Consider the following 57,671-nt stretch of genomic DNA (forward strand, 5'->3'; position numbering starts at 1 on the left):
ATCCGGGTGTGCCGCAGCCTCCGGGTCCGCCCGGTGCGCCGCAGCCTCCGGGTCCGCCCGGTGCCCCCGGTGTGCCTCCGGGCGGCGGTGCCCACCACGCCGCGACGATGCTGGCCGGCCCGGGCCAGGCGCCTCCTGGCGTCCCGGGCCCCGGGCCGCAGCCGCCGGCCTACGGCTACCCGCAGCAGCCTCCCGCCGGAGTGCCGACCGTCGGTCCCGGCTACCAGGCGGTGCTGCGCTACCGGGCGCCGGACGGCTCCGAGCAGCAGCTCATCCGCCGCTCGGCGCCGGGCACCCCGCACCCCGAGTGGCAGATCTTCCATGAGCTGCGCGCGATGAACGTCCCCAACGACCAGGTGCTCGAGTTGCACACCGAGCTGGAGTCCTGCGGGCTGCCGGGCGGTTACTGCGCCCGGATGATCCGGGAGACCTGGCCGCAGGCGCGGATCACCAATATCGCCCCGTACGGCAAGGACCACGCGAGCCGTCAGGGCGGTATGCAGCAACTGCTCACCCACCAGGGTGAGTTGCACCAGGTCGCGGACGGTCCGGCCCGGCCGGCGCCGGTGCGCGCGCCGCTGCCGCCGGTCCAGCCCGCCCCGCCGGTTCCGCCGGAGGCGATCGCGCAGGAGCTCGTGGGAGCGTTCGGACCGCAGGGCATCTGCCGGTTCGACCAGCGGGCGGTGTCCCGCCAGGGAGTGCCGGAGGTCGTTGCGCGCACGCTGGTGTGGGCGGGTCTGCCGGCCGACTTCGGTCCGTTCTTCTGGGCGCAGCCCGCCCAGCCGGTCGTGCCGACGCTCGCGGAGCTCGCCGCCCAGCGGCAGGTGCAGCCGGCTTCGGACGCCGGTTCGTACCTGGTCGTCGGCAGCGACTTCGGCAAGGCGATCTGTGTCCAGTACGGCACTGCGCAGATCGTCGCGGTCCCGGTCGAGGCGGGACCCGGCGGTCAGCCGGTGGCGCCGCAGTTCGTGAACAGCGGCCTCCCGGAGTTCACTCGCTCGCTGGCTCTCCTCGGCCGTATGTGGCGCCTGCGCTACGGCCTCAACCCGGAGCAGGCCGGGCGCTGGACGGTCGACTTCCAGGCGCAGCTCGCGGCCGTCGATCCGGCGGCGCTGTCGTCGCCCGAGAGCTGGTGGTCGGTGCTGCTGGAGCAGATGTGGGACGGGCTGCTCTAAAGGGCTGTCCCGTACGGAAAGAAGCGCCCGGCCTGCGTGTCGCAGGCCGGGCGCTCGCTTTGCAGCCGTCGGTCACCTCGATGGCGTGGCCGTGGTGACGCCGGCCAGGATCGTCGGCTCGACCGCCTCGTAGCTGTGCTGCTGGTCCGAGGCGTCACCGGGGAAGAGCACCGTGCCGAGCCAGCCGGCCAGGAAGCCCAGCGGGACCGAGACGAGGCCCGTCGTGGTGAACGGGAACCAGTTGAAGTCCTGTTCGGGGAACACGGACTGCGGTGAACCGGACACCAGATTGCTGCCCGTCATCAGGAGGATCGCCGAGAGGGCGCCCACGATGAGGGTGCTGAGCAGGCCCCCGCGGGTGTAGCGGCGCCAGAAGAGGCTGTAGACGAGGGCGGGGGCGACGGACGATGCGCCGATGCAGAAAGAGAGCGTGACCATCGCCTGGAGGTTCCAGTCGCGGGCGTATGCCGCGAGGGCGATGGCGGTGAGGCCGACGCCCGCGGCGGCCGCGCGGGCCACGGCCATCTCGGTGGACTCCTTCAGCTCGGCGCGGCGGCGCAGACCGTGTGCGATGAGGTCGTGCGCGAGCGTGTTGGCGCAGGCCAGGGTGATCCCGGCGACCGAGGCGAGCAGGGTGAGGAAGACCGCGGTGGCCACGGCGGTGAACAGCAGGCTCTCGACGGCGGTCGTGTCCGTGCCCAGCAGGGCTTGACTGACCTGCAGGAACGCGGTCTTGCCCTGCGGGTCGCCCGCGACGAGCCCCTTGTGCCCGACGATCGCGGCCGCTCCGAAGCCGATCACGGCGAGCAGCAGACAGGTCACGACGACGGTCGAGACCGCCCAGGACATCGAGCGCCGTACGGAGGTGGCGTTGCGCGAGGTGAACATGCGCATCGTGATGTGCGGCAGCACCGCCGCCCCGAGCACCACCGTCAGCTGTGCGCTGATCATGTCCAGGTCGTCGTCGAACTGCAGTCCGGAGGCGAGATAGGCGTCTCCCGCCCCGCTGCCCTTGGCGGCCGCGTCCAGCAGTGTGGGCAGGCTGAAGTCGAAGCGGTCCAGCACGAGCAGGGCGATGACCGTGGCGGCGCCGAGCAGGACGACGGTCTTCACGATCTGGATGAATGCGGTGCCCTTCATCCCGCCGATCGCTGCGTACGCGATCATCAGCACGCCCAGGGCGACGATGGACCCGGTCTTGAAGCCGTCCGCGTCGAAGCCGAGGACGAAGGCGAGCAGATCGCCCGCTCCGGCGAGCTGGAAGATCACCAGCGGCAGCAGCGCCGCCAGGGTGACCGCGCAGGCCGTGATCCGCACGGCGGGGGCGGGGTTGCGCCGGGTGAGGACGTCCCCCATGGTGAAGCGGCCCGCGTTCCGCAGCGGTTCGGCGAGCAGGAACATCATCAGGACCAGGGAGAGCACGGTGCTCAGGGCGAGCGTCAGTCCGTCGTAGCCGACGAGCGAGATGACGCCGATGGTGGCGAGCACGGTCGACGCGGAGATGTAGTCACCGGCGATGGCCAGGCCGCTCTGCACGGGGGAGAGGGAGCGGTAGCCGGTGTAGAACTCGCCCAGGTCGTCGCGGTCGGGTCCGGTCATCACACACAGCAGCAGCGTGATCGTGACGACGGCGATGAACGCGACGAAGGACATGGTCTGGGCGTCGGAGCTGAAGCCGGTCATGAACGCATGCCTCCCGTCGGCAGGTCCCACCCGTAGGAGCCGGGGCGGCTCCCGCCCCGGCGGGGCTCGGGCACGCGGGCCGCGCGGGCCTCCTGGTCGGCCTGCTCGGCCCGGTACCGGATCTCCGCGGCGAGCGGGTCGACGCGGCGACGCGCGATGCGCTCGTACACCGCGATCGCGGCCAGGGCGACCGGCAGGGTGAGCAGGCCCAGCAGCAGACCGATGGTGAGGCCGCCGTCGATCTGGCCGGTCATCAGGCCGGGGGCGTAGCCGGAGAGCAGAAGGAAGAGCACGAAGTAGCCGAGAGCGGTGAAGGTCGCGACGCGACGCAGCCTGCGGTAGCCCGAGCGGAGCCGGTGGAGTTCGTCGTGCCGGGGCGCGGTGGGCACGGGCTGCTGCGGTGGCGGGGCGTGCCAGACCTGCCCCGCCGGGGCGGGGGGCTCGGGAAAGTACTGGTCGTACGACATGGTGCGGCTCCTTGCGGCGGCCCTCGCGGACTGGGGGTCCCCCCAGCGCGCCGTGCGTGGGGGAGTCGCGGTGGAAGCGCGCACGTTACTTGCCGGTACCGGGGTCGCGTAAGAGGGTTACCGACTGTTCGGTATGTCAGTTCGGCAACAGTAGGGTCACGTGAAGGTGCGCAGGTCGCAGTCGATGCGGAGGGGGAGTGTCCGGTTACGGCGAGGTCTGGGGCGGCCAACTGCCCTCTCGCCGCCCGGCCGGTCCGCGCCGCCGGACGGGGTCATTCGTGCTCGCCCAGTACGGGGAAGCGGCGCGGCGCGAGCAGCAGAAGAACCAGCAGCGCCAGCCCTGCCGCCCCCGCGGCACCCAGGTACACATGGTCGACCGCCGCCGCGACGGCCCGCCGCAGGGGCTCCGCTGTCGAACCGCCGTCGGCCAGGGAGCGTGCGACCGAGTCCAGGTTCCCTGAACCGCCGAGCCGGGACGTGAGCACCGTGTTGGCGAGCGCCCCGAAGGCCGCGGCTCCGACGCACTGGCCCACCTGGCGGCAGAACAGCACCGACGCGGTCGTCGTCCCGCGCTCGGCCCAGGGCACGGTCGACTGGACGCCTACGATCAGCGGCAGCTGGAAGAACCCGAGTGCCGCCCCGAGCAGCAGCATGATCAGCGCCGGCTGCCATGCCTCGCCCGGGTAGGGGAGCAGCAGCGGGAACGCCAGGATGACCAGCATCGCCCCTCCGATGCCGATGACGGCGGTGTCGCGGAAGCCGATACGGCTGTAGACGCGATTGGCGTACGCCGCACTGACCGGCCAGCTCAGCGTCATCACGGAGAGCACGAATCCGGCCGCGATCGGGCCGAGTCCGAGCACCGACTGGGCGTAGGTGGGGAGGAAGACCGTCGGTGCCACCATCAGCAGGCCGAGCGCACCCAGGGCCAGATTGACCGCCGCGATGGTGCGGCGCCGCCACACCCAGCCGGGTATGACCGGCTCGGCCGCCCTCCGTTCGATCAGCACGGTGACGGCGGCGCCCAGCGCACTGGCCGCGAACAGTCCCAGCGAGGGCGGGGACAGCCAGGGCCAGGCGACCCCGCCCTGTACGAGGGCGGTGAGCAGCAGGCTCCCGGTGACGAAGACGGACAGCGCTCCGGGCCAGTCGATGCGGGAGTGCGTGCCCCGGTGCCGTGTGTTCCGTGCCGGCTCGGTCAGATGGCGGGCTATCAGCCAGAGCGCGACAGCCCCGACGGGCAGATTGATCAGGAAGATCCAGCGCCAGTCGGCGTAGGTGGTGAGCAGACCGCCCACCGCCGGGCCCGCGACCGCCGACACCGCCCATACCGTGGACAGCTTCGACTGGATCTTCGGGCGCTCCTTCAGCGGGTACAGATCGGCCGCGATCGTCTGGACCGTGCCCTGGAGCGCGCCGCCGCCCAGGCCCTGGACGATGCGGAACGCGATGAGCGAGGCCATGTTCCATGCGGCGGCACACAGCAGGGAGCCGGCCAGGAAGAGGACGATGCCCGCGATCAGGACGGGTTTGCGGCCGAAGGTGTCGGAGAGCTTCCCGTACACGGGCAGGGTCACGGTCGCGGCGAGCAGATAGCCGGAGAACAGCCAGGAGAAGACCGAGAAGCCGCCCAGGTCGCCGACGATCTGCGGCACGGCGGTCGAGACGACGGTGCCGTCGAGCGCCGCCAGCGCCATGCCGAGCATCAGTGCGGCGACCACCCGTCCGCGACCGCCGGACGGGGCCGTCGCAGGGGCCGGCCCCGTGCCCTTCGCCTCGGTGCGGCCCCTGCCCGCGCCGCTGTCGCCACCGTGCGCGTTCGTGCCGCCTCCGCTCATCAAGATCCCTTCCCTATGCACGTATCTCCGTCGGACACCTTCTCACTTGCACCTCACGTAGGGGGAGGGGTCAGCCTTCCCGGGGAGCGGCGTCGTTCCCGGGGCCGGAACCCCTAAGGGGGACTCCTTACTTCCGGCCAGGGGCCGTTCGTTCCGCCGGAGGACGAGAGCGGCAGGGCTCGTTCTTTAGCTTGGTCTTACGGCGGAACGGTCCGCCCGGGTGGGGGCCGATGCGCCGGGGGTGGGCCGGAGTCCCCTGCCGGGGTGGGGAAAACCCCCGCTCGAAGAGGGTGCCGGGCACCATCGCGCCACCACCTCGCCGCACACGACACTCGGATCGCACGCGGCGTTCACCGCTCTATTCACCGACATTGGAGACATACCGTGACAACGGCTGTGACCATTCCCGCACATGGGGGTACCGGAGGGCGTACGGCCGTCGCCGCGCGAGCGCGACAGGTCGTCAAGGCGTACGGCTCCGGGGAGACGCGGGTCGTCGCGCTCGACCACGTCGATGTGGACATCATGCGTGGCCAGTTCACCGCGATCATGGGCCCGTCGGGCTCCGGCAAGTCCACTCTGATGCACTGCCTCGCCGGACTCGACACCGTGACCTCGGGCGAGATCCACATCGACGACACCGAGATCACCGGGCTGAAGGACAAGAAGCTCACCCAGCTGCGCCGGGACCGTATCGGCTTTGTCTTCCAGGCGTTCAACCTGCTGCCGACGCTCAACGCCCTGGAGAACATCACGCTTCCCATGGACATCGCCGGCCGCAAGCCGGACGCGGTCTGGCTGAACCGGGTGGTGGAGACCGTGGGTCTCGCGGACCGGCTGAAGCACCGCCCCACCCAGCTCTCCGGAGGCCAGCAGCAGCGCGTCGCCGTGGCCCGCGCCCTGGCGGCCCGGCCCGAGATCATCTTCGGTGACGAGCCGACCGGAAACCTGGACTCCCGCGCCGGGGCGGAGGTTCTGAGCTTCCTGCGCCGGTCGGTCGACGAGCTCGGCCAGACCATCGTCATGGTCACCCACGACCCGGTCGCCGCCTCCTACGCGGACCGTGTGCTCTACCTCGCCGACGGACGCATCGTCGACGAGATGTTCAACCCGACGGCCGACCAGGTCCTGGACCGGATGAAGGACTTCGACGCCCGGGGGCGGACCTCGTGACCGTATTCAAGACCTCCCTGCGCAGCTTCTTCGCCCACAAGGGGCGTATGGCGCTCTCCGCCGTCGCCGTCCTGCTCTCGGTCGCGTTCGTGTCCGGCACGCTCGTCTTCAGCGACACCATGAACGCCACCTTCGACAAGCTCTTCGCGGCGACGGCGGCCGATGTCACGGTCAGCCCCAAGAAGGCGGCCACCGGCGACGAGATGCCGGCGAACGGCAAGCCCGAGACCCTGCCCGCCTCTCTCCTCCCGCAGGTGGAGAAGGCCGACGGCGTCCGGTCCGCCGAAGGCGCGGTCGTCTCCATGAGCGTCACCGTCGTCGACGCGGACAACAAGAACATGGGCTCGACCACCGGAGCCCCGACCATCGCCGGCAACTGGACGCAGGGAGAACTGCGCTCGATGGAGATCACCTCGGGCCACGCGCCACGCGGCCCCACCGAGGTGATGATCGACGCCGACACCGCCGAGAAGCACGAGCTCGAGATCGGTGACGAGCTGCGCACCATCGCCGTCACCGGCGACTTCACCGCCAGGATCTCCGGCATCGTCTCCTTCAAGGTCACGAACCCGGGCGCGGCCGTGGTCTACTTCGACACCACCACCGCGCAGCGCCAGCTTCTCGGCAGGACCGGACTGTTCACCCACATCACCGTCTCCGCCGCGTCCGGCGTCAGCGACGACCAGCTGAAGAAGAACGTCATCGCAGCGGTCGACGCCGCACCGTACAAGTTCCAGACCCAGGAGGAAGCGGCGGACGCAGGCCGCGAGGACGTCGGTGGTTTCCTCGACGTCATGAAGTACGCGATGCTCGGCTTCGCCGGGATCGCCGTCCTCGTCGGCATCTTCCTCATCGTCAACACCTTCTCGATGCTGGTCGCCCAGCGCACCCGGGAGATCGGTCTGATGCGCGCCATCGGATCGAGCCGCAAGCAGGTCAACCGCTCGGTCCTGGTCGAGGCACTGCTGCTCGGCATCGTCGGGTCCATCGCGGGTGTCGCCGCCGGTGTCGGCCTCGCGGTCGGGCTGATGGAGCTCATGTCCTCCATGGGGATGGAACTGTCCACCCAGGATCTGACCGTCAAGTGGACCACTCCGGCGGTCGGTCTCGTCCTCGGCATCGTCGTGACCGTCCTGGCCGCCTACATCCCGGCCCGCCGGGCGGGCAAGGTCTCCCCGATGGCCGCCCTGCGCGAAGCCGGTACACCGGCGGACGGCAAGGCGGGGCTCGTACGGGGCGGCCTCGGCCTGGTCCTCACGGGTGCCGGAGCGGCGGCGTTGTGGACGGCGACACAGACCGACAAGGCCGCCGAGGGATCGCTCTGGCTCGGTCTGGGCGTCGTTCTCAGCCTCATCGGCTTCATCGTCGTCGGCCCGTTGCTCGCGGGCTTCGTGGTCCGTGCCATCAGCGCCGTCGTGCTGCGGGTATTCGGGCCCGTCGGCCGGATGGCCGAGCGCAACGCACTGCGCAACCCGCGCCGCACCGGTGCCACCGGCGCCGCGCTGATGATCGGCCTCGCGCTGGTCGCCTGCCTGTCCGTCGTCGGCTCCTCCATGGTCGCCTCGGCGACCGATGAGCTGGACAAGTCCGTCGGTGCGGACTTCATCATCCAGTCGACCAACATGCAGCCGATCACCCCGAAGGCGAGCCGGGCCCTGGAGAGGACGCCGGGAATCGCGCACGTCACCGAGTACAAGCTGGTGAAGGCGCGGCTGACCTCACGCGACGGCAGGACCGAGCAGACGGTGCTGTCCGCCGCCGACCCGACGTACGCCGAGGACCTGCGGCGGGAGATGGTGGCCGGCGAGCTGGCGGCGGCGTACGGCAAGAACGCCATGTCCGTCGGCGACGGCTACGCCAAGGAGCACGGCATCAAGGTCGGCGACACGGTGACGGTCGCGTTCGAGGGCGGTGGGAAGGCCGGGCTGAGGGTCGCGGCCATCACCTCGGACGACACCAGCGTCGACAAGGGCGCGATGTACATCAACATCACGACCGCCCGGCAGTATCTGTCGGCCGACAAACTGCCGCAGAACTTCATGATGTTCGCCTCGGCACAGGAGGGCGAGGAGAAGGAGGCGTACGCGGCACTCAAGAAGTCGCTCGCCGCCTACCCGCAGTACCGGGTGCTGGACCAGACCGACTTCAAGCAGGACCTCAAGGACCAGGTCGGCCAGCTGCTGAACATCGTCTACGGCCTGCTCGCGCTCGCGATCATCGTCGCGGTGCTCGGCGTGGTGAACACCCTGGCCCTGTCGGTGGTCGAACGCACCCGGGAGATCGGCCTGATGCGCGCCATCGGCCTCTCACGCCGCCAGCTGCGCCGCATGATCCGCCTGGAGTCGGTGGTCATCGCCCTCTTCGGCGCTCTGCTCGGCCTGGGCCTGGGCCTGGGCTGGGGCACGGCGTCGCAGAAACTGCTGGCCCTGGAAGGTCTCGGGGTCCTGGAGATCCCGTGGCCGACGATCCTGACGGTCTTCGTGGGTTCGGCCTTCGTGGGACTGTTCGCGGCGCTGGTCCCGGCGTTCCGGGCGGGCCGGATGAACGTCCTGAACGCCATCGCCACCGAATAGCTCCGTAGGATGGCGGCTCCGGCCCGGTGAGCGTCCTCCACGCTCACCGGGCCGGAGCCGTTCCCCGACCCTTCTCCAGGAGTACGTAGCCGGCGACCGCGCCCGTGATCGTGTAACGGGCCCGTGGATGCAGGTCCTTCGCGTAGGCGACCGGGTCGTCGACCCAGCCGGAGCGCACGTTCAGGGCGATGAAGTCCGGTGCCGGATTGCGCGGGTCGCCGACCCAGAACACGCGGCAGCGGGAGGTGAGGCGGCTGACCGGGCCGGTGTTCGCCTCGACGGTGGCGTCGTCGGGGATGCGGTCCAGCAGTCTTTCGACGGCGGTCACCCGAGGGCTTGTGCGGTACGCGGCCGGGTCGGTGAGCGTGGACAGCGGCTCGGCCGTGGTGAGCGCGAGGGCGACCGCCGCGACGCAGGCGGGTGCGTGATGGGCGTACGCACGCAGCCAGGGCCTGCGCACGCTGCGCCGGGAGGTGGCCACCGCGTCGGCGAACGCGAGGAACAGCACGGGCATGAGCACCGCGTTGTAGTGCCAGTCCGTGCCCCAGTAGGGGTCGTACGAGGACAGGAACCGCCAGCCGACGGTGGGAAGGGCGACGAGGAGCACGGGGGAACGCAGAGCGAGCAGTCCGGTCGTGGGCACCAACAGCCAGACCGCCGTGTGCAGCTTGGTGCCGACGGCCGTGGTGAGCGGATTGCCGCCGCTGCCCAGCCTCCCCCAGTAGTCGTAGTCACCACCCGCGTTGAAGGCGGGGATGACCAGCATGACCGTCACCAGTACCGCCACGACGCCGAACGCTGCGACGGCGAAGGCGTACCGCACCCACCGGGCCTGCCCGCGCGCCCGCCACGCCACGACCAGCGCCAGTGCGCTGACGGTGAGCCCCAGGTCCTCCTTGACCAGCACCAGCGGCAGCGCCCACAGCAGGGCGGCCCGCCACCGCCGGGCGAGCACCGCCTCCAGAGCGAACGCCAGCAGCGGTACCGCGAACGCGATCTCGTGGAAGTCGAAGTCGACGGCCCGCTGCAGCCCCCACGACAGTCCGTACGCCACGCCCACGGCGAGCCCGGTGCCGCGCCCCAGCAGCCGGCCCGAGGCCCGGGCGACCGGTACGGCGGACAGCGCGAAGAGCGCGGCCTGCGCGATCAGCAGGGTGACCGGCGTGGGGAACATCCGGTACGCGGGCGCGAGCAGCGCGGTCACCGGACTGAAATGGTCGCCCAGGATGAGTGCCCCGGGGCCCTTCAGATCGGCGACCGGCGTCGAGAGCCGGCTGTATGCGCGAACCGCCTGCTCGAAGATGCCGAGGTCCCATGATCGCGTCTCCAGTCGCCGGTAGCGGCAGACGGAGACAGTCGCATAGGCGAGGAAGAGAGCGGCGGCGAGCACGTACGGAACTGCCGCGGCTCGCATCGCGCTGAGGGCCGGACGCCGTCGCACGCTGAGCTGGAGCAGGCCGCCGCCCGGTCCGGTGCGCGATTCGGGTACGGCCTCCTGCGGCGCCGCACTGCTGCCGGGCGGGGCGGGGAACGCTGTGGACACGGGGCCGTCAGCCTGCGCCCGGTGAAGAGGTGCCGATCGGGAGGTCGGACGACGTGGCGTCAGGGGTGACGGAGCCGTCCGGCGTGGGTGGTGGGGCGCTGGGGCTGACGGAGGCGTCGGGCCCCGGCGGCGGGGCGCTGGTGCCGGGCCACTCGTCCCCCCAGTGCGGCACCGACTCGGGCGTCGTCGGGGTCGACGAGGACGACGGCTGTGCGGGCGGGGACTGCGACGGCGGCACACTCGGGGTGCCCGGGGACGGCGCCGGGGACCGTCCGTTGCCCGAGTCGACGGGCACGGGAGGTGCGGCGGGTGCCGTGGGGCCGTCCGAGGTCAGCTGCACCGCTGCGGTCGTGGCGCCGCCCGTGAACAGGCACACCGCGCACGCCGCAGCCACCGCGACCCTGCGTGCCCTGCGGCGCGCGCCCAGAGCCGATACCTGGTCGGCGGGGGCGGGCACGACCAGGGCTCCGCCCGCCGATGCGGCCCGCTTCAGGGCATCCGCGAGCGCATCGTCGTCGCGCTCGTCGCGTGCGTAGTGGTCAGACACCGTGCTCCTCCGGCATGAGCGAGCCGATCGCGTCGATCGAGTCGTCGAGATGGGGCGCGAGTGCGGTCCTCGCGCGGGACAGGTGCGACTTCACGGTTCCCGCGGCTATGCCGGTCTCGGCGGCCACCTGGTCCACGGACAGATCGCACACGTAGTGCAGTACGGCCACCCGCCGCTGCCGCTCGGAAAGCCGCCGCAGCGCCGTCACCAGGGCGACGGTGCCGGGACCGGGCTCCGGCGCGGCCGGGACCCGCCCCGCCTGGTGCCGCCGCCATGCCTCCGCCGCCCGGCCGCGCCGACGCCACCGGCTGACCGCGAGTCTCCAGGCGACCGTCCTGATCCAGGCCTCGGGCCCGGCGTCGCGCTGGAGCTTGGACCGGCGTCCCCAGGCCCGTACGAACGCCTCCTGGACGACGTCCTGTGCCTCATGGAGGTCCCCGGTCATCAGGTACACCTGCCCGACCAGCTGTTTCACGGAGTGCGCATAGAACTCTTCGAACTCCTCGTCGGTCACGTGCGGCTCCGTAGTCGTGCGTGGTGGTTCTTCGGCGGTGGTGAGATCTCGCGGGGTATACGCCCGGGACGGGCACCCGGTTTACAGGCGCACCGAAAATCCCGGCGGTTTACCCTGGAGATCCCCGGCCCGCCCCTGGTCTTCGACATGGGGGACCCCAGACGTGTCGGGCCCTTCGCGTTGCCCACTCCCCTTGCCCGCCCCATCGGATCCCGGACGGAACCCTTCATGAGCCTGCACGGTCTGCTCGACGCCGTTGTACGTGACCCCGCGCTCGCCGAAGCGGTGAAGGCCGCCACCGACGGTCACCGCAGCCATGTCGACCTGGTCGGGCCGCCGGCGGTCCGGCCCTTCGCCGTCGCCGCCCTGGCACGTGAGGCGGGCCGCCCGGTGCTGGCCGTGACCGCGACCGGGCGGGAGGCCGAGGATCTCGCCGCGGCGCTGCGCTCGCTGCTCGACCCGGACACGGTCGTCGAGTATCCCTCCTGGGAGACCCTGCCCCATGAGCGGCTCTCGCCCAGGTCCGACACCGTGGGCCGGCGGCTCGCGGTGCTGCGCAGGCTCGCGCACCCGTCGCAGGACGACCCGGCCGCCGGTCCCGTGAGCGTCGTCGTCGCGCCGGTGCGGTCCGTGCTGCAGCCGCAGGTGAAGGGTCTCGGGGATCTTGAGCCAGTGGCGCTGCGCAGCGGCCGGACCGCCGACCTGGACGACGTGGTGGAGGGGCTCGCCGCCGCCGCGTACTCACGGGTGGAGCTGGTCGAGAAGCGCGGCGAGTTCGCGGTGCGCGGCGGCATCCTCGATGTGTTCCCGCCGACCGAGGAACATCCGCTCCGGGTCGAGTTCTGGGGCGACGACGTCGAGGAGATCCGCTACTTCAAGGTCGCCGACCAGCGCTCCCTGGAGGTCGCCGAGCACGGGCTGTGGGCGCCGCCGTGCCGTGAGCTGCTGCTCACCGACGAGGTGCGGCAGCGGGCCGCGGCGCTCGCCGAGGCCCATCCCGAGCTGGGTGAACTGCTCGGCAGGATCGCCGAGGGCATCGCGGTCGAGGGCATGGAGTCCCTCGCCCCGGTCCTCGTGGACGACATGGAGCTGCTGCTCGACGTCCTGCCCGCCGGGTCGATGGCCGTCGTCTGCGACCCGGAGCGGGTCCGCACCCGGGCCGCCGACCTGGTGGCGACGTCGCAGGAGTTCCTCCAGGCGTCCTGGGCGGCGTCGGCGGGCGGCGGTCAGGCCCCGATCGACGTCGGCGCGGCCTCGCTGTGGGGCATCGCCGATGTCCGCGACCGGGCGCGCGAGCTCGGGATGATGTGGTGGTCGGTGTCGCCCTTCGCCGCGGACGAGGAGCTGACGGAGACATTCGCCGCCGACGCGGCGGGCGACACCCTCAAGCTCGGGATGCACGCGCCCGAGACCTATCGCGGCGACACCGCCCGGGCCCTGGCCGACACCAAGGGCTGGCTCGCGGACGGCTGGCGCACGGTGTTCGTGACCGAGGCGCACGGCCCCGCGGCCCGGACCGTCGAGGTCCTCGGCGGCGAGGGCATCGCCGCCCGCCTGGACGCGGACCTCGGGGAGATCTCCCCGTCGGTCGTGCATGTCGCCTGCGGCTCCATCGACTACGGCTTCGTCGACCCGAACCTCAGGATTGCCGTACTGACCGAGACGGACCTGTCGGGCCAGAAGGCCGCCGGCAAGGACGGCACCCGGATGCCGACCCGGCGCCGCAAGCAGATCGACCCGCTCACCCTGGAGATCGGCGACTACATCGTGCACGAGCAGCACGGCGTGGGCCGCTACCTCGAGATGGTGCAGCGCACCGTGCAGGGCGCGACCCGTGAGTACCTGCTCGTGGAGTACGCCCCGGCCAAGCGCGGCCAGCCCGGAGACCGCCTCTACATTCCGACCGACCAGCTGGAGCAGGTCACGAAGTACGTGGGCGGCGAGGCCCCGACGCTGCACCGGCTCGGCGGCGCCGACTGGACGAAGACCAAGGCGCGCGCGAAGAAGGCGGTCAAGGAGATCGCGGCGGACCTGATCAAGCTGTACAGCGCCCGGATGGCGGCGCCCGGCCACACCTTCGGCCCGGACACCCCCTGGCAGCGCGAGCTGGAGGACGCCTTCCCCTACGTGGAGACGCCCGACCAGCTGTCCACCATCGCCGAGGTGAAGGAGGACATGGAGAAGTCGGTCCCGATGGACCGGCTGATCTGCGGCGATGTCGGATACGGCAAGACGGAGATCGCCGTGCGGGCCGCCTTCAAGGCCGTCCAGGACGGCAAGCAGGTCGCCGTCCTCGTTCCCACGACACTCCTCGTGCAGCAGCACTTCGGGACGTTCTCCGAGCGCTACTCCCAGTTCCCCGTGGTGACACGGGCCCTGTCCCGCTTCCAGTCGGACGCGGAGGCGAAGGCGACCCTCGAGGGTCTGCGGGACGGCTCGGTCGACATCGTCATCGGCACGCACCGGCTCTTCTCGTCCGAGACCAAGTTCAAGGACCTGGGTCTCGTCATCGTCGACGAGGAGCAGCGGTTCGGTGTCGAGCACAAGGAGCAGCTGAAGAAGCTGCGTGCGAACGTCGACGTCCTGACCATGTCCGCCACCCCGATCCCCCGGACCCTGGAGATGGCGGTCACCGGCATCCGTGAGATGTCGACGATCACCACCCCGCCGGAGGAGCGGCACCCGGTCCTGACCTTCGTCGGCCCGTACGAGGAGCGGCAGATCGGCGCGGCCATCCGCCGTGAACTGCTGCGCGAGGGCCAGGTCTTCTACATCCACAACCGTGTCGAGTCGATCGACCGTGCGGCTGCGCGGCTGCGCGACATCGTGCCGGAGGCCCGGATCGCCACCGCCCACGGGCAGATGGGCGAGAGCACCCTGGAGCAGGTCGTCGTCGACTTCTGGGAGAAGAAGTACGACGTGCTGGTGTCGACGACGATCGTCGAGTCCGGCATCGACATCTCCAACGCCAACACCTTGATCGTCGAGCGTGGCGACAACTTCGGCCTCTCGCAGCTCCACCAGCTCCGGGGCCGGGTCGGCCGTGGCCGTGAGCGCGGATACGCGTACTTCCTCTACCCGCCGGAGAAGCCGCTGACCGAGACCGCGCACGAGCGGCTCGCGACGATCGCCCAGCACACCGAGATGGGTGCGGGTATGTATGTCGCGATGAAGGACCTGGAGATCCGGGGCGCGGGCAATCTGCTCGGCGGCGAGCAGTCCGGCCATATCGCGGGCGTCGGCTTCGATCTGTACGTCCGTATGGTCGGCGAGGCGGTCGCCGACTACCGCGCCTCGCTGGAGGGCGGCGTCGAGGAGGAGCCGCCGCTGGAGGTCAAGATCGAGCTCCCGGTCGACGCGCATGTCCCGCACGACTACGCGCCGGGTGAGCGGCTGCGGCTCCAGGCCTATCGGGCGATCGCCTCCGCCAACTCGGAGGAGGACATCAAGGCCGTCCGCGAGGAGCTCACCGACCGTTACGGCAAGCTCCCGGAGCCGGTGGAGAACCTGCTGCTGGTTGCCGGGCTGCGGATGCTGTCGCGGGCCTGCGGAGTGGGCGAGATCGTCCTCCAGGGGCCGAACATCCGCTTCGCGCCGGTGGAGTTGCGGGAGTCGCAGGAGTTGCGGCTGAAGCGGCTGTACCCGCGGACCGTCATCAAGCCGGCCGTCCAGCAGATCCTGGTGCCGCGTCCGACCACCGGCAGGATCGGCGGCAAGCCGGTGATCGGCCGGGAACTGCTGGCGTGGACCGGCGAGTTCCTGACGACGATCCTGGGGTCCTGAGCGCGGTCACGCGCACCGGACACCGGCCGGTGCGCGTGCGTCCGTCCGCCCGTGCCGTTCACCTGCGTTCGCCCGGGGGCGTCCGTCCACGCGGGCGGTCTGCGCGCCACGCACGCCCGGCAGGATCCGGTCACAGCACTAGCTACCCGTGCCGGGCCGACGGTGGGGCACACGGATCACCGCTGTGCCCCCGGCGAGGTCGATGGTCGAGCGCGGGGGCGCCCCGTCGGACTCGTCGTCGCGCAGCAGCAGGGCGCTTCGGCGTTCCTCGAGTTCGGACTGCTTGCCGGGCGAGAAGGTCGCATGGAGCTGTTCGAAACCGGTGGCCGAGATCTGGCCCTGACGGGCCGGGTTGCGCCAGGGAAGCAGGCCGGAGCGGCCGGCGCGCAGAGCGAGCTGGTCCACCAGGGCCACGAGCGTCAGCAGGACGACCAGGCCGGGCAGGGTCATGAAGACCGCGAACTGCATGCTCCCCGACTCCTCTCCCCGTCCGTGTCCACCGGTGCCGACCGTGGTGGTCCACCTCTGTGTACGGCTCAGCCGGCCTGGGAGTTCCCGGGGCCGGGCCGACGGAACACGACCTGGAAGTGCGCCGGGTGGGCGGTGGCGAAGCGGACGTACCGGACGCCGAGGTCCCGGAGATCCTCCGCCTCGCCGGGCGCGGCGGCCAGGTCCGGCCGTGAGGCGCGCTCCTGCTCCGCGTTCGTGCTGCCGGTGGGCGTTCTCGGAGGCCGAGGGCCGGGTTCAGTCGACGGCAGGGCTCGGAGTCGCGTCGGACTCCGTGGTGGTGTCCCGGTCTCGGATCGTCGCGGCTGCGAGGTGCAGTTCGGTGAGAACCGTCCGCACGGCTCTTCGTGCGGCGCGTTCCGGGCGATGGAGCACATCGATGTGGCGTCGGGCGTGTACGTCGCCGAGAGGTTTGAGGACCAGCGCCGGATGCGGACGTGTGGTCCAGCGGGGCATCAGCGCCAGGCCGCCCCCGGCGGCGACCACATCGGCGACCACCGCGAAGTCATTGATGCGATGGGCGATCTCGAGCCGCCGGTTCGCGGCGGTCGCGATGGCGTCGATGGTGGCCATCAGCGGAAAGCCGTCGTGAACCGTGATCCACGGCTGATCCGCGACGTCTCGCGAGGTGAGGCGCTGTCCGGCGGCCAGTGGATGCCCGGCCGGTATGGCGACGTCGAGCGGTTCACGCAGCAGCGTGGTGGCGGTGACCGTGCGCGGCCAGGGAGGCGTATGGTCCAGGCGGTGGGCGAGTACGAGGTCGTAGTCGCGGGTCAGTTGCGGGAATCGGTCCTGCGCGACGTCCTCGTCGGCGAACGACAGTTGCGGGCAGCCGGGGCCGCCCCGGCCGCGCAGCAGAAGCGGGAACAAGGCCGCGGCCGCGCTGTGGAAGGCCGCCACCGACACCTCTGCGTCCGGCTGGTCGACGAAGTCGTCGAGGGTGTGCCGCGCCTTCGCCAGAGCGGTCTCCACCTCGATCGCCGCGTCGGCCAGGGCCTGCCCGGCATCGGTGAGCACCAGCCGTCGTCCGTCGCGTTCGGTGAGCGGGACGGGGGTCGAACGTTGCAGCAGCCGCAGTTGCTGGGAGATCGCCGACGGAGTCATCAGCAGCGCCTCGGCGACGGCAGTGACGCTTCCCAGCTCACCGAGCTCCCGCAGGATCTGCAATTGACGTTCGTTCACCTTCACAGTGTAGGAGCTCTTAAGCGTTGTTGAAGTAGCTCGTCCTTGGCTTCACCATGGAAGAGGTGCAGCGTAGGGGCGTGATCCAAGCCCGCCGCACTGACGCAGTGCTTCTCCTTGTCGCCGTCGTCTGGGGCTCCAGCTACCTTTCGGCGAAGACGGCCACCTATGCCCTCCCGGTCCTGGTGGTGCTGTTCGCGCGGTACGTGCTCTCAGCGATCGCCTGCTTCGCTCTCGTCGCCGTCCGCCGCCGCGATCGGCGCTGTACACGGGAGGAGATCCGGGCCGGGCTGTTGCTGGGCATCACACAGGCGGCCGTCCTGGTGCTGGAGACCTACGGTGTGGCACACACCAGCGCAGCCAATGCCGGCCTGATCATCAGCCTCACCATCGTGCTCACCCCCCTGCTGGACCGCACAGCCGGAAGCGGTCGGCTCCCTCCGCGCTTCTTCGCCGCCACGGGGCTGTGCCTCCTGGCCGTCGGACTGCTCATGTCGAGCAGCGGCTTCCGCGCTCCGCAGCTCGGCGACCTGCTGATGCTCGCCGCCGCGGTGGTGCGGGCGGCACACGTGGCGCTCGTGGGCCGGCTCACGAGCCGCCGCCCCGTGCGGCCGCTGCAGCTCACCGCCGTCCAGACGGCCGTCGGCTCGGCGCTGTTCGTGGTGCCCGCCGCGAGCGGCCTGCCCGATCTGGCCAGGGCCGACGCCACGACATGGGCCCAGCTCGTGTATCTCGCCCTGTTCTGCAGTCTGTTCGCCTTCCTCGCCCAGACCTGGGCCGTGCAGCGCACCTCTGCCGGCAGGGCCAGTCTGCTGCTGGGCACCGAACCCGTCTGGGCCGTCGCGGCCGGCATCGGCCTCGGCGGCGAACGGCTCACCGTGACCGCCGTCCTCGGCGCGACGCTCATGGTCGCCGGAACGTACTGGGGACAGGCCGTCGAACGCGCTCATCGCAACCCCGAGAACAAGGAGAACCATGCTGGACAACGGCACGCACCAGCGACTGATCAGCCTGCTCGACAGCACCGCGACCGCGTACGAACTCATTGACCATGAACCGGAAGGCACGACCGAAGCCGTCAGCGCCCTGCGCGGCCACCCGGTATCGGAAGCCGCGAAATGCCTCGTGCTGATCGTCAAGATCGACCGGCGGGTCACTCGCCATGTGCTCGCGGTCGTCCCCGGGGACCGACGCGTGGATCTGGGCGCCATCCGCACGCTGTACGCCGCGCGTTACGTCGGATTCTGCGACGCCACCACGGCCGAACGACTGGCCCGGGCCGTCCCCGGCACCGTCCTCCCCTTCAGTTTCGACCCCGGACTCGAACTCGTTGCGGACCCGGACGTCATTGCACGGCCGCGCCTCTACTTCAACGCCGCACGCCTCGATCGCTCACTGGTCATCTCCGGCGCCGACTACGCCGCCCTGGCCCGGCCACGAGTCGAACGCATCGCCGGTCCGGCCTCGGGCTGACAGCCTCCGGCCACTGTTTCGACCCTCTCGTCACGTCGGATCACGCGTTGTCCCTATGCTTCGTCGGTGGTCGAGGAGCGTGCGCAGCGTGCGCGGGGAGTGAGGCGTTGTGCTGCCTGAGAGGCAAGTGAGCCGCACGTGGGCACGAGGCCCGCACTGGTTGCGCCCCGCGCTTCTGGTGGCTGCCGTCGGCCTCCTCGTCCCGGGGTGCGAAGGACTCGGGGAGGCCGGCCCCGCGACGGGATCCGGGCCGGCTGCGCCGGACGGACGGGCGATCAGCCCCCTCGCGAACCCCGACGGTACGAAACCCGGCCTTGCGCCCGTCACGGCGGACGCCGACAGGGCGGAGGCCCGAGAGCTCATCGCGGAGATGTCCACGAAGGGGCGAGGGCCCAGGACGGGTTACGCCCGGGACGAGTTCGGCTACGCCTGGATGGACACGGCCGACGGGGTGCCGCTGGCGCGGAATGGTTGTGACACGCGGAACGACTTGTTGAGACTCCATGGGCGGCACGTGCAGTTCCGTTCAGGTTCCGACTGCGTGGTCGTTGCGATGGACCTTTACGACCCGTACACCGGCAAGGACATCGACTGGAAGAAGGCGAAGGCCACCGAGGTGCAGATAGACCACGTGGTCCCGCTGTCCTACAGCTGGCAGATGGGCGCCGCCCGATGGCCGGAGAGCAAGCGCAAGCAACTGGCGAACGACGTGCTCAATCTGCTTCCTGTCGAAGGGCGCGCCAACTCGGAGAAGCGGGACTCGGGGCCCGCGTCCTGGTTGCCGCCGAACAAGAAGATCCGCTGCGCGTATTCGGTGCGCTTCGCGCAGGTGGCGCTGAAGTACGAGCTGCCTGTCACGGTGGCGGACAGGAATATGATGCTCGAGCAGTGCGGCGTCTGAGCGGCAGGCTCGGCCGAGGGTCCGCGGGCGAGCGAGGCCGCCTTCCCGGCCCGGCCACCACCCGGGCGGAAATCCCTTTGAGGTCAACGGAAAACCGCCGCTAACCTGCCCGGATGGAAAACGACGGCCCCCCGGAACTGAAGATCACCACGCTCGCCGAGCGGCCCGAGCTCCGGGACCCGCTGTGGCGGATGCAGGACACCTGGCCGGAGTTCATCCTGAACGACCCCGTCGGCTGGGCGAACATGGGCCGCATCGTTGCCGAGCTGCCCGAGTACGTCCTGGTCGCGACCGACCGCGAAGGTGCCGTCGTGGCAAGGGCGTTCAGCGTTCCGTTCGTGCTGGACACCGACGGCCGACGGGAGCTGCCCGCGACCGGCTGGGACCAGGCGCTGCTGTGGGCGTTCTCCGACCTGCGGCACGGCAGGACCCCGGACACGGTGAGCGCGATCGAGATCACCGTGACGACTGGGCTTCTGGGCCGGGGGATCTCCGCGCTCATGGTGGCCGCGATGCGGGACAACGCCCGCGCGCGCGGCTTCGGCGAACTCGTCGCCCCCGTCAGGCCGAACGCCAAGCACCTCGATCCGGCTGCCCCGATGTCCGAGTACGCGTTCCGTACCCGGGAGCAGGACGGCCTCCCGCAGGATCCCTGGTTGCGCGTCCATGTCCGCGCGGGCGGGATCGTCGAGGCGGTTGCACCGGCGTCCATGACCGTCTCGGGATCGCTCGAGCAGTGGCGCGGCTGGACCGGCCTGCCCTTCGACACGGACGGTCCGGTGGTGGTGCCGGGGGCTCTGGTGCCGGTGCACTGCTCGATCGCGCACGGACACGCCGTGTATGTCGAGCCCAATGTATGGGTGAGGCACAGGCTCTGACGCACGGGGACCGGGGAGACCGCCGCCCCCTCTGCGGCGGTCTCCCCGGTCCCCCGGTTTCCCGGGGCTCGGTGTACGTCCCCGGTGTCCCGGGTCCCCCGGCGTCGGCTGCCGGCCGAGAGTGCCGGGCCTTCAGACCGTCAGGTCCCAGAGGCTCGCGTTGTACGTGAAGCCGGGGCTGACCTCCACGGTCAGGTTCTTGGCGTCGGCGGGGGCGTCGAAGGCCCAGACGACGGTGACCTTCTTACCGGGCAGGACGGTACCGGTGAACGGCTTGCCGACCTCGCCGTCGTAGATCTCCTCGGCCTTGACGCCGTCCTTGCCGGCCCGGGCCTCCGCGGTGACGAGCCCGGCGTCGAACTTCTCCTTGCCGGCGTTCTCGATGACGACAGTGACCTTGTACGCCTTGTTGCCCTTGCTGTGGCCGAGGGCGAACTGTCCCGGCTTGTACGGCTCCGCCTCGGACACCGTGACGGTCAGGTCGTCGTCGTACACGGCCGAGTCGCCGGCCGCCAGCGCCTTCCCGGCCGCGTCCTCGCCGTTCTTCGCCTTCTCCAGGGGCTTGCCGGAGCCGGGCTTCTTCGACGCGGAGCTGCCGGACGTGGCCTTGTTGATCTCGTCGACCGCCTCGCCCACGGCCTTGAACGTGAGGACCGCGCCGACCACCGAGAGGATCATCGCGACCAGACCGAGGATGACGCCGGTGAGGGCGACCCCCTTGTTGGTGGCCTCGCCGCGCTTGACTCTGCCCCGTGCCGAGAAGCCGAGGATCAGCCCGATGAGGCCGAGGATTCCGGCCAGCCAGAAGAAGAACGGGACGAAGCCGGACAGGGTGCCGATGATCCCGAGGATCAGTGCCGCGGTGCCAAGGCCGTTGCGGGCCTGCATCGGCGCCACGGGCGGCTGGGGGAACTGCGGCGGCTGCGTGTACTGGGACATGAATGCCCTCCTGGGGCGTGATGGGGACGGATGCCGCACAGGAGGACCCCCGTGTGGCCGGGGCCGTTCAGCGGCCCCGTGGTGCGGTGGGTCAATAAGAGCAGAGCCTGTGAACCGAGTCAACACAATTCACGGGGAGTTGGTTCACTCACACTGTGAAGTGGGATGTCTTGTGTTCGTCGGTATGCTCGGTTCCACAACCCGGTGTCCCGTCGCGCCGATATGAGCCCGACAGAGAACCCGAAGAGCCGTTGAGGAAACAGGAGGCCGCCCCGTGCCGGAGAACGCAGCAGAGGTGACCGCTGCCGGAATCGCCCGGCTCGCGGGTGTCGGGCGTGCGGCGGTCAGCAACTGGCGGCGTCGGCACGCCGACTTCCCCAAGCCCGTCGGCGGCTCCGAGACCAGCCCGTCCTTCGCGCTCGCGGACGTCGAGCACTGGCTGCGCAGTCAGGGCAAACTCGCGGAAGTGCCGCTCCGGGAGCGGGTCTGGCAGCAGATGTCCGCGCACCCCGACGGTGCGGTCACCGCACTCGTCCACGCCGGCTGTGCCCTGCTGCTCGTACGGGACCGGCCCACCGCCTGGCTGGAGCTCTCGGCCGTCTCCGACCCACGCATGGCGACGATGCTGCCCACGGCCCTGGAGACGGTGCTCAACACCCGGTTCGGGCCGGCGGAGCAGCGTGCCGTACCGACACCCACAACCCCCGCCCTGCGCGGGTCCGTCCCCCTCCTGCGCGGTGTCGCCGAGCTCGCCGCGGAGACCGGCGCACGCCAGGCGTTCGAGTTCCTCGTCGGCCGGCATCTCGACGCCAACCCCCGCCAGTACACGCTCACTCCGCCGGGCCCCGCCGCGCTCATGGCGGCGCTCGCCGGCCCTGCCGGGACCGTCCTCGACCCGGCATGCGGCACCGGTGCGCTGCTCAAGGCCGTTGCGCACCCTGCCGTCCTGTATGCACAGGAGACCGACCCCGATCTCGGCGCGCTCGCGGCGCTGCGGCTCGCCCTGCAGTCCGACGCAGAGGTGCGGGCCCGCACGGGCGACTCCCTGCGCACCGACGCCTTTCCGCAGCTCGCCGCGGACGCCGTGCTCTGCCACCCGCCGTTCAACGAACGCAACTGGGGCCACGACGAACTCGCCTACGACCCCCGCTGGGAGTACGGCTTTCCGGCCCGCACCGAATCCGAGCTGGCCTGGGTGCAGCACGCGCTGGCCCGGCTGCGCCCGGGCGGCACGGCCGTGCTGCTGATGCCGCCCGCGGCCGCGTCCCGCCGCTCCGGCCGGCGCATCCGTGCCGATCTGCTCCGCCGCGGGGCGCTGCGCGCGGTCGTCGCCCTGCCCGCCGGCGCCGCTCCCCCGTACGGGATCACGCTCCATCTCTGGGTGCTGCGCCGCCCGGGCGCCGGTGAACGCCCCGCGCCCGAACTGCTGCTCGTCGACACCGGGGAGCAGGCCGGCGGTGGTGGACGCGACAAACTCGACTGGGGGGCCGTGCAGAGCGCTGTGCTCGGCGCCTGGCAGCCGTTCGACCGCCACGGCACCGTTGCGGAAGAGCCCGGAGTCAGCCGTGCCGTGCCCGTCATCGAACTCCTGGACGACGACGTCGACCTTGCGCCCGCCCGTCACCTTCCGCCACCGGCCGCGGGCGGAGGTGCGGCGGAACTCTCCGGCGTACGGGACCGGCTCACGGACACCCTGCGCCTCACCGGCGACCTCGTCCCGCCGCACGCCGAGTCCGCGACGGCCGGACCGGCCCGCTGGACCGGCACGACGGTCGGCGAACTCGCCCGGGCCGGAGCCCTGGAGCTGCGCGCCGGAGGCACCGGCACCGGCTCGGCACCGGTCCTCACGGAGCACGACGTACTTGCCGGAACGGCGCCGTCCGGGACTCTCCCCGACACGGCCGGCCCCGGTGACGACCCCGTCGAACCCGTCCTGGTGCGGGCCGGTGACGTCGTCGTCCCCGTGCTCGGCGGGGGCACGGCCGTCCGCGTCGTCGACGAGGCCACGGCGGGCGCCGCGCTCGGCCGCAACCTCCAGCTGCTGCGCCCCGACCCGGCCACGCTCGACTCCTGGTTCCTCGCCGGTTTCCTGCGCGGCACCGCGAACAACCGCCAGGCCAGCAGCTACGCCTCGACCGCCACCCGGCTCGATGTCCGCCGTCTCCAGCTGCCCCGACTGCCGCTGGCCGAACAGCAGCGCTACGGGCAACGGTTCCTTGCACTCGCCTCGTTCGAGGACGCGCTGCGCCGCGCAGGGAGGCTCGGGGAGCAGCTGGTGCAGGGGCTGTACGACGGACTGACGGACGGCACTGTCGAGGCGTGAACCTGGGCGCGTAATCTGGCGTGATCAGTTCAACAACGGTTCCGCACAACCAGGGGCGGGCCGTCGGTGTCGGTGTATACGCTCGACTCCTCGTTCGACCTGTCCGTCCCGTACTCGCACTCGTCAGGAGCAGGAATGCACGGCCACGGCTACGCGCCGCCACCGCCAACCGGCCGCGCCAACGGCGGGCAGGTCGCCCTGCGCGTGGTCCTCGTGGCGATGACACTGCTCAGCTGCGGTTTCCTCAGCTGGGCCCCGATGCTCCGGCTCGGGCTCCTCACCGGCAAGCGCCTGCACTGGTGGCTGTTCGGGGTCGTGACCGCCTCCATCGTCGGCATCGTCATCTTCGCGGGAGTGATGGTCCCGGACGACGAGAACACGCCGATGAGCGACCCCGTCGGCTTCACGATGGCCGTCTGGCTGCTCTTCGCCACGGTCGGTGTCGTCACCTACTACCTGGTCGCGGAGATCCGCCACTTCGAACGGCCCGCCGCGCTGCCCGGGGCCCATGTCCCACCGCAGGGCGGAATGACCGGTTACGGCTACCCGCAGGTGGCCCAGCCGCCCGCGCAGACGCCGCCACCCGTCCAGACGCCACCCGTCCAGAATCCGTACGCCCAGCCCGTGCAGCAGCAGTACGCCCCGCCCGCGCCGCAGCCCCCGGTCGGCGACCAGCAGACCCAGCGCCCCGCCCGCATCGACCAGGTCCGCGCCGAGCTCGACGAACTCAGCGACATCCTCCGCAGGGACAAGGACCAGCGGGAGGGCGGCCGGTGAACGGACGGGTCATCGCCGGCCGTTATGAACTCTCCACCGTCATCGGGCAGGGCGGCATGGGCCAGGTCTGGACCGGTTACGACCAGCGGCTCGACCGCCGCGTCGCCGTGAAGCTGCTGCGCCCGGACATGATGGCCGCCGCGACCGCCGCCGACGAGATGCGCCGCCGCTTCGTTCGCGAGTGCCGGGTCACCGCCCAGGTCACCCACCCCGGCCTGGTCATCGTCCATGACGCGGGCAGCGACGGGGACGATCTGTACCTCGTCATGCAGTACATCGAGGGGGCGGACCTCGCCGACCATCTGGCCGAGCACGACCCGTATCCGTGGGAGTGGGCCGTCTCGGTCGCGGCCCAGCTGTGCTCGGTGCTCGGGGCAGTGCATGCGGTGCCCATCGTCCACCGCGACCTCAAGCCGCGGAACGTGATGGTGAAGCCCGACGGCACGGTCACCGTGCTCGACCTCGGCGTGGCCTCCGTCCTCGACACCGACACCACCCGGCTCACGCACACCGGCTCCCCGATCGGCAGCCCCGCCTACATGGCGCCGGAGCAGGCGATGGGCGGTGCCGTCGGCCCGTACACCGATCTGTACGCGCTCGGTGTGCTGCTGCATGAACTCCTCAGCGGAGACGTGCCCTTCGTGGGCTCCACAGCGCTCGGAGTGCTGCACCGCCATCTGTACGAGCCCCCGCTTCCCGTACGGCAGCTGCGTCCCGAGGTGCCCGCCGAGCTCGAGGCGCTCGTACTGCGGCTGCTCTCCAAGGACCCGCAGCACCGCCCGTCCGGCGCGCAGGAGGTCTACGAGCAGCTGGCCCCGCTGCTGCCCGGCCGCGGTGCGCCGGGGGGCTTCCCGGTGAGGAACGTCCCGGGAGGCCCGCTCGACCCGACGCGCCCCTTCCTGCGCCCGCACGCCCCCTGGCCCGACCGCGGAGCCCCGCCGCCGATGCCTCAGCACGCCCCCGCGGCCGTCGCGGTGGAGCGCCCGGACGTCGCCGCTGCCGTCGACGAGGTGAAGCGTCTTCTCGGCGAGGGGAGCATCACCCGGGCCGTGGACATCCTCGGCGGCATCCTCCCGGCCGCGGCGGCCGAGCACGGTGAACACTCACCCGTCGTCAGAATCCTGCGCAAGCAGTACGCGACGACGCTGATGGACGACGGGCAGTACCGCCGGGCCCTGCCGGAGCTGCGCCGGCTCGCCGACGACCGGGCGGCCGAGGCGGGCCTGGCCGATCCGCAGACGCTCCAGTTCCGCTACGACGCCGCGCAGTGCCTGGAGCAACTGGGCGAAACCGCCGCCGCCCTGGCCGAGTACCGCTTGCTCCTGCCGTTCTACGAGAACCAGCACTCGACCGGTGCCGACCAGACCCGGGCGTTCGGCATCCGTCACCGCATCGGGGATCTGCTGCTGGCGATGGGCGACCACACGGCGGGCCACCAGCAGCTGCAGAACCTGCTCTACGACACGGAACGGATGTACGGTCCCGGTCACCCGCAGGCGATCGAGCTGCGGCGGTCACTGGACCGCCAGCGCCAGTTCCGGTCCGGATAGCGGGTCACGGCCCCGGCGGCCGCCCCGGACACTTGGGTGGCCCGGGACCGGGCGGGGTCCGGGCCTCAGCGTGCCGCGCGCAGGAACGCAGTGCCGGCGACCTGACCGGCGAGCTCGAGCCGGGAGCCGCCCGCGAGATGCTCGGTCAGGGCCTCGCCCACGCCCGGCCGGGCGGCGTCGGCGTGGCCGTCGACGACCACGACGGCGCCTTCGGCGGCGAGCTCCTCCGCCCACTCCAGATCGGCGAGGACCGCCTGCGTGGACGGGTCGCCGGCGACGACGATCACCCCGTAGCTGCGGTCGGAGACGGCGGTGCGCACCTCCGGGTCGCCGGAGGTGCCCCGCTGGATGCGGGCCTGCGCACCGGACCGGCTGCCGCACAGCGCCAGATTGGCCCGTACGACGTCCTCGCGGACCAGCGGTTCGGTGCCCGCCAGCGGATCGACGATCGTGAGCCGCGGCTCGGCGCCCGCACGGTGCAGTATGCGCAGCAGCGCGGTTGCGAACAGCCCGTGCCGGGTGCCGATCTCCAGCACGTCCTCGTTCGGCGGCGCCAGCAGCGGAACGGCCGCCAGCTTGCCGCACACCTCGGAGGTGGAGCCCGCGATGCGGCCGACGCCGAGCGCCTCCAGCGCCACCACCGTGCGGTAGGCGACCGTCAGATCGCGCCTGGCGTGGTCCCGGGACGCCCCGGTCACCAGGCACACCTCGCGCACCAGTGTGTCCAGCTGCGTGGCGGTGGGCATCCGGTGGGCGTCCCGCCCGGCGTGGTCGAGCAGCAGCCCGAGCCCGTAGCTCTGACGCCGCAGATCGGCCACTTCGTGGTGGAGCGCGTCGAGATCGGCCTGGATGGAGTTGGTGGCGCGCTCCAGGCGCTGCTCGACCAGCGTGAACGCGGGGCGCAGCACCCGCTTCGCCAGCCGGTTGCTGAGGAGGGAGGGCATGGCCGGGAGCGTACGCCGCACTTCATGCTCCGGGGGCCACGAGCGGGTGCTGTACGGGTGAAGTCTTGGTGGCGTTCCGCCGACGCGCACATGTTCGTGCACGCTCCCATGACGCCGGCGGCACCGCGACCAGACCCAGCACGAGCAGCGCCGCCCCGCCGATCGCCGCTCCGGCCCGCAGGCCCGGCGGCCGGAACGAGCAGTCGACGACGCCGGTCTTCCCGTCGAGCCGGACGGCCACCAGACCGAGATGGTCGTCCGCCGGTCTGCCGTTGCAGCTCCAGCCCGGGATGCGGGGTGCCGCGAGCACCGCGGTCCCGGTCGAGCCCGGCGGAAGTTCGGCCCGTACACCGCTGTCCCTGACCTCGACGGACACCGCACCCGTCGACTTCAAGGCGCCGACGGCCGCGGCGAGTGCGCCCGGGCCGAGGCAGCCCGCGCTCCAGTCGCGCGGCGGGCCGTCCTTGCCGAAGACGATCCCCGACCGCGGTCCTTTCGAGGGGCCCAGCGGGGTCAGCGGAGCACGCCGCTTGGGCATCCCTCCGAGGAGCTTCACCGGCTCTCCGTCGCCGAGCCGTGCCGTACCCGTGTAGTCGGGCGCCCACAGGAAGACGTCGGTGCCGGCGGGACAGGCGCCGTTCGCCGGTTCGCCGTACACCCGGAAGCCGAGCAGGCGTTCCTGGTTGCGGAACGGCGAGTCGCCGTACCGGGGTTCGGAACCAGGCGGACGGACGGTCACCAGCGGCAGCACATCGGCCGCCCTGGCCACCCGTGGCTCCGTGCCGCCGGCCGATCGGATCCGCGCGCCGACCGAGAACACCGCGTCCGTGACCGGGTTGTCCAGGCTCTGCAGATTGCGGCCCCGTGACGTCCACCCCGCACCGAGCGCCGCCATGGTGCGGGTCAGTACCTCGGGAGTGTGACTGCTGTAGTAGCCGCCGCCCTCGCCACCCAGCAGCAACGGATCGTTGCCGGTGAGCTGCTCCCGTCCCGGGTCGGTCCGGTAACGGGGCCAGCCGTCGGCCTGCGCCACCGCGCCGGCCCGTGCGGCGTGGTCCTTGCCCCAGGCCGGATAGTCGTCGAGACGTCCGAGCCGCTGCCGGTCGGCGTAGGCGATGGTGGCCGCCGCCTGCCCGGCCAGGGAGCCGGCGAGGAGGAGCGCCGCGAGCCCGACGTGGTGCTGCCGCCTCGCCAGCACCAGAGCGGTGCCCGCCGCGGCGAGACCCGCCAGGAACAGCGGATACGTCCAGCCCGTCACCAGATCGCCGGCCGCGGCGCCCAGTCCCACGACGGCCAGGATCCCGGTGCCGGCGAGCAGGGCACGCCGCCCCGGCCAGGACTGCGCGACGCAGACCCAGGCCGCGATCACCGCGATCCCGGCGGGGACGAAGGTCTGGCGGTAGGGGCTGCCGTTGGGCGTGGCGAAGAGGTGCCAGGTCAGATGGGTCGGCTCCCAGTGCATCGACAACCCGACCAGCACCGTGAGCGCCGTCCACCACAGGCGTTCGCGCCGAGGCACGGCCCGGTGGAAGGGCAGCGAGCAGACGAGCAGGAGGGCGCCCGTGCCGAGGAACATGGCCGGGGTGAAGAAGCTGTACGTCGCAGGGAGCGTACGGGCGAGGACGTCCGACCAGCCCGCAGGCTCGAACTCCCGGCTCCAGCCCGGGTGGGCGTGCTTCGTGCCCAGGAAGACGGGCAGCAGCACGGGAGCGGCGAGCCCGATGCCGAGCAGTGTGGTCGCGGCGCCCCGTATCAGCACGCGTACCCGGGCGCGCCGCGTCGTCTCCCGGTCCAGCAGCAGCCGCAGCACCAGCACGAGGCCGGCGCCGAGCGTCGCCATGTAGGCGGTGTAGAAGTTCGCGATCCACACCAGCCCAACGGCCGACGGTCCGAGCACCGGACGCCGTCCGGTGCGTGCCCACTCACCGACCAGGCACAGCAGCGGGAAGGCGATCAGCCCGTCGAGCCACATCGTGTTGCAGACGGCCTCGACGACCGACCAGCCGCAGAGCGCGTAGGAGGCCCCGAGGACCGCCGCCGCCCATGAGCGGCCGTTGCCGCGGTGCAGGGTCAGCAGCAGCCAGGTCATGGCCGCCGCGGCCGCGGCCGTCTTCAGCACGGTGATCACGTACACCGCGAGATCGATGTCCTCGCGCGGGAAGAGCCCGACGATCACCGCGAACGGACTGCCCAGGTACGTCCCGAGGTCGGGAAGGAAGCTCGTGCCGTACCCGGACTGCCAGTTGAGCAGCAGCCCGCCTTCGGCCCGCCCGTGCAGCAGGTCCCACAGATGGGCGTGGAACGGTACGAACTGATTGCCCAGGTCATTGACGCTGCGTGTGTTCGGGCCGAAGGGAAAGCTGCGGGCCACCGCGTCACCCGCGCACACGGCCACCGCGGTGAGCAGTGCGGCCAGGGCGGATGCGCGCAGCGACGACGCCCGCCGGGACGGCACCCGCCCGGGGCTCGCCGTCGGACGGCTGCGGGCGGCCCCGTCCCGTATCAGGTCCAAGGTCGTCATGATGCATCGAATATGCCAGCACCAGGTGTGAATTCGATTCGCAGTGGGGCCAGTTCATGCAATGGTCGTCTGAGCGCCATGTGCCGAATCCGCACCGGACACACGGATCGGTTGTTGTTCTTCCGTGCTGATCTCGATTGTTGTCCCATGCTTCAACGAAGAGGAGATCATCGACCGCTTCCATGAGCATGTGACCAAGGAACTCGCGCTGCTCGGCCAGGAATTCGAACTGGTCTATGTGGACGACGGAAGTCATGACCGTACGCTCGGAATCCTCGAGGAGATCGCCGCGGCCGACTCCCGCACCCGTTATGTCTCCTTCAGTCGTAACTTCGGCAAGGAGGCCGCGATGCTGGCCGGACTCCAGCACGCCGACGGCGACGCAGTGGTCATCATGGACGCCGATCTCCAGCATCCGCCCGAGCTGGTGCACCGGATGCTCCGTCTGCACGAGGAGGGATTCGACCAGGTCATCGCGCGGCGCACGCGCAGGGGTGACCGGGTCACCCGTACCGTCACGGCGCGCGCCTACTACTGGCTGATCAACAGACTGGTCGATGTGGAACTCGTCGACGGAGTCGGGGACTTCCGGCTGCTGTCGCGCCGGACCGTGGACGCGATCCTCGGGCTGAGCGAGTACAACCGATTCTCCAAAGGTCTCTTCGCCTGGGTCGGATTCCGCACCACGACGTTCGAGTACGAGAATGCGCTGCGTGAGCAGGGCCGTTCCAAATGGAGCTTCGGAAAGCTGCTCAATTACGGCCTCGACGGGCTGCTCTCCTTCAACAACAAGCCACTGCGGGCGGCCGTCTATCTCGGTCTTCTGCTGCTGTCGGTCGCCATGGCGTACGCCACCTGGATCGTCGGTGTCGCGCTCGTCGACGGAGTGGACACGCCCGGCTATGTCACACTCCTGGTGACGGTGGTCGCTCTCGCCGGCGTTCAGATGGTGATGCTGGGCGTGGTCGGTGAGTACGTCGGCCGTATCTATTACGAGGTGAAGCGCCGCCCGCACTATCTGGTGGCGGCGACCAATGCCGGCCTGCCGCGGCAGCCCCAGCGGGCCGGCCGGGGAGAAGAGCAGGGAGAGCTCGTACGCCGATGACGGTCCAGTGGCAGATGATCCGTTTCGCCCTGGTCGGGGTCGTCAACACGGGTACGTACTACGGCTGCTACCTGGCACTGCTGACGCGGCTGCCCTACATCGCCGCGCATGTCTTCGCGTTCGCGCTGAGCATGACGGGCTCGTTCTTCCTGAACTCGTACTTCACCTACCGCACGCGGCCGACCTGGCGGAAGTTCCTGCTCTTCCCGCTCACCAACGCCGCGAACTTCGTCATCACCACCGGGGGCGTGTGGCTGCTGGTCGACGTGGCGGGCTTCAGTGACCGCTGGTCCCCGCTCGCCGCCGCGGTCGCCGCCATCCCGATCACTTTCCTCGTCTCCCGCACGATCATGCTCCGCCCGGAGCCGGCGCAGGAGAGGCCGCTGCCGCAGGCCGGTGCCCGCCGGTGACGCCCGCCCGCCGGTGATGCTGCTCAGGTGCCGTAGGTGATCCTGACGTCCTTGAACCCGAGGGAACGCAACAGGCCCTCCAGCATCCTCGTGGTGTTCTGCTCCGCCTGGGCGGTCAGGCGGCTGCTCCTGGCGGCGGTCGCGATCCGCTCCGCGGCCAGCCGCTGGACGGCCTGCTCACTGCCCGGATTGTCGGAGAAGAGGTCACCGAGCCGGTCCAGCAGGCCGCGCTGTTTGGAGACGGCGTAGGACCGGTCGGGATCGAGTGCCGGCCTGCCGACGGCGGCGTGCGGGAGACGGATCACGGCGCTGGTGCGGTCCTCGTCGACGGTGACGTCCTCCTTGTCGAGGTTCCCCAGGTCGACGTAGGCGTCCACGGTGCCGGCGCCGATGTACAGCGTCCTGGTGCCCCGCACCGCGTCAGGGAGGTACTTGGTGTCCTTCTCCAGATCCACGACGACCTGGAAATTGCCCGTGGCCGCTTCGTAGCGGCTGATGTCCTGGATGGATTCGAGCAGGGCAGGGCCCGAACGGTCGTGGGTCTCCTCGCCGAGAATGTCCCCGAACGAGGGCAGCAGACTGAAGCGCATGCCCGTGAGCAGCAGTACGACCACGAGGGCGGTGCCGCCCGCCGCCTTCACCCACCACGGCACGGCTGTGCGGGATCTCATGACGATGGACCTCCCTTTCCGTACGGATGCCCGCGCCCACGGGGATCAGGCATGGCGTGCCGCGCGTCGTACCCCCACCCCCTCCCGAATCGTTGACCGAATCAGTGGCCCCGAAGTAGTGGCCTGGGCCACGCCGACTGCCTACCATCGATCACCGCAAGGACTTTGTGCACTGCCGCACAAACCCACCCCACCGGGAGGCCCCTTTGCACCGCCGCCGTCGCACTGCGCTCGCTCTCTCCGCCGCGCTTGTCGCAGCGACCCCTCTGCTCGCCGCCTGCGGGAATGAGGCGCATCCCGGGGCCGCGGCCGTCGTCGGCGGGGACCGGATCGAGGTGGCCTCGCTCCAGTCACAGGTGCAGGACGTGCGGACGGCCCAGGAGGCGGCGCCCGAGTCCGCGCAGTTGATCAAGAACACGGGCCAGCTGGGCAGGGCCAAACTGCACAGCATGATCCTCGACCGGATCCTGGAGAAGGCCGCGAACGAGGCCGGGGTCACGGTCTCACGCAGGGAGGTCCAGGAGGCCCGGGCGGCCGCGGTCCAGCAGTCGGGGGGCGAGGAACAGCTCGCCGCGATGCTGCTGCAGCAGCGCGGGGTGGCACCGGGCCAGATCGACCAGGCGGTACGCGAAGAGGTGCTGCTGACCGAGCTGGCCAAGGCGCTGGGCGCGGACCTCGGTACCCCGCAGGGTCAGCAGAAGGTGGGCACCGCGCTCACCGCGGCGTCGAAGGCTCTCGACATCGATGTGAACCCGCGCTACGGCGCCTGGGACGACACGAAGATCCAGCTCGGCGACTACAAGGCCCCGTGGATCACCCAGGTCACCAAGGAGCCGGATGCGATTCAGGCCGGGGCCTGACCGGCGGCACGGCCGACGTAAGGTCGAGGGGTGAACGCTGAAGCCCCCGTCGAGCCCGGCCGCATCGTCCTGCTCACCGCCAGCCACCGCGTCGCGCCCGGACTGCTGTCCTGGCCGGCATGGCAGGTGCTGCACGCCGCCGACCGGGTGCTGTGCGCGGACGACGGCCACCCGCAGTTGCCCTATCTGAAGGAGGCGGGCGTCGGCGTGGAGACCGCCGCGCCGACCGCGCAGGAGCTGGTGGACGGGTGTGCCGGCGGCCGCACCGTCGTGGTCCTCGCGTCCGGCGAGGGCGACCGGACGCTCACCGACGGACTGGCCCGCATGGCCGGTTCCGGCCGCGTGCAGATGCCCGACCTGGAGCTGCTCCCCGGCTCGTACGACCTGCCGGGCGCCCGCCTGCTCGACCTCGTCCAGGTCATGGACCGCATCCGCCGTGAGTGCCCCTGGTCCTCGCAGCAGACCCACAAGGGCCTCGCCAAGTACGGCATCGAGGAGGCCTACGAGCTGGTCGAGGCGATCGAGGACGGCGACCGCGACGAGCTGCGCGAGGAACTCGGCGACGTACTGCTGCAGGTGGTCTTCCACGCACGCATTGCGCAGGAGGGCGGCGAGGAGGACGGTGCCGAGCCGTTCTCGATCGACGACGTGGCAGGGACGATCGTCGACAAGCTCATCCACCGCCATCCGCACGTCTTCGGCGACGAGCACGCCGAGACCCCCGAGGACGTCAAGGCGCACTGGCTGCGCACGAAGGCCGTGGAGAAGCAGCGGGACTCGGTCACGGACGGCATCCCGCTCGGCCAGCCCGGTCTCGCCCTGGCTGCGAAGCTGGCTTCACGGGTGCGGACGGCAGGGCTCGACGTACGGGTGCCGCCCGGTGACGGCATCGGCTACGAGCTGCTGGGCATGGCGGTACGGGCGGAAGCCGACGGCCACGACCCGGAGGCCGCCCTGCGCGCCGCGGCCCGTGCCTACCGGGATGCGATCCGCGCGGCGGAGGCGACGGCCTGACGGTGGGCCTGCGTCACTCCCGGGGACCTCGCCGCCGGTCGACAGCGGTGAGGTCGACCTCGATCGGATACGGGAGGTCCACCTTGAGCCGGTTGTGGTGGATGCCCGTGACGGCGTACGAGCTCGTGGCGGGGTCGAGCTCGTAGACGTACACCACGGGCAGTCCGTCGCCCTTCTCCACCCGCCAGAAGTGCCGGATGCCGGCCGCCGCGTACTTGCGGGGCTTCAGCTCGCGGTCGCGCTGCACCGATTCGTCCGAGACGATCTCGATGGCGAGCAGGATGTCGGCCGGGGCGTACCAGGTCTGCTCCGACCCACTGAGGGCACCTTCACGCACCACCATGAGATCGGGCTCCGGCCGGTCCCGCTCGCCCAGCTTGGTGGTCATCTCGCGGACGACGTAGAGATGGTCCGGTGCCTGCTGTACGAGTGCGTTCTCCAGCAGGCGCAGAGCGGCCATGTGGAAGAAGGTCTGCGGACTCACGAAGAACAGTCCCCCGTCGATCAGCTCGGTGTGCGGCGGGAGACCCTTGATCCGGTCGAGGTCGTCCGCCGTCCACCCACCGGCGGGCGGCACCGGGAACACGTAAGGCTCCTCCCGGTCGTCCGGTTCTTCCCGCCGGTCTTCGGCTGCGGCACTCATCAGCGCTCCCATGCGACGGAGTCTGGCGCGTACGGTCAGCCTACCCAGGGGGAATGCGGAGAGGTCCGCCGAACGAGTGGGCCGACGGGCCGGGCGCTACCGTCGACGCATGCACGACCAGCCGCCCGCCGTCCCCGACGCCCCCGAGCTCTTCACCTGGGAGTTCGCCACCGATCCCTACCCCGCCTACGCCTGGCTCCGCGAGCACGCCCCCGTGCACCGCACCCGGCTCCCCAGCGGGGTCGAGGCCTGGCTGGTCACCCGGTACGGCGATGCGCGACAGGCACTCGCGGACCAGCGGCTCAGCAAGAATCCCGCACACCACGACGAGCCGGCGCACGCGAAGGGGAAGACGGGCATCCCGGGGGAGCGCAAGGCGGAGCTGATGACGCATCTGCTGAACATCGACCCGCCCGACCACACCCGGCTGCGCAGACTGGTCTCGAAGGCGTTCACCCCGCGCAGGGTGGCCGAATTCGCCCCGCGCGTGCAGGAGCTGACGGACCGGCTCATCGACGGCTTCGCGGACAGGGGGAGCGCCGACCTCATCCATGAATTCGCGTTCCCGCTCCCCATCTACGCCATCTGCGACATGCTCGGCGTCCCGCGCGAGGACCAGGACGACTTCCGGGACTGGGCCGGGATGATGATCCGTCACGGAGGGGGGCCGCGCGGGGGAGTGGCGCGCTCGGTGAAGAAGATGCGGGGCTATCTCGCCGAGCTGATCCACCGCAAGCGCGAGAACGCCGGTGACGACCTCATCTCGGGGCTCATCAAGGCCTCGGACCATGGCGAGCACCTGACCGAGAACGAGGCCGCGGCCATGGCCTTCATCCTTCTCTTCGCGGGTTTCGAGACGACGGTCAACCTCATCGGCAACGGTGTGTACGCACTGCTGCGCCACCCCGAGCAGCGCGCGCGCCTCCAGGCGTCCATCGCCGCCGGGGAGACCGCTCTGCTGGCCACCGGCGTCGAGGAACTCCTCCGCTTCGACGGGCCCGTGGAGCTCGCCACCTGGCGGTTCGCCACCGAACCGCTGACCCTCGGCGGGCAGGACATCGCGGTCGGCGACCCCGTCCTCGTCGTGCTCGCCGCGGCCGACCGGGACCCGGACAGATTCCTCGACCCGGATGTGCTCGACCTCTCCCGACGGGACAACCAGCACCTCGGGTACGGGCACGGCATCCATTACTGCCTCGGGGCACCGCTCGCCAGGCTGGAGGGGCAGACCGCACTGGCGACTCTGCTGACCCGTCTGCCCGACTTGCGACTTGCGACGGATCCTTCCGATTTGCGGTGGCGTGGGGGGCTCATTATGCGTGGATTGCGCACTCTGCCCGTTGAGTTCACACCCCAGAGTTTCTGACGCTCCATCAGAACTGTGACTTTCACGTGATCTCCGCTGCATCGACTTGTGACTCGCGTTCGAATGCGGCTACGTTCACCGTCAACTCGGGACCCTCCAGTTCCGCGTCGTCGCACGAAAGGCCACTGCATGCTCTCCGGGAACGGTCGGCACCGCCGCCCCCGTCAGGCTCCCGCCCTCATCGTCGCTGCGGGGGTGACCGGATCGGCCATCGCGATCCCGCTGCTCGGTGCGGGTTCCGCTTCGGCCGCAGACACCGCCACCTGGAACCGGGTCGCGGACTGCGAGAGCGGCGGTATGTGGAGTGCCGATCTCGGAAACGGCTACTACGGCGGATTGCAGCTCTCCCAGGCGGACTGGGAGGAATTCGGCGGTACGGCGTACGCCCCGCGCCCGGATCTCGCCAGCCGCTCGCAGCAGATCGCGGTCGCGGAGAAGGTACTCGCCGCCAAGGGCCCCTCGGCGTGGGCGAGCTGCGCCGCGATCACCGGGCTGACGACCGGCGGGGTCAAGGCCGATGTCGACCCGGGTGCGACCGCCGGCGCGACGGGCAGCACGCTCGGCTCCGAGGACGACACCGACACAGTGGACCCGCCCTCCTTCGGTGACGGCAGGGACGCCGTCACGACGGAGCCTTCGGACTCGGCCGCGCCCGAGTCGCCGCAGCCGTCCGGGGAGCCCTCCGGCGACTCCACGACGTCGCCCGAGGCCGCGGAGCCGGCCGGGGGAGTGGAGGACGAGCCGAGTGCGTCCGGGTCCACCGGCCCCGCCGAGGATGTGAGCAGCGACACCGACACGGACGCCGACGCGGACAACGGTTCCGGGAAGCATCGTGGCGCCCCGGCCCCCGAGGAGGACGAGGCGGGCAATTCGGGCAATGAGCGTGAATCAGGTCGCCACGCCTCACGAGGTGACGGATCGGCACGAGATGCCGCCGAGGCGACGGATGAGTACACCGTCCGCCCCGGTGACAACCTCTCGGCGATCGCCGACGCGAACGAGGTGCCGGGCGGCTGGCCCGCGCTCTACGAGGCGAATGAGGAGGTCGTCGGATCCGACGCCGACCTCATCCTCCCTGGCCAGAGCCTCGATCTGAACCTGGATGAGGGTCAGTTGAAGGAGTAGTTGGGGTGCTTATGTCCGCTTCTGTGCAAGTGAGACATGAGTCTCTTCCGGTCAACTGACCCCGGATGCCTGCCAAGTAGGGCCATCCCGTCCCTCACCTGCGAAAACGGACATCCGTCCTTGGTGGTTATGGGTGATTTCTCCCCGATGTTCATCTTTGAACATCGGGGAGACGTGTGTTTACGGTCTGACCGCTCGCCATCGCGGGCCCCGTCGACCGTCACGCCGAATCCTGCCGTCGGTCGGGGGGAACAGTCGTCGCGTCATGCGCCGTAGGCAGGAGCGGGGGACCCAAGGTAGGTGCCGTACCCGCCCGATGAGGGAGGGCACGGCTTGGGGTGAAGCCGCGCGCAACTCGCGCGGCCGGGCAAATCGTTCCCGAGTTCCTGACGGAACCGGGGACACCCCATCGGCCCGAACCCGACAGCTCACCTCGCAGGCGTCGGTGAGGGGATGACTCCATGCTGCTTTCCGGCAAGGGCAAGCACCGCCGTCCGACCGCGTTCCACCGCACCACCCGCGTCGCCGCACTCGCGGGCGTCACCGGTGCTGCCATCGCCGCGCCGCTCATGGCCTCCGGCACCGCGTCCGCCGCGACCGCTTCCGAGTGGGACGCCGTCGCCCAGTGCGAGTCCGGTGGCAACTGGTCCATCAACACCGGCAACGGCTACTACGGCGGTCTGCAGTTCTCGGCCTCCACCTGGGCCGCGTACGGAGGCACGGCGTTCGCCTCCACCGCCGACCAGGCCTCCAAGGCCCAGCAGATCCAGATCGCCGAGAAGGTCCTGGCCGGCCAGGGCAAGGGTGCATGGCCGCACTGCGGCGTGGGTCTGTCCAACGCCTCGTTCGACGGCGGTGCCGCCGAGGCCCCCGCCCCGAAGCCCGCCAAGCCCAAGGCCAAGGCGCCCGCCCCGAAGCGTGCCGAGGTCCCGACCACCCGCTCCGAGCGCCCCGCCGCCCCGGTCAAGAAGGGCGACGGCGAGTACAAGGTCAAGGCCGGCGACACCCTCAGCAAGATCGCTGAGGAGAAGAAGGTCAAGGGCGGCTGGGAGAAGCTCTTCGAGCTGAACAAGGAGATCATCGACGACGCCGATGTCATCCACCCCGGGCAGCTCCTCCACCTGAGCTGACCCCACCAGGCTCCGGGGCCCCCGCACAGCGGGGACTCCCCGCCCCGGAATCAGGGGACACCGTCGTCCCCAGGGGATCCCGTCGCCCGGTGGACCCGGCGGACCACCGGGCGACGCACCCCGTCCCCCAGCTCTCCCCGGCCAGGCGCGCCTTCCCGTACGTTCCCCCGCAGCCCTGCGGGGGAAGGGAGGCGCCCCCAGGCCGGGGTTTCTGTCTGTTTCATTCCCTTTTTCGTCCCACGGGGCGGGCACCGGCTGGCCGAGGCTCCGGAGCCGGTTAGGCTCATGTCGCAAGGCCAGGGCGACCCTGCGCTGACCCTGCTCCGCTTGCGTCACTCTTAGCGTCACATCCCAGAAGGAGATGCTCGTGCCGTCCATCGACGTCGTCGTAGCCCGGGAAATCCTGGACTCCCGAGGCAACCCCACGGTCGAGGTCGAGGTTGGCCTCGACGACGGCAGCACCGGCCGTGCTGCCGTTCCCTCCGGTGCCTCCACCGGTGCGTTCGAGGCCATTGAGCTCCGTGACGGAGACCAGAACCGCTACCAGGGCAAGGGCGTCGAGAAGGCCGTCCTCGCCGTCATCGAGCAGATCGGCCCGGAGCTCGTCGGTTACGACGCCACCGAGCAGCGTCTGATCGACCAGGCGATGTTCGATCTGGACGCCACCGACAACAAGGCGTCCCTCGGTGCCAACGCCATCCTCGGTGTCTCCCTGGCCGTCGCCCACGCCGCTTCCGAGGCCTCCGACCTCCCGCTCTTCCGCTACCTGGGCGGCCCGAACGCGCACCTGCTGCCGGTGCCGATGATGAACATCCTGAACGGCGGCTCGCACGCCGACTCCAACGTGGACATCCAGGAGTTCATGATCGCGCCGATCGGTGCGGAGTCCTTCTCCGAGGCGCTCCGCTGGGGCACCGAGGTGTACCACACGCTCAAGAAGGTCCTGAAGGAGCGCGGCCTGTCCACCGGCCTCGGCGACGAGGGCGGCTTCGCCCCGAACCTGGACTCCAACCGCGAGGCCCTCGACCTGATCCTCGAGGCCATCAAGCAGGCCGGTTACGCGCCGGGCAAGGACATCGCCCTCGCGCTCGACGTGGCCGCCTCCGAGTTCTACAAGGACGGCAAGTACCTCTTCGAGGGCAAGGAGCGCTCCGCCGCCGAGATGACCGAGTACTACGGGGAGCTCGTCTCCGCGTACCCGCTCGTCTCCATCGAGGACCCGCTGTTCGAGGACGACTGGGCCGGCTGGAAGGTCATCACCGACAAGCTCGGCGCCAAGGTGCAGCTGGTCGGCGACGACCTGTTCGTCACCAACCCGGAGCGTCTCGCCCGCGGTATCGAGGACGGCGCCGCCAACGCCCTGCTCGTCAAGGTCAACCAGATCGGTTCCCTGACGGAGACCCTGGACGCCGTCGAGCTGGCCCAGCGCAGTGGCTTCAAGTGCATGATGTCCCACCGCTCCGGCGAGACCGAGGACGTCACCATCGCCGACCTGGCCGTCGCCACCAACTGCGGCCAGATCAAGACCGGTGCCCCGGCCCGCTCCGAGCGCGTCGCCAAGTACAACCAGCTGCTGCGCATCGAGGAGATCCTCGACGACGCGGCGGTGTACGCGGGCCGCAGCGCGTTCCCGCGCTTCAAGGGCTGACACCCGCTTCCGTACGTCCCCGCACCCGGTCCCGTACCGTGTGCGGGGACGTACGCGCGTAATAAAGGGGAGGCGGGACCATGGCCGGCAAGGACCGCGACCGGTTCTCCACCGCGACCAGGCTGCGGCTGCTCGGCGAGCAGACGGCCGCCCGCGTCTACCGCTCGCAGACGCGCCGCCAGGCCCGCCGCTCCAGGCTCACCGGACGGGCGGCGTTCCTCGCGCTGGTGGTGTGCTCGATGATCGTCGCGCTTGCGTACCCGATGCGTCAGTACGTGTCGCAGCGCAACGACATCGCCGAGCAGAAGCGGCTCGCCGACGCGGCCCGTGAGCGCGTCGAGCGACTCCGTGACGAGAAGGCGCGCCTCCAGGACGACGCCTACATCATGCGGCTGGCCCGCGAGCATCTGCACATGGTCCTGCCGGGCGAGACCGGTTACACCATGAACGGACCGAAGACCGGTGAGCAGCCCCGCACCGAGGAAGGCGGCGTCGGCCGCCCCTGGTACTCGAACGTGTGGGACGGCGTCGACCATGCCGACGCGGGCCGCTAGCGAAGCCACGAAAACGAACGAAGAGACAGACATACCCATGGAAACGCCCCCTCCGACGACCGAGCACACGCCGCCGACCGAGGCGGACATCGCCGCGTTCCAGGAGCAGCTCGGCCGCCCTCCGCGCGGTCTGCGCGCGATCGCCCACCGCTGCCCCTGCGGCAACCCGGACGTGGTCGAGACGGCCCCGCGGCTGGATGACGGCACGCCGTTCCCGACGCTCTACTACCTGACCTGCCCGCGCGCGGCTTCGGCGATCGGCACGCTGGAGGCGAACGGTGTCATGAAGGACATGACCGAGCGCCTCGGGACCGACCCCGAGCTGGCAGCCGCGTACCGTGCGGCGCACGAGGACTACATCGCGCGGCGCGACGAGATCGAGGAGCTGAAGGGCTTTCCGAGCGCGGGCGGTATGCCGGACCGTGTGAAGTGCCTCCACGTCCTGGTCGGTCACTCCCTGGCGGCGGGACCGGGTGTGAACCCGCTCGGCGACGAGGCGATCGCGATGCTGCCGGAGTGGTGGGCGAAGGGGCCCTGTGTGACCCCCTGCTCACCGTCCGAGGCCTGACCATCCCTCACCCGCCCCTCAGTTCCCCGGACCCGTTCCCGGACCGCCGGAGGGGCTCGATCTCCAAGGAGCCCGCATGACCCGCGTCGCCGCCGTCGACTGCGGTACCAATTCCATCCGCCTGCTCATCGCCGATGCGAACCCTGCCGACGGCGAACTCACCGAGCTGGACCGCCGGATGACCATCGTCCGCCTCGGCCAGGGCGTGGACCGCACCGGCCGCCTCGCCCCCGAGGCGCTGGAGCGCACCTTCGCCGCCTGCCGCGCGTACGCCGAGGCGATCGAGGAGTACGGCGCCCGCAAGGTCCGCTTCGTGGCGACGTCGGCGTCGCGCGACGCCGAGAACCGCGACGAGTTCGTGCAGGGTGTGCACGCCATCCTGGGCGTGGAACCCGAGGTGATCACCGGTGACCAGGAGGCCGAGTTCTCCTTCACCGGCGCCACCAAGGAACTCCCGGGCCACGAGGAACGACTCGTCGTGGACATCGGCGGCGGCTCCACCGAGTTCGTCGTCGGCCACGCGCACGTCGAGGCCGCCCGTTCCGTCGACATCGGCTGTGTACGGCTCACCGAGCGGCACATCCGCAACGACCCGCCGACGCCGGACGAGGTCGCCGCCATCCGCGCCGACATCGCGGCTGCACTGGACCTGGCCGAGGAGACGGTGCCGATCCGGGAAGCGCAGACGCTCGTCGGGCTGGCCGGTTCGGTGACCACGGTCGCCGCGATCGCGCTGGGCCTGGAGGAGTACGACTCCACCGTGATCCACCACGCCCGGATCTCCCGCGAGCAGGTCGCCGACGTGACCCGCGGACTGCTTTCCTCCACCCACGAGGAGCGCGTTGCGAACCCCGTGATCCACCCCGGCCGGGTGGATGTGATCGCCGCCGGAGCGCTGGTCCTGAGCGAAATCATGGAGCGCACGGGTGTCGAGGAGGTCGTGGTCAGCGAACACGACATTCTGGACGGAATCGCTTGGTCGGTGGCCTGACGAGGGCCTGACGAGTGCCCGCTCCGGCCTTCGGGGCGGGCCGTCGCAAGAAACTTCGTGAAGTTCTTCACAAGGAAAAGGGCCCGGTCGACCGTCGAAAGTGCCCCTCGACGGCCCTCCGGGCCTCTTTTTGTGCCCGGCCAGGCCCGCCCGTCCGTGGTATGCAGGTCCCCTGCCGCGTTGCGCGCGTATGAAGGAGGGCGCTGGTTCACCTTCCGGATAGGGGAGTGGGGCCAGCTCAGAAGGCCCTTGCAACGTTCCCCGAAGCGCCGTGGTTCCCTGCACCCCTCATGACCTCGGTCACGCGGGCGGCGGAGTGTAGCAGAGGGTCGGCAAGTGCTTGTGAAGGGGCTCACGAGCGACCCCACCTGGGGGGGTGGATACTCGATGGCATGAGCACCACGGAGCGTCCCAGGATCCTCGTAGTAGGCGGTGGGTACGTAGGCCTGTACGCAGCTCGTCGCATTCTGAAGAAGATGCGGTACGGGGAGGCGACCGTCACGGTCGTCGACCCGCGGTCGTACATGACCTATCAGCCCTTCCTCCCCGAAGCCGCCGCCGGCAGCATCTCGCCGCGGCATGTCGTCGTCCCGCTGCGACGCGTGCTGCCCAAGGCCGAGGTACTCACCGGCCGGGTCACCACCATCGACCAGGACCGCAAGGTCGCCACGGTCGCGCCGCTCGTGGGCGAGGCCTACGAGCTGCCCTTCGACTACCTGGTGGTCGCGCTCGGCGCGGTCTCCCGGACCTTCCCGATACCCGGCCTCGCCGAGCAGGGCATCGGCATGAAGGGCATCGAAGAGGCCATCGGTCTGCGCAACCACGTCCTCGAGCAGCTCGACAAGGCCGACTCGACGACCGACGAGGAGGTCCGCCGCAAGGCGCTGACCTTCGTCTTCGTCGGCGGTGGCTTCGCCGGTGCCGAGACCATAGGCGAGGTCGAGGACCTGGCCCGCGACGCGGTCAAGTACTACAAGAGCATCAAGCGCGAGGACATGCGCTTCGTCCTCGTCGACGCCGCCGACAAGATCCTTCCCGAGGTCGGCCCGAAGCTCGGCAAGTACGGCAAGGAGCACCTCGAAGGCCGGGGCATCGAGATCTACCTCAACACCTCGATGGACTCCTGCGTGGACGGCCACGTGGTGCTGAAGAACGGCCTCGAGGTCGACTCCAACACCATCGTGTGGACCGCAGGTGTGAAGCCGAACCCGGCGCTCACCCGCTACGGCCTGCCGCTCGGCCCGCGCGGCCACGTGGACACCCAGGCGACCCTCCAGGTCCAGGGCACCGACTACATCTGGGCCGCGGGCGACAACGCCCAGGTGCCGGACATGGCCTCCCGCAAGGCCGGTGTCGAGAACGCCTGGTGCCCCCCGAACGCCCAGCACGCGCTGCGTCAGGCGAAGGTCCTCGGCGACAACGTCATCTCCGGGATGCGGGGCTTCCCGCAGAAGGAGTACAGCCACGCCAACAAGGGTGCGGTCGCCGGTCTCGGCCTGCACAAGGGCGTCGCGATGATCGTCATGGGCAAGGTCAAGATCAAGCTCAAGGGCCGCCTCGCCTGGTACATGCACCGTGGCTACCACGGCATGGCGATGCCGACCTGGAACCGCAAGATCCGTGTCTTCGCCGACTGGACGCTCGCGATGTTCCTCAAGCGCGAGGTCGTCTCGCTCGGTGCGATCGAGTCGCCGCGCGAGGAGTTCTACGAGGCCGCCAAGCCGGCCCCGACCGCGGCCAAGGCCGCGCCGGAGAAGGCCAAGGCTTCCTGACCGCCTGACGGTCAGAGGTTCCGGAAGGGGCCGTCCGCCATCCGTGGTGCGGACGGCCCCTTCGGCGTACCCGTTCATGGCACAAGGGGGTGAAGACTCCCATTTTGCCGTCCATTTACGCTCAGGGGACTGCGCGGGTACGCCGACGGTGTTTACGTGGTGTTGGGCATTTCCGGAAACCGTCATCACGGAGGTGTGCGCCATGGCCGATGCCGCTTCGCGGCTCACCACTCTCACCGAGACCCTGCTGGGGGCGCCGCCCCCGGTCCGTATCCGCGCCTGGGACGGAAGCGAAGCAGGACCTCCCGATGCCCCCGTCCTCGTCATCCGGCACCGGCGCGCCCTGCGCAGGCTGCTCTGGAAGCCCGGTCAACTCGGTCTGGCCCGCAGCTGGGTGGCCGGGGAGATCGACGTCGAGGGTGATCTTTACGAGGCACTCGACCGGCTCGCCGGGCTGCTCTGGGCCCGCCCGGACCCCGGGCCCGGCGGCACGGGAGGCAGAGCCGCCCGACGGGCCCGGTCACTGCTCGACCCGGAGCTGCGCTCCGCCGCCGGGGACCTGGTCCAACTGATCGGCCCGAGGGCGTGGCTGCCGCTGCCTCCACCCGCCGAGGAGGTCCGCAGACGCCACGGACCACTGCACACCAGGGTTCGGGACCGGCAGGCGATCAGTCACCACTACGACGTCGGCAACGACTTCTACGAGCTGGTGCTCGGCCCCTCCATGGTCTATTCGTGCGCCTACTGGGAGGGCGGCGGAACCCTGGAGGAAGCCCAGCGCGACAAGCTCGACCTGATCTGCCGCAAGCTGGCCCTGAAGGAAGGCGACCGGCTGCTGGACGTGGGCTGCGGCTGGGGCTCGATGGCGATCCACGCGGCCAGGGAGTACGGCGCCCGGGTCACCGGTGTCACGCTCTCGCGCGAGCAGGCCGCGTACACCCGCAAGCGCATCGCCGAGGAGGGGCTGACCGACCGCATCGAGGTCAGGGTCCAGGACTACCGGGACGTCAAGGACGGCCCCTACGACGCGATTTCGTCGATCGGCATGGCAGAGCACGTCGGCTCCGCCCGCTACCGGGAGTACGCCGATGCGCTGTACGGGCTTCTGAAGCCCGGCGGACGGCTGCTCAACCACCAGATCGCCCGCCGTCCGGAGAAGGACGAAGCGGACTACCGTGTGAACGACTTCATCGACGCCTACGTCTTCCCCGACGGGGAGCTGGCGCCCGTCGGCACGACCCTGTCGATCCTGGAGGAGGCCGGCTTCGAGGCCCGGGACGTCGAGTCGATCCGCGAGCACTACGCCTGCACCCTGCGGGCCTGGGTGGCCAATCTGGAGTCCGCGTGGCAGGACGCGGTACGGCGCACGTCACCGGGCCGCGCGCGGGTCTGGCGGCTGTACATGGCCGCGTCCGCCGTGTCGTTCGAGCGGAACCGGATCGGCGTCAACCAGATCCTGGCGGTGAAGACCCCGTCGGAGGGTGATTCCGGTCTGCCCCTGCGGACACGCGACTGGAACGAGCGCGGGCGGCGCTGATCCGTCCGTTCCCGTTCCTCCCGTTCGTACGAGAGGGGCGGGGAACCCCCTTACGGGTTCCCCGCCCCTCTCTCGTGCCGTCGCCGCCGCTCCTACTCGGCCTTGATGGCGTTCAGCATGTTCAGCTTCGCGGCGCTGCGGGCCGGCCACAGTGAGGCCAGGACGCCGACGAGCGCGGCGAGCACGATGAACAGACCGATCCGGTCCCAGGGCAGGACCAGGGCGTAGCCCGGGATCTTGTCGTCGATGGTCTCGCCGATCGCCCAGCCGAGGAACGAGCCGAGACCGATGCCGACCACCGCGCCGAAGAGCGAGATGACCACGGCTTCGAGCCGGACCATCCGCTTCACCCGGCGGCGGTCCAGGCCGATCGCCCGCAGCATGCCGATCTCCTGCTGCCGTTCGAAGACCGACATCGCGAGCGTGTTGACCACACCCAGCACGGCGATGATCAGGGCCATCGCCAGCAGGCCGTACATGATGTTCAGCATCGTGTTGATGATGCCGCCGAACTCGTCACGGATGTCCTGCTGGTCCATCACCGCGATCGCGGGGTTGGCGCCGAGCGCGTCGATCAGGGCCTTCTCGTTCGCCGAGGACTCACCGCCGTCCATCTTCACGAAGATCTGAGGGATGTAGGGCTTCGCCTCGTGCGGGTTCACCACCTTGGTGTCCACGAGGACCGGGGAGAGGAATTCGCTGTCCTTGAAGACCGCGCCGACCGTCAGGTTCCCCTTCTTCTTGTCGTTGAAGGTGACGGGGAGGCTGTCGCCGACCTTCCAGCCCTTGCTCCTGGATGTCTCCTCGGCGACCGCGATCCGTCCCTTGGCGAGCGAGTCGAGGCTGCCGCTGACCACCTCGACGTTCAGGACCTTCTCGATGTCGCCCGGCGTGACCGCCGAGGCCGACGCGAAGTCGCCCTTGACCTCGAAGTAGGCGGACTGCTGCGGCGAGACCGCGGAGACGCCCGGGGCCTTCGCCAGCGCGGTCAGCGCGGACTGGTCCAGGTACCCGTCGTTCGCCATCGTGACCATGTAGTCGGCCTTGATGTTGTCCGTGGTCATCTTGTTGATGGCCGTGCCGACCGTGACACCGAGCACCGAGAGGCCGGTCACCAGCGTCAGACCGATCGCCAGCGCCGAGGCGGTGGCGCCGGTACGGCGCGGATTGCGGACCGCGTTCTGGCCGGCCAGCTTGCCGGACACTCCGAAGGTACCGACGAGCAGGGGCCGTACGAGCGCGATGACGGGCCGGGACAGCAGCGGGATCAGGACTATCACGCCGATCAGGGCGAAGAACGCGCCTGCGGCGATCAGCATCTGGCCGGTGTCGCCGCCGGCCGATGCGCCCCACACGATGCCGACCGCGCCCAGCGCGCTGAGGACCGAACCGATGGAGTTGCGCAGCACCAGCGACTTGGTGGTGGCCACCGCGTGGACGCTGTTCATCGCCGCCACCGGCGGGATCTTCGCGGCCCGGCGGCCGGGCAGCCAGGCGGCGAGCATCGTGATCAGCACACCGACGGAGAGCGCGGCGATCACCGGCGTCGCCGAGACGACGAGGGGACCGGCCGGCATCTTCATCTCGAATGCGGCCATGCCCGACCGCAGCCCCATCGCCAGCCCCATACCGAGGACGAAACCGACGACCGAGGCGACCAGGCCGACCACGGCGGCCTCGGAGAGCACCGAGCGGGTGATCTGCTTGCGGGAGGCACCGACGGCCCGCATCAGCGCGATCTCCTTCGTGCGCTGGGCGACCAGCATCGTGAAGGTGTTGGAGATCAGGAAGATGCCGACGAAGAGCGCGATGGCCGCGAAGCCGAGGAGGATCTTCTTGAGGGCGCCCAGCCCTTCCTCGATGTCCTCCGCCTGCTTGTCGGCGAGCGCCTGGCCGGTCTGGGCCTGGGCGGTGTCCGGCAGCAGCGGCTTGACCGCGTCCAGGATCTTCGAGTCGTCGGCTCCGGGCGCGGCGGTGACGGTGACGCCCCCGTAGTAGCCCGGCTCGAGGTACTGCTTCTGGGCGACCTTGGTGTCGAAGAGGACGAGGCTGCCGCCGGCGTTCACGGCGCCGTCGTCGGTGGTGAAGATGCCGCTGAGGACGTATTCCTTCACCGGCCCGTTGGTTGCCACCCTGACCTGGTCACCGACCTGGTACTTGCCCTTGGTGGCGGATTCCTTGTCCAGGGCGATCTGATCGTCCTTCACCGGGCCCGAGCCGTCGGTGAAGGTGTACGCGGCGTCCTTGCCGTCCTTGCCGGGGGCGAAGTTGGAGCCCTTGTTGGACCAGCCGACGCCGATCAGCTTGCCGTCGGGGTCGGCGACGCCCGCGAATCCGTCGACGCGGCCGTGGACGGCGGCTACGCCGTCGAGCTCGCCGATCTTGTCGAGGGTCTTCTGGGAGATGCCGGGCTCCTGCTCGGCATCGTTCTCGTCGGCGTACGAGGTGACGGCGACGGCGACGTTGTCGTAGCTCTTCGCCGACTGGTTGCGGAAGGCGTTGGAAAGCGTGTCGGCGAAGACCAGGGTGCCGGAGACGAATGCGACGCCGAGCATGACGGCGAGCACGGTCATCAACAGCCTGGCCTTGTGCGCGAGCACATTGCGCAAGGCGGTACGGAACATGGTGTGTGTCAGTCCTGAGGAGAGGGCCGGAAGTCTTGGGTCGGTCTGCGGATCAGCTGGTCCGGCCCTTGGCGTCGAACGCCTTCATCCGGTCGAGCACGCCGTCGGCGGTCGGGGCGAGCATCTCGTCCACGATGCGGCCGTCCGCGAGGAAGATGACGCGGTCCGCGTACGACGCCGCCACCGGGTCGTGCGTCACCATGACGACGGTCTGCCCGAGCTCCCGTACCGAGTTGCGCAGGAAGCCGAGCACCTCCGCGCCGGAGCGCGAGTCGAGGTTTCCGGTGGGCTCGTCACCGAAGATGATCTCGGGCCGCGAGGCGAGGGCGCGGGCGACGGCGACGCGCTGCTGCTGACCGCCGGAGAGCTGGGCGGGACGGTGGCTGAGCCGCCCGGACAACCCGATGAGGTCGATCACCTGCTGCAGCCACTGCTTGTCCGGCTTACGGCCGGCGATGTCCATGGGCAGGGTGATGTTCTCCAGTGCCGTCAGCGTCGGCAGCAGGTTGAACGCCTGGAAGATGAACCCGATCTTGTCCCGGCGCAGCTGAGTGAGCTGCTTGTCCTTGAGCGAGCCGAGCTCGGTCTCACCGATCCGCGCGGACCCGGAGCTGAAGCTGTCCAGACCGGCGACGCAGTGCATCAGCGTGGACTTGCCGGAGCCGGACGGCCCCATGATCGCGGTGAATTCCCCTTGCCGGAAGTCCACGGTGACGCGGTCGAGCGCGACCACCTGGGTCTCACCCTGTCCGTAGACCTTGGACAGATCCATGGCGCGGGCGGCCACCGCAGTGGCGCGGTAGGCGGTCGGAGTGGTGGTCACGAGACGGCTCCTGTCGAGGTGTTCTTCGAGGACCACCCCATCGTGCTGGCCGCAGGCCGCCGGATCGTCCGTCCCGGTGCCCGTTCCCGGGGCCGCCTTGGGTCTGACGGCGGGTGCGCCCGTCCTCCTTTGGTATGACGGGATCCCCTGGTTCCTCCGGGGGATGTCCTGAGCGGGCCGCGCACCACTCTGCTGCGCACACGGACGGCGACTTTCCGTCATTCCCGGACGTGAGGCCGGGCGGGGGTGGGCCGGGCCGCAGGCAGGTAGGGACTGCTCACGGGGCACTCTGACGCACACTCAGACGTCAATAAAATAAGACAACATCGGTTGGCTGCCCCGCTGTTCGGGGGGTCCGCACGGATAGGCTCGTGTGCCGACGCGAAGCCGCGCGCCACGCCCGGATGGTGGAATGCAGACACGGCGAGCTTAAACCTCGCTGGCCTTCGGGCCGTGCCGGTTCAAGTCCGGCTCCGGGCACATGGAGCGGCCCCGGCACACGGGAATCGTTGAATCCTTGAACGCCTGCGCGGCTGTCGGCTGCCACCCCTGATGTCCCGTGAAGAGCACTGCCGTCCCCGTTGCCCCGGCCGTTCGCAGTGTGGGCGGATGTTCGCATGTGCGTCGACTCCGGGCACGCCGGCGCTGCTGCCGCACACCGGAACGACTCCGCCGCCCCCGGTCAAATCCCCGTCTGCCCGACGACTGCCCGGGCGCCCGGACGCCGGCGTCGGTCCGACCGAACGGCCGCGCGGACGGGCGATCGGAAGGACCCCGAACGGAGGACGGAGGTGCCGGGTCGCGCACCCCGGTCCGGCCGGGACCGGACCTTCGGCCCGCGGGTGTGCGCGGGAGCCGCCGAGGCGGACGGAGCCGAGGTCACCCGGCCTGCTCGCGGGACGGCCCGGACCGTCCGGGGGCACCTCGGGGGGTGACCGTCTCGTCACGATCCAGGAAAGATCCTCCTTCAGCACTAGGCCCAGGTCTTTGCCCTCGCATTACTCTTGTGCCAAGGCCGCGCAGTGTGGCCATGGAGGAGTGAGATGAGGAGCAGCAACCCGGTCTTCTCGCGACGGGGGTTCAGCCGCGACAACGGCCACGCGGGCTTCAACGCCGCGCCGCAGGCCGGGGGCCCCGTCGCCGGAACCAACCCGTACGCCCAGGGCACCGGCAATCCGTACGCCACCAACCCCTACGCGCCCGCGGACGCCCAGCTGGGTGCCCCGCCGCAGGCGCCGGCCCGCAGCAATGTGATGACGATCGACGACGTCGTGGCGCGCACTGCCATGACGCTCGGCACGGTCGTGCTCACCGCCATCCTGTCGTGGGTGCTGCTGCCCGTCGACGAGGCGAACCTCGGCAAGTCGTACGGGATCGCCATCGGCGCCGCGCTGGTGGCGTTCGTGCTGGCGATGGTCCAGTCCTTCAAGCGCAAGGCATCGCCCGCGCTGATCCTGGCCTACGCCGCGTTCGAGGGCGTCTTCCTCGGCGTGATCTCCAGCGCGGTGTCCACGTACATCGCGAACGGTGTGGTCGCCCAGGCCGTGCTCGGCACGATGGCGGTCTTCGCCGGCGTGCTGATCGCGTACAAGATGCGCTGGATCCGTGTCACCCGCCGTTTCTACGGCTTCGTCATGGCCGCAGCGATGGGCTTCCTGCTGCTGATGGCGGTCAACCTGCTGTTCGCCGTCTTCGGCGGCGGTGACGGTCTCGGCTTCCGCAGCGGTGGCCTCGGCATCCTGTTCGGTGTCATCGGCATCATCCTCGGCGCCTGCTTCCTCGCCCTGGACTTCAAGCAGGTCGAGGACGGCATCACCTACGGCGCTCCGCGCGAGGAGTCCTGGCTGGCGGCCTTCGGCCTCACCATGACCCTGGTGTGGATCTACCTGGAGATGCTGCGTCTGCTGTCGATCCTGCAGGGCGACGACTGACGCGGGTGAGCAACCCGTAGGCCGCTGACCTACGAAGGGCCCGTCCGGCAAGCGCCGGGCGGGCCCTTCTCGTTGTCGTGACCGACTACGTCCTGGCCGGCGGAGCTAGCGCAGCTTGCGCGCGGCGCGCCTCAGGTCGTACTCGTGGATGATCGCTTTCGCATGTCCGTAGGCGAGATTGTGTTCGCTCCGGAGCCAGCTGACCTTCTCCTCGAAGCGGAAGAGGGAGGGGCCGTCTTCGACGGTTCGCAACCAGTCGGCCACTTCGCGACCGGTGCAGTGAGGGATGCGGGAGAGCAGATTGCGGTGGGTCTCTTCGGAGAAGACTTGGGACATCGGCGCCTCCGGACGCTCTGCGCGTGTGGTCCTTCACGCCACCGTGCCCGAGTGTTCGCGTATTGGCAACAGTCCCGCACCGGCGCATAGGGTCGCGGAGTGCTTGATACGACACCTCTGACCGCCGCGGTGGAGCGGATCGCCGACCGGCTGCGAGCCGCCCCGCAGAGCCGGCTGCAGCGCGGCGCGGCAGCCGAAGGGCTGGAGCTGGCAAGGGAGTTGGCGCTGCGGGCGCAGCGCCTCGAAGCCCCGGGCGAGAAGCCGAGGATCATGCCCGAATCGGGCATTTTCGTGGTCGCCGACCAACTTGTCGTGGCGGGGACGGATTTGGCCGAGTCCATGCGCACGACAACGGCCTCGCCGGAGGACCTGGGCGAGGCGGTGGTGTTCGTGGAGGAGGCGGGGGTGCGCCTGAGGGCGATGCTGTAGTGGCGGGGGACGCTAGAGCGACGCGATGACGCGGTCCGCGAGGATGTACACGTTCTCGCCGGAGCCGCAGGAGAAGGTCAGGGCGTAGGCGCCGGATACGCCCGACCCTCCGAGCAGGACCGGCGTCTCGCCGCTCCGCAGCGCATCGGCGAGACGCTCCGCCGTCTCGCGGTGACCGGGGGTCATGCAGAGGGTCGTGCCGTCGGCGAAGACGTACACATCGAGGGTGCCGAGCGGGCCGGGGCGGACGTCCGAGAGGGCCGTCGCGGTCTCGGCGAGGTGTTCCAGCCGGGAAACGGTGCGTTCGTGGTCGGTGACCACGGGTGTCTGGACGGGGACGAAGTCGGGGTGCGAGGGGTGCCTGCGGCGCGCCGCGGCCAGTTCCGGGGAGTCCTCGGCGAACTCGGTCGACGGCTCGCTGTACTCGGGCAGCTCGGCGAGTGCGTCGAGCGCCTCGACCGCCTCCAGGTCCATCGCCTCGAGCCCGGCGAAGTCGGCCTGGCGCGGGATGAAGAGCGGGGTGATGTCCTCGCCGAGGCCGCCTGCCCCGCCGAGCAGGGTCGGGGCGTCTGCGGCGTCACGGGCCTCCTGCGCGGCCCAGAAGGCGCGCGCCTCGGCCAGCTCGCGCTCGCGCTCCTCGGCGAGCGCCTCGGCGACCGCCGCGCGTATCTCGTCGGCAGGGGCGGTGCGGGCCTGCGGCACGGCGGCGACGAGCCGGCCGCTGCCGGTGCTGTTCACGGCAGCCAGTTCCGTTCGCAGGGCCGTGACCTGCTTGCGCAGCCCGTGAGCGGCGTGCAGGGCAGCGGCGCCCACGGCCGTGGCGGTGGCCGCGGTCAGCATGAGGGCGAGGTACATGGCGCTCACTGACGTACTCCCGGTTTCAATGGATTCCCCGACTTACTACATCAGCTTGGCGTGAGCCCATGCCTGGTGTCAGTGCATTACGTCACGAAATGGACAGGAACTTTGCCTTGATGTTTAGTGCCGCAGTGGCTCTGACCTGGCCAGACGCGTCTCCCCCAGGAGATAGGTCACATCCTGGGGGAGATTAGGTCACGGCTGGGACGCGGCGGGGTTGAGAAAGCCCTTTCGGAGGGACGGGGTCCCGTTCGATCGGGCAGGTCAGCGACCCGGGCGAGGCGTCAGCTGAGGCGCTCGATCACCATGGCCATGCCCTGGCCGCCACCGACGCACATGGTCTCCAGGCCGAACTGCTTGTCGTGGAACTGCAGGCTGTTGATCAGCGTGCCGGTGATCCGGGCGCCGGTCATGCCGAAGGGGTGGCCGACGGCAATGGCGCCGCCGTTGACGTTGAGCTTGTCCAGCGGGATGTCCAGGTCCCGGTAGGACGGGATGACCTGGGCCGCGAAGGCCTCGTTGATCTCGACCAGGTCGATGTCGCCGATGGTCAGACCGGCTCGCTTCAGCGCCTGCTTGGACGCCTCGACCGGGCCGTAACCCATGATCTCGGGGGAGAGGCCGGAGACACCGGTGGAAACGATCCGGGCCAGCGGGGTCAGGCCCAGTTCCCGCGCCTTGGTGTCGGACATGATCACCAGTGCGGCGGCGCCGTCATTGAGCGGACAGCAGTTGGCCGCCGTCACCAGGCCGTCGGGGCGGAAGACCGGCTTCAGGCCCTGGACGCCCTCCAGGGTGACGCCGGCGCGCGGGCCGTCGTCCTTGCTGACGACCGTGCCGTCCGGGAGGGTCACCGGGGTGATCTCGCGCTCCCAGAAGCCGTTCTTGATGGCTTCCTCGGCGAGGTTCTGGGACCGCACGCCGAACTCGTCCATGTCCTGGCGGGTGACGCCCTTGAGCCTGGCCAGGTTCTCGGCGGTCTGGCCCATGGAGATGTACGCGTCCGGGACCAGTCCGTCCTCGCGCGGGTCGTGCCAGGTCGCGCCTTCGCTCGCGGCGACGGCCGCGGTGCGGGCCTCGGCCTCGGCGAACAGCGGGTTGTGGGTGTCGGGCAGACCGTCGGAGGTGCCCTTCACGGAGCGCGACACCGTCTCGACACCGGCCGAGATGAAGACGTCGCCCTCGCCGGCCTTGATGGCGTGCAGCGCCATGCGGGAGGTCTGCAGGGAGGACGAGCAGTAGCGGGTGATCGTGCAGCCGGGGAGGTGGTCCATGCCCATCTGCACGGCGACGATGCGGCCCAGGTTGTGGCCCTGCTCGCCGCCGGGGAGGCCGCAGCCGAGCATCAGGTCGTCGATGTCCCTCGGGTCGAGCTCGGGGATCTTGGCGAGCGCGGCCTGGATGATGGTCGCGGTCAGGTCGTCCGGCCGCAGGTCCTTCAGCGAGCCCTTGAAGGCCCGGCCGATGGGTGAGCGGGCAGCAGAGACGATCACGGCTTCGGGCATCACGGCTCCAGAGGGGAGTGCGGCTGTCAGGGAGAACTCCCTGGGAAATTACCCGCACGTATCGCGCAGGTCACGGTGAGGGCCATGTGATGCGGGCCTCTTTTCTAAGCGCTCGCTTACGGAGCGGGGACGGGATACGCCGGCCGTGAGGGGCCGCCGCCTGCCCGGCCCCTTCCCGTTCACTCCGGGCCGTGCACCTCCGCCGGCCGTGCTTCCGTGGGGGTCTCGAGCTTCGTGGGGACGGAGGTCGGCAGCCGCCGGCGCCTGCGGTGCTTGAGGAGGGCCCAGGGGGCACGGACGCCCGTGACCTCGGTACCCGCCTCGCTCGCCGCCTCCGCAGCCGCCTTGGCGACCGGAAGCATGCCCTCGTGGCGGCCGGCGTCCAGGCGGTCGGTCTCCGGCCACAGCCCGAGCACCGCGCAGAGGGTCGGCAGCACCGCCATCGCCGCCGTCGCATAGCCCTCGGCGGAGGGGTGGTAGTTGTCGGGGCCGAAGAGCTCGCGCGGGTTCGCCGCGAACTCCGGGCCCAGCAGATCGCCGAGCGAAACCGTGCGGCCGCCCTGCTCCACCACGACGATGGTCTGCGCAGCAGCGAGCTGCCGCGAGACCCTGCGTGCCAGCCAGCGCAGCGGCTGGTACACCGGCTCGATGGTGCCGAGATCCGGGCAGGTGCCCACCACCACCTCCGCACCCGTCGTACGCAGCCGCCGTACGGCGGCCGACAGATGGCGCACCGACTGCGTCGGCGGCATCCGATGGGTGACGTCGTTCGCGCCGATCATGATCACGCACACGTCGGGGGCGCGCCCCGGGTCCAGCAGCGCCAGCCCGACCTGGCGCTCCAGGTCGTCCGACCTGGCCCCGGGCTCCGCCACGATCCGCAGCTCCACCGGCCGCTCGGCCACCGCCGCGAACCCGGAGGCCAGCAGCGCCCCAGGGGTCTGTCCGGCCCGGCGCACGCCCTGACCGACCGCGGTCGAGTCGCCCAGGAGAACGAGCCGCAGCGGTTCCGACGGGCCGTACGCCGTTCCGTACAGCCCGTCGGGGCGGGGTGGGAGCGGGGCGGTACCGCCCCGCACGGACCGTTTGGCCAGCTGTACCTCCGCCAGCACCAGACCCACTGCCGCGGCTCCGAGCAGGCCGATTCCGCCGCCGCCGTACGCCGCGCCCGCTGCGATCCGCCGCGCCACCCTCGCCCTCGACACAGTCCCCGCCACCTCCGCGATGTGGTGCTTCCGTACAAGTGCTGTCGTCCAAGACCTAACTGCCCCGTATCGCCCGTCGCCCAATCTCGCTCCGGTGCGCATACGCTGGCGGAACCACTACGGAGATCCCGGAGACTTACGGTGCAATTCCACGACTCGATGATCAGTCTGGTTGGCAATACCCCGCTGGTGAAGCTCAACAGCGTGACGGCGGGCATTCAGGCGACGGTTCTCGCCAAGGTCGAATACTTCAACCCGGGCGGTTCGGTGAAGGACCGCATCGCCCTGCGCATGATCGAGGCCGCCGAGCAGAGCGGTGAGCTCAAGCCGGGCGGCACCATCGTCGAGCCGACCAGCGGTAATACCGGTGTCGGCCTTGCCATCGTGGCCCAGCAGAAGGGCTACAAGTGCATCTTCGTCTGCCCGGACAAGGTGTCCACGGACAAGATCAATGTGCTGCGTGCCTATGGAGCCGAGGTCGTCGTCTGCCCGACCGCGGTCGACCCCGAGCACCCGGATTCGTACTACAACGTCTCCGACCGGCTGGTGCAGGAGACGCCGGGTGCCTGGAAGCCCGACCAGTACTCCAACCCCAACAACCCGCGCTCGCACTACGAGACCACCGGTCCCGAACTGTGGGAACAGACTGAGGGGAAGATCACCCATTTCGTCGCGGGCGTCGGCACCGGCGGCACGATTTCCGGTACCGGGCGCTATCTGAAGGAGATCAGCGACGGGAAGGTCCGGATCGTCGGCGCCGACCCGGAGGGTTCCGTGTACTCGGGCGGCTCCGGCCGCCCGTACCTGATCGAGGGTGTCGGTGAGGACTTCTGGCCGACCGCCTACGACCCGAACGTCACCGACGAGATCGTTGCGGTCTCCGACAAGGACGCCTTCCAGATGACGCGCCGCCTCGCCAAGGAGGAGGGCCTGCTGGTCGGCGGCTCCTGCGGTATGGCGGTCGTCGCGGCGCTGCGTGTGGCCGAGGGACTGGGCCCGGACGACGTCGTGGTCGTGCTGCTCCCGGACAGCGGGCGCGGCTATCTGTCGAAGATCTTCAACGACGAGTGGATGAACGACTACGGCTTCCTGGAGCAGGCCGGCGACGAGCCGCGGGTCAGCGAGGTGCTGCAGCACAAGGAGGGCGGGCTGCCGTCCCTGGTGCACATGCACCCCGAGGAGACGGTCGGCCAGGCCATCGACGTCCTGCGCGAGTACGGCGTCTCGCAGATGCCGATCGTGAAGCCGGGCGCCGGACACCCGGACGTCATGGCCGCCGAGGTCATCGGCTCGGTCGTGGAGCGCGAGCTGCTCGACGCGCTGTTCACGCAGCGGGCGTCGCTGAACGACCCGCTCGAGAAGCACATGAGCCCGCCGTTGCCGCAGGTCGGTTCCGGTGAGCCGGTCGGCGACCTGATGTCCGTGCTCGGCGTCGCGGACGCGGCGATCGTGCTGGTGGAGGGCAAGCCCACCGGTGTCGTCAGCAGGCAGGACCTGCTGTCCTTCCTGGCCCGCGGCGGCGACAGCAAGTAACGCTGCGCAAAGGTCGATACGCGGGGACCGCCGCACCCCCGGTGACCGGGGGGCGGGACGACGGCGGTCCCCGCGGGGGGCGCGGGCCAGGTCAGGGCCGGCTTCGCGCCCCGGCGTCCATGGAGGTCCGGGAGCCGCTCCGGAGGTCCTTGACGCCGACAACCACCAATGTGCCGGACGCGTGTTAAGCGTGTGCTGCGTCAACGTGTCGCGCTCGTACCACTTTTGCGAAACCCGGCCGACGTGACGTCAGCTCCTGCGTTCCGGCCGCCGGCCCCGGACCGACCGTCGGACGTCCTGGTCCGAGCCACAGTGACGGCCGAAGCGCATGCGGTCGCGGAAGGCATGGATCGCATGGACGCCGACGATGCCCGCCCAGGTGACCAGCAGGCCCTCCAGGTCTGCGTTCGCCGCGCCGATCGCCGAGAGCGGCACCGCGAGGACCATCGTGACGATGCCGGAGCGAACCGCTCCCCGAAGTTCTCCAGGGCGCCGTCCACCGGCCCACCGCGCCGGCCGCCACGGGCGGCGGCCATCTGTTGCTCGGCCAGATGACGGCGTACCCGGCGATCAACGGTGGCGTCCATGCGCTGCTCCACCTTCTCCAGGAAGGAGTCGATCAGCGCTCGTACTCCGTCCCCAGCTCCCGCCGGGCGCGGAGGGTGGCGTCGGGTTCCTCGGTGAGCTCGTGCTCGCGGGAATCCATGGCGCCCACGGCAGGGAGCCGGGGCCGCCGTGTCGGTGGGGCCGGCCCCCTCTTCCTTTCTTCCTTCGGCGTCGTGCATGCACAGGGCAACTGCGTCGCGTGGTCGAAGCTCCGGCAGGGGGCAACCGGCGGCCTGCTTCCTGCGGAACGATGGTCCGGACAGCCCGAGGGCAGGGCTCGTGGGCCGGATCTCCGGGCCGGATCTCGTCGGTCGCGTTTCGGATGCCGGAAGCCGGCTGCAGGTCTGCACCAGGTCTGCATACACTCATGCAGAGTTCCTGGGAACTGAATGGACGGGTCGGCGCACCGAAGATGGGGGACGGCATGAGTGAGACCAGTCCTGCCGCACGACTGCAGCATCTCTTCGAGGGGCACCGGCTCACGCCCACCCAGCGCCGTATCGCCCACTGCATGGTGCGCCGCGCCGGGGACGTGGCGTTCCTGTCCAGCGTCGAACTGGCCGAGCTCGCAGGGGTCAGCCAGCCCTCCGTCACCCGCTTCGCCGTCGCCCTCGGCTTCGACGGCTACCCGGCGCTGCGCCGCCATCTGCGCGAGGTCGCGCCCGCCGAACCGGTCACGGACAAGGACGCCTTCAACGAGTACCAGCAGGCCGTCCACGCCGAGATCGAGAATCTGAGGCACCTCGCCGAGATACTCGCCGATCCGGCACCCGTCGAACGGGCCGGCAGGCTCCTCGCGACCTCCCGCCCGCTCCCGGTCCTCGGACTGCGCGCCGCGTCCTCCCAGGCCCGCGGTTTCGCCTACTTCGCGTCCAAGGTGCACCCGGACGTACGCCTCCTCGACGAGGGAGGCACGATGCTCGCCGACCGGATCGACACCGCCCGGCGCGCCGGAGCGAGCGCGCTGATGTGCTTCGCCCTGCCGCGGCATCCGAAGGAGGTCGTGGACGCGCTGGCGTACGCCCGCTCGGTCGGACTGACCGTCGTCACGGTTGCGGACTCGGCCTTCGCCCCGGTCGCCGCCCACAGCGATCTGCTGATCCCGGCCGCGGTCGGCACCGGTCTCGCCTTCGACA

47 protein-coding genes, 1 tRNA gene, 2 pseudogenes and 1 riboswitch (1 of these 51 cut by a window edge) are annotated in these 57,671 nt (G+C 70.4%); of the genes and pseudogenes, 29 read left to right on the forward strand and 21 right to left on the reverse strand.

Translation table 11 applies throughout. From position 1 onward, the window contains the following. The coding region (locus tag AC068D_RS12855) for an SUKH-4 family immunity protein (RefSeq protein ID WP_478823003.1) at positions 1 to 1,175 on the forward strand (1,175 nt) is incomplete at its 5' end. A gap of 72 nt (positions 1,176 to 1,247) precedes the next feature. On the opposite strand, the gene AC068D_RS12860 is transcribed toward AC068D_RS12855, so the two are convergent. The 3 genes from AC068D_RS12860 to AC068D_RS12870 all read right to left on the reverse strand — a co-directional run bounded on the left by AC068D_RS12860 (position 1,248) and on the right by AC068D_RS12870 (position 5,163). Further along, a complete protein-coding gene (locus tag AC068D_RS12860; protein WP_478823004.1) occupies positions 1,248 to 2,858 on the reverse strand; it encodes a sodium/solute symporter in 1,611 nt (536 codons plus the stop codon). Further along, positions 2,855 to 3,325, reverse strand: coding sequence for a DUF485 domain-containing protein (locus AC068D_RS12865; protein ID WP_478823005.1), 471 nt, complete (start codon positions 3,323 to 3,325; stop codon positions 2,855 to 2,857). Before AC068D_RS12865 ends, AC068D_RS12860 begins: the two co-directional genes overlap by 4 nt. Positions 3,326 to 3,597: 272 nt before the next feature. Further along, a complete protein-coding gene (locus tag AC068D_RS12870; protein WP_478823006.1) occupies positions 3,598 to 5,163 on the reverse strand; it encodes an MFS transporter in 1,566 nt (521 codons plus the stop codon). Between the two features lie 384 nt (positions 5,164 to 5,547). On the opposite strand from AC068D_RS12870, the gene AC068D_RS12875 reads away from it, so the two are divergent. Both AC068D_RS12875 and AC068D_RS12880 read left to right on the forward strand, forming a co-directional pair. Next, complete coding sequence (locus AC068D_RS12875) at positions 5,548 to 6,336, forward strand: ABC transporter ATP-binding protein (protein WP_478823007.1); 789 nt, start codon at positions 5,548 to 5,550, stop codon at positions 6,334 to 6,336. After that, positions 6,333 to 8,909, forward strand: coding sequence for an ABC transporter permease (locus AC068D_RS12880; RefSeq protein ID WP_478823008.1), 2,577 nt, complete (start codon positions 6,333 to 6,335; stop codon positions 8,907 to 8,909). Before AC068D_RS12875 ends, AC068D_RS12880 begins: the two co-directional genes overlap by 4 nt. A 43-nt stretch (positions 8,910 to 8,952) precedes the next feature. Here AC068D_RS12880 and AC068D_RS12885 read toward each other — a convergent pair whose 3' ends face one another. From AC068D_RS12885 to AC068D_RS12895, 3 genes are read right to left on the reverse strand one after another with little or no spacing between them, the layout of a single operon-like run. After that, on the reverse strand, positions 8,953 to 10,452 hold the full coding sequence (locus AC068D_RS12885; protein ID WP_478823009.1) for a DUF2079 domain-containing protein: 1,500 nt from the start codon (positions 10,450 to 10,452) through the stop codon (positions 8,953 to 8,955). Between the two features lie 7 nt (positions 10,453 to 10,459). Then, positions 10,460 to 10,999, reverse strand: coding sequence for a hypothetical protein (locus tag AC068D_RS12890; RefSeq protein ID WP_478823010.1), 540 nt, complete (start codon positions 10,997 to 10,999; stop codon positions 10,460 to 10,462). Next, entirely contained in the window at positions 10,992 to 11,513 is a 522-nt protein-coding gene (locus AC068D_RS12895) for a SigE family RNA polymerase sigma factor (RefSeq protein WP_478823011.1), read from the reverse strand. Before AC068D_RS12895 ends, AC068D_RS12890 begins: the two co-directional genes overlap by 8 nt. Before the next feature lie 228 nt (positions 11,514 to 11,741). Here AC068D_RS12895 and mfd point away from each other — a divergent pair, with 228 nt between their 5' ends. Next, a complete protein-coding gene (gene mfd, locus AC068D_RS12900) occupies positions 11,742 to 15,296 on the forward strand; it encodes a transcription-repair coupling factor (protein ID WP_478823012.1) in 3,555 nt (1,184 codons plus the stop codon). Positions 15,297 to 15,434: 138 nt separating this feature from the next. Here the strand turns inward: mfd and AC068D_RS12905 are convergent, their stop codons facing one another. The 3 genes and pseudogenes from AC068D_RS12905 to AC068D_RS12915 form a co-directional block, all read right to left on the reverse strand. After that, entirely contained in the window at positions 15,435 to 15,764 is a 330-nt protein-coding gene (locus tag AC068D_RS12905; protein WP_478823013.1) for a DUF6191 domain-containing protein, read from the reverse strand. Between the two features lie 104 nt (positions 15,765 to 15,868). Beyond that, positions 15,869 to 15,967, reverse strand: a pseudogene (locus tag AC068D_RS12910) (TetR family transcriptional regulator); the annotation flags it as partial. A 73-nt stretch (positions 15,968 to 16,040) separates the two neighbouring features. Further along, on the reverse strand, positions 16,041 to 16,985 hold the full coding sequence (locus AC068D_RS12915) for a LysR family transcriptional regulator (RefSeq protein ID WP_478823014.1): 945 nt from the start codon (positions 16,983 to 16,985) through the stop codon (positions 16,041 to 16,043). 80 nt (positions 16,986 to 17,065) lie between these two features. Here AC068D_RS12915 and AC068D_RS12920 point away from each other — a divergent pair, with 80 nt between their 5' ends. From AC068D_RS12920 to AC068D_RS12935, 4 genes are all read left to right on the forward strand, one after another. Continuing rightward, complete coding sequence (locus tag AC068D_RS12920; RefSeq protein ID WP_478823015.1) at positions 17,066 to 18,034, forward strand: DMT family transporter; 969 nt, start codon at positions 17,066 to 17,068, stop codon at positions 18,032 to 18,034. Further along, positions 17,961 to 18,458, forward strand: a complete 498-nt coding sequence (locus tag AC068D_RS12925) for a YbaK/EbsC family protein (RefSeq protein WP_478823016.1) — start codon at positions 17,961 to 17,963, stop codon at positions 18,456 to 18,458. Before AC068D_RS12920 ends, AC068D_RS12925 begins: the two co-directional genes overlap by 74 nt. A 175-nt stretch (positions 18,459 to 18,633) precedes the next feature. Then, positions 18,634 to 19,359 (forward strand): HNH endonuclease family protein, encoded by a 726-nt coding sequence (locus AC068D_RS12930; protein ID WP_478823143.1) that lies wholly within the window; start codon positions 18,634 to 18,636, stop codon positions 19,357 to 19,359. A gap of 113 nt (positions 19,360 to 19,472) precedes the next feature. After that, the gene (locus AC068D_RS12935; RefSeq protein ID WP_478823017.1) at positions 19,473 to 20,237 is read left to right on the forward strand and encodes an N-acetyltransferase; all 765 of its coding nucleotides are present in this window, start codon (positions 19,473 to 19,475) and stop codon (positions 20,235 to 20,237) included. Positions 20,238 to 20,369: 132 nt separating this feature from the next. On the opposite strand, the gene AC068D_RS12940 is transcribed toward AC068D_RS12935, so the two are convergent. After that, positions 20,370 to 21,176 (reverse strand): DUF4190 domain-containing protein, encoded by an 807-nt coding sequence (locus AC068D_RS12940; protein WP_478823018.1) that lies wholly within the window; start codon positions 21,174 to 21,176, stop codon positions 20,370 to 20,372. Positions 21,177 to 21,450: 274 nt separating this feature from the next. Here AC068D_RS12940 and AC068D_RS12945 point away from each other — a divergent pair, with 274 nt between their 5' ends. From AC068D_RS12945 to AC068D_RS12955, 3 genes are all read left to right on the forward strand, one after another. After that, complete coding sequence (locus AC068D_RS12945) at positions 21,451 to 23,499, forward strand: N-6 DNA methylase (RefSeq protein WP_478823019.1); 2,049 nt, start codon at positions 21,451 to 21,453, stop codon at positions 23,497 to 23,499. A 66-nt stretch (positions 23,500 to 23,565) separates the two neighbouring features. After that, a complete protein-coding gene (locus AC068D_RS12950; RefSeq protein ID WP_478823020.1) occupies positions 23,566 to 24,276 on the forward strand; it encodes a hypothetical protein in 711 nt (236 codons plus the stop codon). Further along, complete coding sequence (locus tag AC068D_RS12955) at positions 24,273 to 25,826, forward strand: protein kinase domain-containing protein (RefSeq protein ID WP_478823021.1); 1,554 nt, start codon at positions 24,273 to 24,275, stop codon at positions 25,824 to 25,826. Before AC068D_RS12950 ends, AC068D_RS12955 begins: the two co-directional genes overlap by 4 nt. 65 nt (positions 25,827 to 25,891) lie before the next feature. On the opposite strand, the gene AC068D_RS12960 is transcribed toward AC068D_RS12955, so the two are convergent. Together AC068D_RS12960 and AC068D_RS12965 are read right to left on the reverse strand one after the other, a co-directional pair. After that, entirely contained in the window at positions 25,892 to 26,770 is an 879-nt protein-coding gene (locus AC068D_RS12960; RefSeq protein ID WP_478823022.1) for a class I SAM-dependent methyltransferase, read from the reverse strand. 22 nt (positions 26,771 to 26,792) lie between these two features. Next, positions 26,793 to 29,291 (reverse strand): YfhO family protein, encoded by a 2,499-nt coding sequence (locus tag AC068D_RS12965; RefSeq protein ID WP_478823023.1) that lies wholly within the window; start codon positions 29,289 to 29,291, stop codon positions 26,793 to 26,795. A gap of 124 nt (positions 29,292 to 29,415) precedes the next feature. Between AC068D_RS12965 and AC068D_RS12970 the strand changes: the two genes are divergently transcribed. Further along, on the forward strand, positions 29,416 to 30,396 hold the full coding sequence (locus tag AC068D_RS12970) for a glycosyltransferase family 2 protein (protein ID WP_478823024.1): 981 nt from the start codon (positions 29,416 to 29,418) through the stop codon (positions 30,394 to 30,396). Next, entirely contained in the window at positions 30,393 to 30,806 is a 414-nt protein-coding gene (locus tag AC068D_RS12975) for a GtrA family protein (protein ID WP_478823025.1), read from the forward strand. Before AC068D_RS12970 ends, AC068D_RS12975 begins: the two co-directional genes overlap by 4 nt. A 23-nt stretch (positions 30,807 to 30,829) precedes the next feature. On the opposite strand, the gene AC068D_RS12980 is transcribed toward AC068D_RS12975, so the two are convergent. Next, positions 30,830 to 31,477, reverse strand: coding sequence for a DUF4230 domain-containing protein (locus tag AC068D_RS12980; protein WP_478823026.1), 648 nt, complete (start codon positions 31,475 to 31,477; stop codon positions 30,830 to 30,832). 206 nt (positions 31,478 to 31,683) lie between these two features. Here AC068D_RS12980 and AC068D_RS12985 point away from each other — a divergent pair, with 206 nt between their 5' ends. Beyond that, the gene (locus tag AC068D_RS12985) at positions 31,684 to 32,337 is read left to right on the forward strand and encodes a SurA N-terminal domain-containing protein (protein ID WP_478823027.1); all 654 of its coding nucleotides are present in this window, start codon (positions 31,684 to 31,686) and stop codon (positions 32,335 to 32,337) included. Between the two features lie 30 nt (positions 32,338 to 32,367). Continuing rightward, positions 32,368 to 33,351, forward strand: coding sequence for a nucleoside triphosphate pyrophosphohydrolase (locus tag AC068D_RS12990; protein WP_478823028.1), 984 nt, complete (start codon positions 32,368 to 32,370; stop codon positions 33,349 to 33,351). 13 nt (positions 33,352 to 33,364) lie between these two features. On the opposite strand, the gene AC068D_RS12995 is transcribed toward AC068D_RS12990, so the two are convergent. Beyond that, the gene (locus AC068D_RS12995) at positions 33,365 to 34,006 is read right to left on the reverse strand and encodes a Uma2 family endonuclease (protein WP_478823029.1); all 642 of its coding nucleotides are present in this window, start codon (positions 34,004 to 34,006) and stop codon (positions 33,365 to 33,367) included. Positions 34,007 to 34,103: 97 nt separating this feature from the next. On the opposite strand from AC068D_RS12995, the gene AC068D_RS13000 reads away from it, so the two are divergent. The 9 genes from AC068D_RS13000 to AC068D_RS13040 all read left to right on the forward strand — a co-directional run bounded on the left by AC068D_RS13000 (position 34,104) and on the right by AC068D_RS13040 (position 44,685). Continuing rightward, positions 34,104 to 35,360 (forward strand): cytochrome P450 family protein, encoded by a 1,257-nt coding sequence (locus tag AC068D_RS13000; protein ID WP_478823030.1) that lies wholly within the window; start codon positions 34,104 to 34,106, stop codon positions 35,358 to 35,360. Positions 35,361 to 35,489: 129 nt separating this feature from the next. Continuing rightward, positions 35,490 to 36,485 (forward strand): transglycosylase family protein, encoded by a 996-nt coding sequence (locus tag AC068D_RS13005; RefSeq protein WP_478823031.1) that lies wholly within the window; start codon positions 35,490 to 35,492, stop codon positions 36,483 to 36,485. Positions 36,486 to 36,743: 258 nt separating this feature from the next. Next, positions 36,744 to 36,942, forward strand: a riboswitch (cyclic di-AMP (ydaO/yuaA leader). A 4-nt stretch (positions 36,943 to 36,946) separates the two neighbouring features. Beyond that, on the forward strand, positions 36,947 to 37,615 hold the full coding sequence (locus AC068D_RS13010) for a transglycosylase family protein (RefSeq protein ID WP_478823032.1): 669 nt from the start codon (positions 36,947 to 36,949) through the stop codon (positions 37,613 to 37,615). Between the two features lie 361 nt (positions 37,616 to 37,976). Beyond that, on the forward strand, positions 37,977 to 39,263 hold the full coding sequence (eno, locus tag AC068D_RS13015) for a phosphopyruvate hydratase (RefSeq protein ID WP_478823033.1): 1,287 nt from the start codon (positions 37,977 to 37,979) through the stop codon (positions 39,261 to 39,263). An 80-nt stretch (positions 39,264 to 39,343) separates the two neighbouring features. Then, positions 39,344 to 39,817: an FtsB family cell division protein gene (locus tag AC068D_RS13020; RefSeq protein WP_478823034.1), complete on the forward strand. Its 474-nt coding sequence runs from the start codon at positions 39,344 to 39,346 to the stop codon at positions 39,815 to 39,817. A 37-nt stretch (positions 39,818 to 39,854) separates the two neighbouring features. Beyond that, positions 39,855 to 40,385, forward strand: a complete 531-nt coding sequence (locus AC068D_RS13025) for a DUF501 domain-containing protein (protein ID WP_478823035.1) — start codon at positions 39,855 to 39,857, stop codon at positions 40,383 to 40,385. 76 nt (positions 40,386 to 40,461) lie between these two features. After that, entirely contained in the window at positions 40,462 to 41,376 is a 915-nt protein-coding gene (locus AC068D_RS13030; RefSeq protein WP_478823036.1) for a Ppx/GppA phosphatase family protein, read from the forward strand. 392 nt (positions 41,377 to 41,768) lie between these two features. Then, on the forward strand, positions 41,769 to 43,148 hold the full coding sequence (locus AC068D_RS13035) for an NAD(P)/FAD-dependent oxidoreductase (protein WP_478823037.1): 1,380 nt from the start codon (positions 41,769 to 41,771) through the stop codon (positions 43,146 to 43,148). 202 nt (positions 43,149 to 43,350) lie between these two features. Then, the gene (locus AC068D_RS13040) at positions 43,351 to 44,685 is read left to right on the forward strand and encodes a class I SAM-dependent methyltransferase (protein ID WP_478823038.1); all 1,335 of its coding nucleotides are present in this window, start codon (positions 43,351 to 43,353) and stop codon (positions 44,683 to 44,685) included. A gap of 92 nt (positions 44,686 to 44,777) precedes the next feature. On the opposite strand, the gene AC068D_RS13045 is transcribed toward AC068D_RS13040, so the two are convergent. Then, positions 44,778 to 47,309, reverse strand: coding sequence for an ABC transporter permease (locus AC068D_RS13045; RefSeq protein WP_478823039.1), 2,532 nt, complete (start codon positions 47,307 to 47,309; stop codon positions 44,778 to 44,780). Between the two features lie 52 nt (positions 47,310 to 47,361). After that, on the reverse strand, positions 47,362 to 48,132 hold the full coding sequence (locus AC068D_RS13050; protein ID WP_478823040.1) for an ABC transporter ATP-binding protein: 771 nt from the start codon (positions 48,130 to 48,132) through the stop codon (positions 47,362 to 47,364). A gap of 398 nt (positions 48,133 to 48,530) precedes the next feature. Here AC068D_RS13050 and AC068D_RS13055 point away from each other — a divergent pair. Both AC068D_RS13055 and AC068D_RS13060 read left to right on the forward strand, forming a co-directional pair. Continuing rightward, positions 48,531 to 48,612 (forward strand) — tRNA-Leu (locus AC068D_RS13055). Between the two features lie 563 nt (positions 48,613 to 49,175). Continuing rightward, entirely contained in the window at positions 49,176 to 50,063 is an 888-nt protein-coding gene (locus tag AC068D_RS13060) for a Bax inhibitor-1/YccA family protein (RefSeq protein ID WP_478823041.1), read from the forward strand. A 105-nt stretch (positions 50,064 to 50,168) separates the two neighbouring features. On the opposite strand, the gene AC068D_RS13065 is transcribed toward AC068D_RS13060, so the two are convergent. Beyond that, a complete protein-coding gene (locus AC068D_RS13065) occupies positions 50,169 to 50,399 on the reverse strand; it encodes a DUF4287 domain-containing protein (protein ID WP_478823042.1) in 231 nt (76 codons plus the stop codon). 99 nt (positions 50,400 to 50,498) lie between these two features. Between AC068D_RS13065 and AC068D_RS13070 the strand changes: the two genes are divergently transcribed. Then, a complete protein-coding gene (locus tag AC068D_RS13070) occupies positions 50,499 to 50,828 on the forward strand; it encodes a hypothetical protein (RefSeq protein WP_478823043.1) in 330 nt (109 codons plus the stop codon). Positions 50,829 to 50,840: 12 nt separating this feature from the next. Here the strand turns inward: AC068D_RS13070 and AC068D_RS13075 are convergent, their stop codons facing one another. The 3 genes from AC068D_RS13075 to AC068D_RS13085 all read right to left on the reverse strand — a co-directional run bounded on the left by AC068D_RS13075 (position 50,841) and on the right by AC068D_RS13085 (position 54,381). Then, a complete protein-coding gene (locus tag AC068D_RS13075) occupies positions 50,841 to 51,668 on the reverse strand; it encodes a hypothetical protein (protein WP_478823144.1) in 828 nt (275 codons plus the stop codon). Positions 51,669 to 51,970: 302 nt separating this feature from the next. Continuing rightward, positions 51,971 to 53,191: an acetyl-CoA C-acetyltransferase gene (locus tag AC068D_RS13080; RefSeq protein WP_478823044.1), complete on the reverse strand. Its 1,221-nt coding sequence runs from the start codon at positions 53,189 to 53,191 to the stop codon at positions 51,971 to 51,973. A 179-nt stretch (positions 53,192 to 53,370) separates the two neighbouring features. Continuing rightward, complete coding sequence (locus tag AC068D_RS13085) at positions 53,371 to 54,381, reverse strand: SGNH/GDSL hydrolase family protein (RefSeq protein ID WP_478823145.1); 1,011 nt, start codon at positions 54,379 to 54,381, stop codon at positions 53,371 to 53,373. Between the two features lie 156 nt (positions 54,382 to 54,537). Here AC068D_RS13085 and AC068D_RS13090 point away from each other — a divergent pair, with 156 nt between their 5' ends. Then, entirely contained in the window at positions 54,538 to 55,929 is a 1,392-nt protein-coding gene (locus AC068D_RS13090) for a cystathionine beta-synthase (RefSeq protein WP_478823045.1), read from the forward strand. 249 nt (positions 55,930 to 56,178) lie between these two features. Here AC068D_RS13090 and AC068D_RS13095 read toward each other — a convergent pair. Further along, positions 56,179 to 56,635 (reverse strand): annotated as a pseudogene (locus AC068D_RS13095) (hypothetical protein). 324 nt (positions 56,636 to 56,959) lie between these two features. Between AC068D_RS13095 and AC068D_RS13100 the strand changes: the two are divergent. Continuing rightward, positions 56,960 to 57,671, forward strand: partial view of a MurR/RpiR family transcriptional regulator gene (locus AC068D_RS13100; protein ID WP_478823046.1) — the 5' portion only. The gene runs 128 nt beyond the window's last position; 712 of the gene's 840 nt are visible here — the first part of the coding sequence; its start codon is at positions 56,960 to 56,962; its stop codon lies off the right edge, out of view.

The organism is Streptomyces sp. NPDC043861 (assembly GCF_056435905.1).

Excerpts from the sequence above, each read along its gene's own strand:
- AC068D_RS12860 (WP_478823004.1), bottom strand. The coding sequence starts at position 2,858 with ATGACCGGCTTCAGCTCCGACGCCCAGACCATGTCCTTCGTCGCGTTC.
- AC068D_RS12865 (WP_478823005.1), bottom strand. The coding sequence starts at position 3,325 with ATGTCGTACGACCAGTACTTTCCCGAGCCCCCCGCCCCGGCGGGGCAG.
- AC068D_RS12870 (WP_478823006.1), bottom strand. The coding sequence starts at position 5,163 with ATGAGCGGAGGCGGCACGAACGCGCACGGTGGCGACAGCGGCGCGGGC.
- mfd (WP_478823012.1), top strand. The coding sequence starts at position 11,742 with ATGAGCCTGCACGGTCTGCTCGACGCCGTTGTACGTGACCCCGCGCTC.
- AC068D_RS12905 (WP_478823013.1), bottom strand. The coding sequence starts at position 15,764 with ATGCAGTTCGCGGTCTTCATGACCCTGCCCGGCCTGGTCGTCCTGCTG.
- AC068D_RS12925 (WP_478823016.1), top strand. The coding sequence starts at position 17,961 with ATGCTGGACAACGGCACGCACCAGCGACTGATCAGCCTGCTCGACAGC.
- AC068D_RS12935 (WP_478823017.1), top strand. The coding sequence starts at position 19,473 with ATGGAAAACGACGGCCCCCCGGAACTGAAGATCACCACGCTCGCCGAG.
- AC068D_RS12940 (WP_478823018.1), bottom strand. The coding sequence starts at position 21,176 with ATGTCCCAGTACACGCAGCCGCCGCAGTTCCCCCAGCCGCCCGTGGCG.
- AC068D_RS12960 (WP_478823022.1), bottom strand. The coding sequence starts at position 26,770 with ATGCCCTCCCTCCTCAGCAACCGGCTGGCGAAGCGGGTGCTGCGCCCC.
- AC068D_RS12965 (WP_478823023.1), bottom strand. The coding sequence starts at position 29,291 with ATGACGACCTTGGACCTGATACGGGACGGGGCCGCCCGCAGCCGTCCG.
- AC068D_RS12975 (WP_478823025.1), top strand. The coding sequence starts at position 30,393 with ATGACGGTCCAGTGGCAGATGATCCGTTTCGCCCTGGTCGGGGTCGTC.
- AC068D_RS12980 (WP_478823026.1), bottom strand. The coding sequence starts at position 31,477 with ATGAGATCCCGCACAGCCGTGCCGTGGTGGGTGAAGGCGGCGGGCGGC.
- AC068D_RS12995 (WP_478823029.1), bottom strand. The coding sequence starts at position 34,006 with ATGGGAGCGCTGATGAGTGCCGCAGCCGAAGACCGGCGGGAAGAACCG.
- AC068D_RS13000 (WP_478823030.1), top strand. The coding sequence starts at position 34,104 with ATGCACGACCAGCCGCCCGCCGTCCCCGACGCCCCCGAGCTCTTCACC.
- AC068D_RS13005 (WP_478823031.1), top strand. The coding sequence starts at position 35,490 with ATGCTCTCCGGGAACGGTCGGCACCGCCGCCCCCGTCAGGCTCCCGCC.
- AC068D_RS13010 (WP_478823032.1), top strand. The coding sequence starts at position 36,947 with ATGCTGCTTTCCGGCAAGGGCAAGCACCGCCGTCCGACCGCGTTCCAC.
- eno (WP_478823033.1), top strand. The coding sequence starts at position 37,977 with ATGCTCGTGCCGTCCATCGACGTCGTCGTAGCCCGGGAAATCCTGGAC.
- AC068D_RS13020 (WP_478823034.1), top strand. The coding sequence starts at position 39,344 with ATGGCCGGCAAGGACCGCGACCGGTTCTCCACCGCGACCAGGCTGCGG.
- AC068D_RS13025 (WP_478823035.1), top strand. The coding sequence starts at position 39,855 with ATGGAAACGCCCCCTCCGACGACCGAGCACACGCCGCCGACCGAGGCG.
- AC068D_RS13030 (WP_478823036.1), top strand. The coding sequence starts at position 40,462 with ATGACCCGCGTCGCCGCCGTCGACTGCGGTACCAATTCCATCCGCCTG.
- AC068D_RS13035 (WP_478823037.1), top strand. The coding sequence starts at position 41,769 with ATGAGCACCACGGAGCGTCCCAGGATCCTCGTAGTAGGCGGTGGGTAC.
- AC068D_RS13040 (WP_478823038.1), top strand. The coding sequence starts at position 43,351 with ATGGCCGATGCCGCTTCGCGGCTCACCACTCTCACCGAGACCCTGCTG.
- AC068D_RS13045 (WP_478823039.1), bottom strand. The coding sequence starts at position 47,309 with ATGTTCCGTACCGCCTTGCGCAATGTGCTCGCGCACAAGGCCAGGCTG.
- AC068D_RS13060 (WP_478823041.1), top strand. The coding sequence starts at position 49,176 with ATGAGGAGCAGCAACCCGGTCTTCTCGCGACGGGGGTTCAGCCGCGAC.
- AC068D_RS13065 (WP_478823042.1), bottom strand. The coding sequence starts at position 50,399 with ATGTCCCAAGTCTTCTCCGAAGAGACCCACCGCAATCTGCTCTCCCGC.
- AC068D_RS13075 (WP_478823144.1), bottom strand. The coding sequence starts at position 51,668 with ATGCTGACCGCGGCCACCGCCACGGCCGTGGGCGCCGCTGCCCTGCAC.
- AC068D_RS13080 (WP_478823044.1), bottom strand. The coding sequence starts at position 53,191 with ATGCCCGAAGCCGTGATCGTCTCTGCTGCCCGCTCACCCATCGGCCGG.